This window comes from Candidatus Marinarcus aquaticus (genome assembly GCF_004116335.1).
GTDB lineage: Bacteria > Campylobacterota > Campylobacteria > Campylobacterales > Arcobacteraceae > Marinarcus > Marinarcus aquaticus.
On sequence record NZ_PDKN01000001.1, the window covers coordinates 57,672 to 115,342 of the forward strand.

Annotated in this window: 55 protein-coding genes and 8 tRNA genes (2 of these 63 cut by a window edge); 31 read left to right on the forward strand and 32 right to left on the reverse strand. The window is 35.2% G+C overall.

The genetic code is table 11. The features are described 5' to 3' along the window. From CRV04_RS00245 to CRV04_RS00340, 20 genes are all read right to left on the reverse strand, one after another. A protein-coding gene (locus CRV04_RS00245; RefSeq protein WP_128994623.1) for a cation acetate symporter crosses the window boundary here: on the reverse strand, positions 1-1,232 show its 5' portion. The gene continues 418 nt to the left of window position 1, outside the view; only the first 1,232 of its 1,650 coding nucleotides appear in the window; the start codon lies at positions 1,230-1,232; its stop codon lies beyond the left edge, outside the window. After that, positions 1,232-1,549: a DUF485 domain-containing protein gene (locus tag CRV04_RS00250; RefSeq protein WP_128994624.1), complete on the reverse strand. Its 318-nt coding sequence runs from the start codon at positions 1,547-1,549 to the stop codon at positions 1,232-1,234. Before CRV04_RS00250 ends, CRV04_RS00245 begins: the two co-directional genes overlap by 1 nt. A gap of 302 nt (positions 1,550-1,851) precedes the next feature. After that, positions 1,852-3,501, reverse strand: a complete 1,650-nt coding sequence (locus CRV04_RS00255; RefSeq protein ID WP_128994625.1) for a cation acetate symporter — start codon at positions 3,499-3,501, stop codon at positions 1,852-1,854. Next, positions 3,501-3,830, reverse strand: a complete 330-nt coding sequence (locus tag CRV04_RS00260; protein WP_336470498.1) for a DUF485 domain-containing protein — start codon at positions 3,828-3,830, stop codon at positions 3,501-3,503. Before CRV04_RS00260 ends, CRV04_RS00255 begins: the two co-directional genes overlap by 1 nt. Positions 3,831-4,131: 301 nt before the next feature. Next, a complete protein-coding gene (locus tag CRV04_RS00265; RefSeq protein ID WP_128994627.1) occupies positions 4,132-4,764 on the reverse strand; it encodes a 3'-5' exonuclease in 633 nt (210 codons plus the stop codon). After that, positions 4,764-6,578: a DUF294 nucleotidyltransferase-like domain-containing protein gene (locus CRV04_RS00270; protein WP_128994628.1), complete on the reverse strand. Its 1,815-nt coding sequence runs from the start codon at positions 6,576-6,578 to the stop codon at positions 4,764-4,766. Before CRV04_RS00270 ends, CRV04_RS00265 begins: the two co-directional genes overlap by 1 nt. Positions 6,579-6,717: 139 nt before the next feature. Next, on the reverse strand, positions 6,718-8,586 hold the full coding sequence (locus CRV04_RS00275; protein ID WP_128994629.1) for a sodium:solute symporter family protein: 1,869 nt from the start codon (positions 8,584-8,586) through the stop codon (positions 6,718-6,720). A 12-nt stretch (positions 8,587-8,598) separates the two neighbouring features. Further along, a complete protein-coding gene (locus tag CRV04_RS00280) occupies positions 8,599-8,853 on the reverse strand; it encodes a DUF4212 domain-containing protein (protein ID WP_128994630.1) in 255 nt (84 codons plus the stop codon). Positions 8,854-9,056: 203 nt separating this feature from the next. Further along, on the reverse strand, positions 9,057-9,719 hold the full coding sequence (locus tag CRV04_RS00285) for a response regulator transcription factor (RefSeq protein ID WP_128994631.1): 663 nt from the start codon (positions 9,717-9,719) through the stop codon (positions 9,057-9,059). Further along, the gene (locus CRV04_RS00290) at positions 9,700-11,283 is read right to left on the reverse strand and encodes a cache domain-containing protein (RefSeq protein WP_128994632.1); all 1,584 of its coding nucleotides are present in this window, start codon (positions 11,281-11,283) and stop codon (positions 9,700-9,702) included. The genes CRV04_RS00285 and CRV04_RS00290 overlap by 20 nt, the downstream gene beginning before the upstream one ends. 103 nt (positions 11,284-11,386) lie before the next feature. Beyond that, positions 11,387-11,463: transfer RNA gene (locus CRV04_RS00295), tRNA-Asp, on the reverse strand. 42 nt (positions 11,464-11,505) lie between these two features. Further along, a tRNA-Val gene (locus CRV04_RS00300) sits at positions 11,506-11,581 on the reverse strand. Between the two features lie 85 nt (positions 11,582-11,666). After that, a tRNA-Glu gene (locus CRV04_RS00305) sits at positions 11,667-11,741 on the reverse strand. A gap of 25 nt (positions 11,742-11,766) precedes the next feature. Continuing rightward, a tRNA-Lys gene (locus CRV04_RS00310) sits at positions 11,767-11,842 on the reverse strand. Between the two features lie 20 nt (positions 11,843-11,862). Beyond that, positions 11,863-11,939 (reverse strand) — tRNA-Asp (locus tag CRV04_RS00315). A gap of 13 nt (positions 11,940-11,952) precedes the next feature. Further along, positions 11,953-12,027: transfer RNA gene (locus CRV04_RS00320), tRNA-Glu, on the reverse strand. A gap of 11 nt (positions 12,028-12,038) precedes the next feature. Beyond that, positions 12,039-12,114 (reverse strand) — tRNA-Val (locus CRV04_RS00325). 59 nt (positions 12,115-12,173) lie between these two features. Continuing rightward, positions 12,174-12,249: transfer RNA gene (locus CRV04_RS00330), tRNA-Lys, on the reverse strand. A 38-nt stretch (positions 12,250-12,287) separates the two neighbouring features. Continuing rightward, on the reverse strand, positions 12,288-12,794 hold the full coding sequence (locus CRV04_RS00335; RefSeq protein WP_128994633.1) for a CinA family protein: 507 nt from the start codon (positions 12,792-12,794) through the stop codon (positions 12,288-12,290). 108 nt (positions 12,795-12,902) lie between these two features. After that, a complete protein-coding gene (locus tag CRV04_RS00340; RefSeq protein WP_128994634.1) occupies positions 12,903-14,243 on the reverse strand; it encodes an FAD-dependent oxidoreductase in 1,341 nt (446 codons plus the stop codon). 436 nt (positions 14,244-14,679) lie between these two features. Between CRV04_RS00340 and ileS the strand changes: the two genes are divergently transcribed. The 4 genes from ileS to CRV04_RS00360 all read left to right on the forward strand — a co-directional run bounded on the left by ileS (position 14,680) and on the right by CRV04_RS00360 (position 19,669). Beyond that, a complete protein-coding gene (gene ileS, locus CRV04_RS00345; RefSeq protein ID WP_128994635.1) occupies positions 14,680-17,409 on the forward strand; it encodes an isoleucine--tRNA ligase in 2,730 nt (909 codons plus the stop codon). A 118-nt stretch (positions 17,410-17,527) separates the two neighbouring features. Next, positions 17,528-17,806 carry a NifU family protein gene (locus tag CRV04_RS00350; RefSeq protein ID WP_128994636.1) on the forward strand — a complete coding sequence of 93 codons (279 nt, stop codon included), beginning with the start codon at positions 17,528-17,530 and terminating at the stop codon, positions 17,804-17,806. Continuing rightward, positions 17,806-18,399 (forward strand): tetratricopeptide repeat protein, encoded by a 594-nt coding sequence (locus CRV04_RS00355; RefSeq protein WP_128994637.1) that lies wholly within the window; start codon positions 17,806-17,808, stop codon positions 18,397-18,399. Before CRV04_RS00350 ends, CRV04_RS00355 begins: the two co-directional genes overlap by 1 nt. Further along, positions 18,380-19,669, forward strand: coding sequence for a UDP-N-acetylmuramoyl-L-alanyl-D-glutamate--2,6-diaminopimelate ligase (locus tag CRV04_RS00360; RefSeq protein ID WP_128994638.1), 1,290 nt, complete (start codon positions 18,380-18,382; stop codon positions 19,667-19,669). The genes CRV04_RS00355 and CRV04_RS00360 overlap by 20 nt, the downstream gene beginning before the upstream one ends. On the opposite strand, the gene CRV04_RS00365 is transcribed toward CRV04_RS00360, so the two are convergent. From CRV04_RS00365 to CRV04_RS00385, 5 genes are read right to left on the reverse strand one after another with little or no spacing between them, the layout of a single operon-like run. After that, on the reverse strand, positions 19,666-20,763 hold the full coding sequence (locus CRV04_RS00365; protein WP_128994639.1) for a hypothetical protein: 1,098 nt from the start codon (positions 20,761-20,763) through the stop codon (positions 19,666-19,668). The genes CRV04_RS00360 and CRV04_RS00365 overlap by 4 nt on opposite strands. 50 nt (positions 20,764-20,813) lie before the next feature. After that, entirely contained in the window at positions 20,814-21,725 is a 912-nt protein-coding gene (locus tag CRV04_RS00370) for a vWA domain-containing protein (protein WP_128994640.1), read from the reverse strand. Further along, positions 21,718-22,104 (reverse strand): hypothetical protein, encoded by a 387-nt coding sequence (locus CRV04_RS00375; protein ID WP_128994641.1) that lies wholly within the window; start codon positions 22,102-22,104, stop codon positions 21,718-21,720. The genes CRV04_RS00370 and CRV04_RS00375 overlap by 8 nt, the downstream gene beginning before the upstream one ends. Continuing rightward, a complete protein-coding gene (locus tag CRV04_RS00380) occupies positions 22,101-22,946 on the reverse strand; it encodes a DUF58 domain-containing protein (protein ID WP_128994642.1) in 846 nt (281 codons plus the stop codon). The genes CRV04_RS00375 and CRV04_RS00380 overlap by 4 nt, the downstream gene beginning before the upstream one ends. Further along, complete coding sequence (locus CRV04_RS00385) at positions 22,946-23,896, reverse strand: AAA family ATPase (protein ID WP_128994643.1); 951 nt, start codon at positions 23,894-23,896, stop codon at positions 22,946-22,948. Before CRV04_RS00385 ends, CRV04_RS00380 begins: the two co-directional genes overlap by 1 nt. A 153-nt stretch (positions 23,897-24,049) precedes the next feature. Here CRV04_RS00385 and CRV04_RS00390 point away from each other — a divergent pair, with 153 nt between their 5' ends. Next, entirely contained in the window at positions 24,050-24,565 is a 516-nt protein-coding gene (locus CRV04_RS00390; protein WP_128994644.1) for a PAS domain-containing protein, read from the forward strand. Then, positions 24,562-25,965 carry a methyl-accepting chemotaxis protein gene (locus tag CRV04_RS00395; protein ID WP_128994645.1) on the forward strand — a complete coding sequence of 468 codons (1,404 nt, stop codon included), beginning with the start codon at positions 24,562-24,564 and terminating at the stop codon, positions 25,963-25,965. The genes CRV04_RS00390 and CRV04_RS00395 overlap by 4 nt, the downstream gene beginning before the upstream one ends. Before the next feature lie 18 nt (positions 25,966-25,983). Here the strand turns inward: CRV04_RS00395 and CRV04_RS00400 are convergent, their stop codons facing one another. Continuing rightward, positions 25,984-26,874 carry an alpha/beta fold hydrolase gene (locus tag CRV04_RS00400; RefSeq protein ID WP_128994646.1) on the reverse strand — a complete coding sequence of 297 codons (891 nt, stop codon included), beginning with the start codon at positions 26,872-26,874 and terminating at the stop codon, positions 25,984-25,986. Between the two features lie 224 nt (positions 26,875-27,098). Here CRV04_RS00400 and rpsB point away from each other — a divergent pair, with 224 nt between their 5' ends. The 5 genes from rpsB (at position 27,099) to gmk (ending at position 31,107) form a co-directional block, all read left to right on the forward strand. Continuing rightward, the gene (gene rpsB, locus CRV04_RS00405; RefSeq protein WP_128994647.1) at positions 27,099-27,902 is read left to right on the forward strand and encodes a 30S ribosomal protein S2; all 804 of its coding nucleotides are present in this window, start codon (positions 27,099-27,101) and stop codon (positions 27,900-27,902) included. A 2-nt stretch (positions 27,903-27,904) separates the two neighbouring features. Continuing rightward, on the forward strand, positions 27,905-28,957 hold the full coding sequence (tsf, locus tag CRV04_RS00410) for a translation elongation factor Ts (protein ID WP_128994648.1): 1,053 nt from the start codon (positions 27,905-27,907) through the stop codon (positions 28,955-28,957). A 97-nt stretch (positions 28,958-29,054) separates the two neighbouring features. Beyond that, positions 29,055-29,711 carry an ABC transporter ATP-binding protein gene (locus CRV04_RS00415; RefSeq protein ID WP_164969081.1) on the forward strand — a complete coding sequence of 219 codons (657 nt, stop codon included), beginning with the start codon at positions 29,055-29,057 and terminating at the stop codon, positions 29,709-29,711. Beyond that, on the forward strand, positions 29,708-30,490 hold the full coding sequence (locus CRV04_RS00420) for a hypothetical protein (RefSeq protein WP_128994650.1): 783 nt from the start codon (positions 29,708-29,710) through the stop codon (positions 30,488-30,490). The genes CRV04_RS00415 and CRV04_RS00420 overlap by 4 nt, the downstream gene beginning before the upstream one ends. Then, complete coding sequence (gene gmk / locus CRV04_RS00425; protein ID WP_128995064.1) at positions 30,490-31,107, forward strand: guanylate kinase; 618 nt, start codon at positions 30,490-30,492, stop codon at positions 31,105-31,107. The genes CRV04_RS00420 and gmk overlap by 1 nt, the downstream gene beginning before the upstream one ends. 7 nt (positions 31,108-31,114) lie before the next feature. Here gmk and CRV04_RS00430 read toward each other — a convergent pair whose 3' ends face one another. After that, complete coding sequence (locus tag CRV04_RS00430; RefSeq protein WP_128994651.1) at positions 31,115-32,728, reverse strand: EAL domain-containing response regulator; 1,614 nt, start codon at positions 32,726-32,728, stop codon at positions 31,115-31,117. Between the two features lie 88 nt (positions 32,729-32,816). On the opposite strand from CRV04_RS00430, the gene CRV04_RS12800 reads away from it, so the two are divergent. The 3 genes from CRV04_RS12800 to ccoS are packed head-to-tail and all read left to right on the forward strand — an operon-like array spanning position 32,817 to position 35,657. After that, positions 32,817-32,963 (forward strand): hypothetical protein, encoded by a 147-nt coding sequence (locus CRV04_RS12800; protein WP_164969082.1) that lies wholly within the window; start codon positions 32,817-32,819, stop codon positions 32,961-32,963. 25 nt (positions 32,964-32,988) lie between these two features. Further along, complete coding sequence (locus CRV04_RS00435) at positions 32,989-35,424, forward strand: heavy metal translocating P-type ATPase (RefSeq protein WP_128994652.1); 2,436 nt, start codon at positions 32,989-32,991, stop codon at positions 35,422-35,424. 8 nt (positions 35,425-35,432) lie between these two features. Continuing rightward, positions 35,433-35,657, forward strand: a complete 225-nt coding sequence (gene ccoS, locus CRV04_RS00440; protein ID WP_128994653.1) for a cbb3-type cytochrome oxidase assembly protein CcoS — start codon at positions 35,433-35,435, stop codon at positions 35,655-35,657. A gap of 16 nt (positions 35,658-35,673) precedes the next feature. On the opposite strand, the gene CRV04_RS00445 is transcribed toward ccoS, so the two are convergent. Further along, on the reverse strand, positions 35,674-35,952 hold the full coding sequence (locus CRV04_RS00445) for a c-type cytochrome (RefSeq protein WP_128994654.1): 279 nt from the start codon (positions 35,950-35,952) through the stop codon (positions 35,674-35,676). Positions 35,953-36,146: 194 nt separating this feature from the next. Beyond that, on the reverse strand, positions 36,147-36,425 hold the full coding sequence (locus CRV04_RS00450) for a c-type cytochrome (RefSeq protein WP_128994655.1): 279 nt from the start codon (positions 36,423-36,425) through the stop codon (positions 36,147-36,149). Between the two features lie 179 nt (positions 36,426-36,604). Between CRV04_RS00450 and CRV04_RS00455 the strand changes: the two genes are divergently transcribed. From CRV04_RS00455 to CRV04_RS00525, 15 genes are all read left to right on the forward strand, one after another. Then, positions 36,605-37,204: an ATP-binding cassette domain-containing protein gene (locus CRV04_RS00455; RefSeq protein WP_128994656.1), complete on the forward strand. Its 600-nt coding sequence runs from the start codon at positions 36,605-36,607 to the stop codon at positions 37,202-37,204. After that, positions 37,194-38,123 (forward strand): ferrochelatase, encoded by a 930-nt coding sequence (gene hemH / locus CRV04_RS00460; RefSeq protein WP_128994657.1) that lies wholly within the window; start codon positions 37,194-37,196, stop codon positions 38,121-38,123. The genes CRV04_RS00455 and hemH overlap by 11 nt, the downstream gene beginning before the upstream one ends. Further along, positions 38,120-38,677 carry an AmmeMemoRadiSam system protein A gene (gene amrA, locus CRV04_RS00465; protein WP_128994658.1) on the forward strand — a complete coding sequence of 186 codons (558 nt, stop codon included), beginning with the start codon at positions 38,120-38,122 and terminating at the stop codon, positions 38,675-38,677. The genes hemH and amrA overlap by 4 nt, the downstream gene beginning before the upstream one ends. Before the next feature lie 10 nt (positions 38,678-38,687). Next, positions 38,688-40,520 (forward strand): response regulator, encoded by a 1,833-nt coding sequence (locus CRV04_RS00470; protein WP_128994659.1) that lies wholly within the window; start codon positions 38,688-38,690, stop codon positions 40,518-40,520. A 4-nt stretch (positions 40,521-40,524) separates the two neighbouring features. Beyond that, on the forward strand, positions 40,525-41,514 hold the full coding sequence (gene amrS, locus CRV04_RS00475) for an AmmeMemoRadiSam system radical SAM enzyme (protein WP_128994660.1): 990 nt from the start codon (positions 40,525-40,527) through the stop codon (positions 41,512-41,514). Then, on the forward strand, positions 41,504-42,301 hold the full coding sequence (gene amrB / locus CRV04_RS00480; protein ID WP_128994661.1) for an AmmeMemoRadiSam system protein B: 798 nt from the start codon (positions 41,504-41,506) through the stop codon (positions 42,299-42,301). Before amrS ends, amrB begins: the two co-directional genes overlap by 11 nt. After that, positions 42,302-43,024 (forward strand): ElyC/SanA/YdcF family protein, encoded by a 723-nt coding sequence (locus CRV04_RS00485; RefSeq protein ID WP_128994662.1) that lies wholly within the window; start codon positions 42,302-42,304, stop codon positions 43,022-43,024. It begins immediately after the preceding gene. Beyond that, a complete protein-coding gene (locus CRV04_RS00490) occupies positions 43,025-43,783 on the forward strand; it encodes a metal ABC transporter ATP-binding protein (RefSeq protein WP_128994663.1) in 759 nt (252 codons plus the stop codon). Beyond that, on the forward strand, positions 43,777-44,574 hold the full coding sequence (locus tag CRV04_RS00495) for a metal ABC transporter permease (protein ID WP_128994664.1): 798 nt from the start codon (positions 43,777-43,779) through the stop codon (positions 44,572-44,574). Before CRV04_RS00490 ends, CRV04_RS00495 begins: the two co-directional genes overlap by 7 nt. 2 nt (positions 44,575-44,576) lie before the next feature. Next, complete coding sequence (locus tag CRV04_RS00500) at positions 44,577-45,422, forward strand: CvfB family protein (protein ID WP_128994665.1); 846 nt, start codon at positions 44,577-44,579, stop codon at positions 45,420-45,422. Between the two features lie 90 nt (positions 45,423-45,512). Further along, positions 45,513-46,049 carry a thiol peroxidase Prx-SUH gene (gene prx-suh, locus CRV04_RS00505; RefSeq protein WP_128994666.1) on the forward strand — a complete coding sequence of 179 codons (537 nt, stop codon included), beginning with the start codon at positions 45,513-45,515 and terminating at the stop codon, positions 46,047-46,049. 80 nt (positions 46,050-46,129) lie between these two features. Beyond that, positions 46,130-47,335, forward strand: coding sequence for an NnrS family protein (locus CRV04_RS00510; RefSeq protein WP_128994667.1), 1,206 nt, complete (start codon positions 46,130-46,132; stop codon positions 47,333-47,335). 58 nt (positions 47,336-47,393) lie between these two features. Beyond that, entirely contained in the window at positions 47,394-48,332 is a 939-nt protein-coding gene (msrP, locus tag CRV04_RS00515; RefSeq protein WP_128994668.1) for a protein-methionine-sulfoxide reductase catalytic subunit MsrP, read from the forward strand. Further along, a complete protein-coding gene (locus tag CRV04_RS00520) occupies positions 48,332-48,871 on the forward strand; it encodes a protein-methionine-sulfoxide reductase heme-binding subunit MsrQ (protein ID WP_128994669.1) in 540 nt (179 codons plus the stop codon). Before msrP ends, CRV04_RS00520 begins: the two co-directional genes overlap by 1 nt. A 75-nt stretch (positions 48,872-48,946) precedes the next feature. After that, positions 48,947-50,995: an ATP-dependent helicase gene (locus tag CRV04_RS00525; protein WP_128994670.1), complete on the forward strand. Its 2,049-nt coding sequence runs from the start codon at positions 48,947-48,949 to the stop codon at positions 50,993-50,995. Between the two features lie 38 nt (positions 50,996-51,033). Here CRV04_RS00525 and CRV04_RS00530 read toward each other — a convergent pair whose 3' ends face one another. After that, the gene (locus CRV04_RS00530) at positions 51,034-52,479 is read right to left on the reverse strand and encodes a GGDEF domain-containing protein (protein ID WP_128994671.1); all 1,446 of its coding nucleotides are present in this window, start codon (positions 52,477-52,479) and stop codon (positions 51,034-51,036) included. 162 nt (positions 52,480-52,641) lie between these two features. On the opposite strand from CRV04_RS00530, the gene CRV04_RS00535 reads away from it, so the two are divergent. Both CRV04_RS00535 and CRV04_RS00540 read left to right on the forward strand, forming a co-directional pair. Continuing rightward, positions 52,642-55,260 (forward strand): valine--tRNA ligase, encoded by a 2,619-nt coding sequence (locus CRV04_RS00535; protein ID WP_128994672.1) that lies wholly within the window; start codon positions 52,642-52,644, stop codon positions 55,258-55,260. A gap of 20 nt (positions 55,261-55,280) precedes the next feature. Continuing rightward, the gene (locus tag CRV04_RS00540; RefSeq protein ID WP_128994673.1) at positions 55,281-56,054 is read left to right on the forward strand and encodes a hypothetical protein; all 774 of its coding nucleotides are present in this window, start codon (positions 55,281-55,283) and stop codon (positions 56,052-56,054) included. Here CRV04_RS00540 and CRV04_RS00545 read toward each other — a convergent pair. Both CRV04_RS00545 and CRV04_RS00550 read right to left on the reverse strand, forming a co-directional pair. Then, complete coding sequence (locus tag CRV04_RS00545) at positions 56,051-57,046, reverse strand: HD-GYP domain-containing protein (RefSeq protein WP_128994674.1); 996 nt, start codon at positions 57,044-57,046, stop codon at positions 56,051-56,053. The two genes, CRV04_RS00540 and CRV04_RS00545, sit on opposite strands and share 4 nt — an antisense overlap. Positions 57,047-57,207: 161 nt before the next feature. Then, positions 57,208-57,671 carry the 3' portion of a rhodanese-like domain-containing protein gene (locus CRV04_RS00550; protein WP_128994675.1) on the reverse strand. The gene runs 727 nt beyond the window's last position, so the window shows 464 of its 1,191 coding nt (coding positions 728-1,191); its start codon lies beyond the right edge, outside the window; the stop codon is at positions 57,208-57,210.

Genomic DNA, 57,671 nt, shown 5'->3' on the forward strand with positions numbered 1-57,671 from the left:
ATAATAACCGTGATTCGTGAAATTTTAACCACTTGCTCATCGGTTGCTTGTGGATTGATGACATTTGAGTAAAGGTCATGTGAAATCGCACTTGCACCTGCAAGGGTTAGCCCTGAAACCACAGCTAAAATTGTAGCAAAAGCAACGGCTGAGATAAACCCTAAAAACGCATTTCCACCCAACATGTGTGAAAGGTGAATTGAGGCCATATTGTTTCCACCAAAGAGTTTTCCATCCACAAAATATTGTGCACCCTCATTTGAGTTTAAAAATGCAATCGCACCAAATCCAACGATGGTAATAATCACCCAGAAATACCCCACAAATCCTGTTGCATAAACCACCGATTTTCGAGCTTCCTTTGCGTTACCTACAGTGAAAAATCTCATAAGAACGTGTGGTAAACCAGCAGTTCCTAGCATCAATGCCATTCCTAATGAAATAGCAGATACTGGATCAGATATAAATCCACCTGGACTTAAAATAGATTCACCTGCTTCATGACTTTGGCTTGCACTTACAGCCAGTGATTCAAAGTTGAAATCATATGCATAAAGCACCATAACCGCCATAAATGAAACTCCAGTTAAAAGAAGGCACGCTTTGATGATTTGAACCCAAGTTGTGGCTAACATTCCACCAAAGGTCACATAAATAATCATCATAACTCCAACAAGAATAACGGCATACTCATACTCTAAACCAAACAGAACTTGAATGAGTTTACCTGCTCCTACCATTTGTGCAATCAGATACAGAACAACCACTGAAAGTGTTCCAAAAGCAGCCAGAGTCCTAATCTCTTTTTGCCCCAATCTGTATGCTGCAATATCTGCAAAAGTAAACTTACCAAGGTTTCTGAGTTTTTCAGCCATAAAAAACAGAATAATAGGCCAACCTACTAGAAATGATACGGCATAAATAACACCATCATACCCTTTTAAATAAATAAGACCCGAAACTCCTAGAAATGCTGCAGCAGACATATAATCCCCTGCAATGGCTAAACCATTTTGAAAACCAGTAATTCCTCCACCAGCAGTATAGAAATCACTGGCTGATTTGGTCTTTTTTGCTGCCCAATATGTTAATGCCAATGTTCCAAGAATAAAAATAAAGAACATGATAATTGCTGGAACATTTAATTCCCGTTTTGTTGCTTCAAAACTGGCATCACCAGCTGCAAACAGTGTTGCACAAAACAGTGCTAAGATTGATACTATTTTTAACATCAGATTAAATCCTTTACATCATCTTTGATATCGTTGGTTAAATCCTCAAATTCACCGTTTGCTTTTCTTACATAAATCAATGTTGTAAGAAAACTGATTACTAAAATAGCCAATGCAATTGGAAATGCAATTGTAGTGCTCATTCCATCAGCAATTTTGGTTGCCAAAAGCTCTTTGTTAAATGCAATGGTTAAGATGTATGCATAAAACATCACTAAAACAAAGACACCTAATTTGATTCCAAGGCTGTTTTTCTTTGAAATCAACTCTTTATATTTCGGATTGTTTTCAATCCTTTCAACTAATTCGTCTTTCATCACTGTGCTCCCTTGTGAAGATGTTTGACTTATCTATTTTTAATAAAACGTAGCATGAGCATAGCATCATTAAAAATTCATTGATTATACATGCAAAAAATTTTCATTCCCAAGCGATGAGTTTACAAAAATGTAAAAATTATGTCATGAATGTAGAAAAGTAACACAATTAAAGTTTAAAAATAAATATTGTGTAAAAAAGTAAAAAATGAGAGTGTAAATATAGGCTTCAGTAATATAATATAGAGAAATTTTAATTATAAGAAATACTAAAGAGAAAACTCTCTTTAGTATAAGTGTGACTAGTGGTCAACTGCACCTGCAGCGCCAATTCCAGTTTCTGCTCGAATACTTTGTGCTTCGAACGCTTTAATCTCTTCTTCTGCACGTCCTGATTTATCAGTAATTGAGAAGAACCAAATACCAATAAATGCAGCTGTTACAGAGAACAGTGCTGGGTATTTGTATGGGAAGATTGCCTCTTCGTTGTGTAAAATACTTACCCAAACGGTTGGTCCTAAGATTACAAGAATAACTGCAGTCATTAATCCGATGAATCCACCGATGAATGCGCCTCTTGTTGTTAATTTAGACCAATAAATTGATAAGAAAAGGATTGGGAAGTTTGCTGATGCTGCAATAGCAAACGCTAAACCAACCATGAATGCAATGTTTTGTTGTTCAAATGCAATTCCAAGGATAACCCCAATAACCCCAATAACAATAACAGAAATTTTAGAAACTTTAATCTCTTGCTCTTCAGATGCCTTTGGGTTAATAACGCACGCATAGATATCGTGAGAGATTGAAGATGCTCCTGCAAGTGTCAGTCCAGAAACCACCGCTAAAATGGTAGCAAATGCAACTGCAGAAATAAATCCTAAGAATACATCTCCACCTACAAGTTTAGATAAGTGAATGGCTGCCATGTTATTCCCGCCGAACAGTTGTCCATTTTCAAAGAACTCTGCACCTGCTGGAGAGTTTAAGAATACAATTGCTCCAAGACCAATCACCGCAATAACTAAATAGAAGTAACCAATAAATCCTGTTGCATAAACAACTGATTTTCGAGCCTCTTTTGCATTACCAACTGTAAAAAATCTCATAAGTACGTGTGGTAAACCTGCGGTTCCCAGCATCAATGCAATACCTAAAGAGATGGCAGAAATAGGATCAGATACCAATCCCCCTGGCTCCATCAATGCTTGACCTTTAGTGTGCGTATCAACAGCTTTTGCAGCCAATGCTTCAAAACTGAAACCAAAGTGGTTAAGCACCATAAATGCCATGAATGTTACCCCTGAAAGAAGTAAAATTGCTTTGATGATTTGAACCCAAGTAGTTGCAAGCATACCACCAAAAGTTACATAAATAATCATCATGATACCAACTAAGATAACTGCATATTCATACTCTAAACCAAACAGAACTTGAATCAATTTTCCTGATCCCACCATTTGAGCAATTAAGTAAAGTGTTACAACAGAGAGTGAACCAAATGCTGCAAGTGTACGAATCTCTTTTTGACCCAATCTGTAAGCTGCAATATCAATGAATGTAAACTTACCTAAGTTTCTTAATTTTTCAGCCATTAAAAACAGAATAACTGGCCAACCAACTAAGAATCCAACCGCATAAACTAATCCATCATATCCTTGTAAGTAAATCAATCCTGAAATACCCAAGAAAGAGGCTGCTGACATATAATCCCCCGCAATTGCCATACCGTTTTGGAAACCAGAAATTCCTCCACCTGCGGTATAAAAATCACTTGCAGATTTTGTTCGTTTTGCTGCCCAATACGTAATACCTAATGTTGCACCTACGAAAATAAAGAACATGATAATTGCTGGAATATTAAGATCTCTCTTCGTTGCTTCAAATGTTGCATCCCCTGCTGCAAAAAGTGAAACTGCAAACAGTGTAAAAAGTAGTGTTAATCTTATCATTATAACGCATCCTTTACATCTTCTTTAACTTGATTTGTTAAATCTTCAAACTCTCCGTTTGCTTTAACAACATAGATAATAGTCGTAATAAAACTAACTATAATAATACCTGCTCCAATTGGAAATGCAATTGTCATTACACCTTCATCGCTTAACTTCGTTGCCAAAGCAGTTGGGTTAAACGCAATTACTAAAATGTAAATATAGTACATTGCAAGTACAAAGATACCAAGCTTCCATCCAAAGCCCGTTCTTTTCTTGACCAATTCTTGGTACTTAGGATTCGATCGAATCCGTTGGACTAGTTCGTCGTTCATACATTCCTCCATATATTCTTAAGGTTCCTTGAAACCTTAAGCATTTCTGTTATCAACTTAAAGCATTTTTAAGCTTAATTAAAAAAGTCTGATTATAAGACAAGAGCCTTTTTATAGCAATAAAATAGCATTTAAGTAAAACCAATTGATATTATACAGTTATAAATTTATTCTGTAGAATCTTTCGAATATATTCAGGAGAAGTTAAGTTTGGTCACCTTGTCTGTAACCAATTGAAACAGAAAATGTAAGATTAATGTCAAGAAAAATAGCATTAAAATAGCATTTTAAAAAAGTGGTTTATATGTTGATTTTAGCCTTCATAAAAAGTCGATTTTGCAGGGGTCATTTCACGAAGTTTTAAAAACATCATGGCTGTCATAATGGCATCATTAAGTGCATCATGTTTTCCCAGTTCAGGAATATTAAGGGTTTTCATAATGGTATCAAATTTTAAATCGACAAACTCGTATTCGGAGTGTCTGTGTCGTGTACGAAAATACATCGATGAGACTTCAATCATGCGATTAGGAATTTTTACTCCAATGATTTGTTTGGTATATTTACTGATTATGGCCATATCAAATTTGATGTAATATCCCACAATAGGTCGTGAACCAATAAATTCCAGCAGCTCTAAAATGGCCTCTTTGGGAGTAATGGCATTTTCCAAATCTATGGGTCTTATTTGGTGAATTTTAATCGATTCAGCTGTGACATTTTTTGAAGGTTTGACAAAAACATTAAAGGTTTTTCTCATAATGATTCGATTCTCTTTGATTAACACTGCCCCAATAGAGAGAATCTCATCTTTTTTAGGATTTAACCCAGTGGTTTCACAATCCAAACAGACATACTCATCTTTGGGTTCTTCCCCAAATAAGTAGAGATACTTCTTATCTTTAAGTCGTGAGAGATTCCATTTTCTAAGTAGACTTTGTATCATTATGAAATCTTATCAATTTTAAATGTATAGGTAATAAACTTTTTAAAGCTGTTGACAATACTGAAACTGTCTTTGAGTAAATCTCTCTCAATTTTTCCCAAAGTGTGAGTGTCAATGTTATTGTCAATCTCTTTGCCATCTTGCAGTTTAATAAGCTGAGATTTAAGACGCAAAGTATTGACCACTTCAAATGCTTCAATGAGTTCATTAGCCAACTCTTCACTTAAAACCTTTTTTTGAAGTAAAATTTTAATACGTTTTACGGTGGTTGTTTCTCGAATTCTCTCACGTAATGCCAAGCTACGAATCCCTTGAACGATTGGAAAAACAGCTGTTTTTTTAATATCAATGTTGTGAGACTTGGTCATAAAGTTTGCAATTTTTGTTGGCGTATCAAAGGTCAATGTTGCACGTGCAAAGTAGGCCATAAAGACATCTTTGTCATGCAGTTTATTAAACAAATCATCTTTTAAATTAATCAACAACTCTTTATTTCCACCCACCGCAAACGAGTCAAAAAAAATGGCTAAGTCCATGTAGTTTTGCATATCCGGAGCTTCAATCCATTTGGCCGTCTCTTTTTTATAATCACTGACATTTTTGCACCAAAATGGATTGGAGACCATGATGTTGCCTTCGCATGGAGGGTAACCAAAATCAAGCAAAATTTGTGTGGTTTTTTCCATGTATGGTCGATATTGTTCAACATCAACGCCATCACGTACCACCAAGGCATTGTCTTGGTCCGTTTTGATGATTTGTTCATTTCTTCCTTCACTTCCCATTACAATAAAACAAGCATCTTTTTGAAGCTCTTCAGGAACAACGAGTTGATACAATTTTCGATAAACTTTTAAGTTTAACTGACCAATCAAGTTGGAAATATGGTGAACTTTCACCCCTTTGGCATTGAGTGTTTTAATGGTATTGATCAGATCATTGCTCGCCTCTTTGAGGTTTTCAATGGTTTTGGCTTTTTTAATTTTTGAATCAACAACATAGGTGTGATTGGCAAAGTGTGAAAGGACATCAATTTGTTCAATAACCCCAACCATTTCTCCTTGAGAGTTTTTAACCCCAATTCGTTTAATATTTCGTTTAATTAAGACTGAAAATGCATCAAATAAATAATCGTCTTTTTGTACAGAAATCAGAGGGAAAATCGCAATCTCTTCTACAGGAATATTTAAATCTCGACCTTGAAGCAACACTTTCATCTTTAAAAGCGAATCAGTGATAATCCCATAATCACCATTCATTTTTACAATAATGGTGGAAGTTTTGTAATTGATTGATTGTTCAATGGCATCCAAAAGTTTGGTGCCTTCCTCAACCATACACGCTTCATGGATAATAGTATCATCCACACGTGCAATCATAAAAGAAGAGAGCTCAGAGGTGAACTCTTTGTTTTTCAGTACTTGAATTTTATTGACCAAGTTGTTTAAGAAAAAGTCTTTAAACTCTGGGTTTTGTTCAATGAGTGTTAAGAATGTTGCTTTATTCAGTTCATAACAGATCAAATCCTCATAGACTTTAAAGGTGTGTTTTGTTTGACCATAAATGAGTGAATTGGCATCAAAAGAGTCCTCTTGATGAAAGTCCATGACCATCTCTTCTTCATTGTATTCATGTACAATGCCTTTGATGATGATAAAAAAGTTTTCAGAAATTTTTTCTGGACTCATTAAAACGGTATCTTTAGGATAGTATGCAATGTCCATGTTTTTAATACAGATATTCATCTGGTCATGGCTTAATACTTCAAAAGGGTGAATGTTGGATAAAAATGCTTCTTGATCTCGTAGACTCATATAAGACCTTTGTATAGTAATGAGATACTATTTTTTATACTAAGTTTTTAGATAAAGGTTCGCGTACAATACCTAAAGACTTAATATAAAAAATAGTACCAAAGGTGTCTCCGAAGAGACATACCTTGGCAAGTAATGCTTAGTGATCGTGTGCCTCACCAGCATTGTTTGGAAGTCGGATTGACTCAACTAAGTCTTGAACTTCTTGTGGTGGTTCTGGTGTCATTCGAGATACAACAAATGCTACGATTAAGTGTAACACTGTACCGATTGTACCAATACCTGTAGGAGCAATTCCTAAGAAGTAATCTGCTTTGTCTCCACCCAAGAATACGAAGTATACAATGTATCCGAATGTGAAGATAAGACCTGTTAAAATACCAGCAATCGCACCCTCTTTGTTCATTCGTTTATCAAATACCCCAAGGATAATTGTTGGGAAGAATGCCGCTGCTGCTAAACCAAATGCGAATGCAACAACTTGTGCAACGAAACCTGGAGGGTTAATTCCTAAGTAACCAGCAATACAAATAGCAACGATTGCAGAGATTCTGGCCCACATTAACTCTGATTTCTCATTTAATGTAGATTTACCCGTAGTTTTATCTTTAAAGATAACTTGACCTAATAAGTCATGTGAAATTGCAGAAGCAATTACCAGTAAAAGACCTGCTGCAGTAGAAAGTGCTGCTGCAAGACCCCCAGCTGCGATGAATGCAATTACCCAGTTAGGTAAGTTTGCAATCTCAGGGTTAGCAAGTACCATGATATCTCTATCAACATAGAGTTCGTTTTCGATTTTTCCATTGTTTTCAGCTGGAACACCATTTGTAGTTAATCTGTGTCCATCTTCTGCAACATTTTCACCATCAAATGCTGGTTTACCTTTGAATGCAGCACCAGCAGCATATTGGATTTTACCGTCACCGTTTTTATCGTTCCATGCTAATAATCCACCGTGTTCCCAAGTTTTGAACCATCGTCCATCATTTGGAGTACCATCAGCGTGAGTTAATTCACCGTTAACGAATGCTTTATATTCAACGTTTTGTACGTTTTTAATTAAGTTAACTCTTGAGAAAGCTGCAACAGAAGAGATGGTTGTATACATAATTGCAATGAATACTAACGCCCATCCAGCAGAAACTCTTGCATCTTTTACTGTTGGAACTGTAAAGAATCTTACAATAACGTGTGGAAGACCAGCAGTACCAAGCATTAATGCTGTAGTTAACATGAACATGTTCCATAAGTTACCTGGTTGTGTATACTCTGCAAAACCTAAATCAGCAATTGATTGATCCAGTGCATGTAAGAGATAGGTTCCTTCAGGAATCGCTCGTACACCATCATTGAATTCAAATGTAGTTTGTGCAAAAATACCTAATTGTGGTAAGAATGTATCAGTCACTTGTAATGATAAGAAAATCGCAGGAATCATGTATGCGAAAATCATAACAACATATTGTGCAACTTGAGTATATGTAATCCCTTTCATACCACCAAGAACTGAGTAGAAGAAAACAATTGCCATACCGATGATTACACCAGTGTTAACATCAACTTGTAAGAATCTTGAAAATACGATTCCAACCCCTCTCATTTGTCCCGCAACATATGTAAATGATACGAAGATAACTGAGATAACTGCAACGGTTCTCGCAACGTCAGAATAGTATCTGTCCCCAACGAAATCAGGAACTGTAAACTTACCAAACTTTCTTAAGTAAGGAGCTAATAACATAGCAAGTAGAACGTATCCACCTGTCCATCCCATTAAATATGCACCACCATCTGAACCTTTAAAAGAGATGATACCTGCAAGTGAGATAAATGATGCCGCTGACATCCAGTCTGCCGCTGTTGCCATACCGTTTGCTACTGGGTGAACCCCTCCACCAGCTACGTAGAAATCTTTAGTTGAACCCGCTTTTGCCCAAAGTGCAATACCGATATAAATTGCAAATGAGATACCTACGAATAGGTAAATTAATGATTGTAATTCCATGTTTTTCCTTTCCTACTCGTGCACGCCATATTTTTCATCAATTGATGTCATTGCTTTAACATAAACAAAAATCAAAATAACAAAAACATAAATTGCACCTTGTTGTGCAAACCAAAATCCTAACTTAACACCTGAAATCTCAATTGAGTTAAGTTGTTCAATAAAAATAATTCCGCAACCGAAAGAAACAACAAACCAAACTACAAGTAGTTTAAGAATCATTGCAATATTTTCTTTCCAATAAGCCTGAGCTTTTTCTGGACTCATCTTTTCTCCTTTTTTAGTTTATACTTGATAAGTCAACAAACTGTTTATTCACTTATCACTAAAGTAACAAGAGAAGTATAAAGGATGTAAATAGCAATTGGGTAGCATTAACAAAATTTTTGATTTTTTTTTGATTTTTTTGAAAAATATGTGAAGAATAATTCTCAAAAGTGACCGTAAAATGGTCACTTTTAAGGGTTTAATTAGGCAGAATAATATCTGTCAATTTTATACCCAAGTCCTCGGATATTTTTAATAAAGTCTTCTTTTAGTGATTTTTTAAGACGCGAAATTTCAGCTCTAATGGTGGGATTATCAATGTCTTCTCCCTCCCAAACATCAATTCTGAATCGCTCAAAATCAACAATCATATTGATATTCAGTGCTAAAATATGAATGATATCGAGCTGTTTTTTGGTCAGATTTTGTGGTTCGTTATTAAAATAGAGTGTTTTTTCTGTTTTGGAGTAAGAGTAGTTTTTTGAAAACTTCATGTGTGAGGTGTTTTTTTGTTCACTTTTGAGAATTTGATTGATTTTAATCCCCAGCTCTGCAAGGTGAAACGGTTTTTTTAAATACTCTTTGCATCCCAGTTCATAGCCTTTTGAGATATCTTCAATATCATTTAATGCACTGATAAAAATTGTGGGGATAAAGATTTTGTTTTTATTGAGTGTTTCAAGTATCTCAAACCCATCTAAATTGGGCACATTGATATCTAAGATCAACAAATCATAATTGTTGTCAATGTTTTCTACGACACTTTGGCCGTCGGTGAAACTTGTCACTTGGTGACCAATGCTGGTTAAATACTCATTGATAGAGTTATTTAACATCAATTCATCTTCAAGAAGGAGTATTTTCATATGTTTTAAACCTATATGTGAATTTTGTTTCGTCATCGTGAGATTCTACGTCAATTATAACTGAATTATCATCACAAATCTCTTTGACAATTTTAAGCCCCAAACCAAAGCCTCCTTTGACTTGATTCTCTCTGTAAAACTGATTGTTGAATATTTTATTGATATCATAAATGGTTTTTGAATGTGTCTTAATTTGAAATTCGACGTATTGTGCATCCTGCAAGAGTTTGATATAAATAGGAGACTCTTTAAAAGAGTACTTAATGGCATTAGAGATGTTATTGTCAATGATACGTTGCAGTTCGGTTTCATTAAACTCTATAACAATATCCCTTTGTATGTTTGTAACAAAAAAGAGTTGATTGGACAGAGCAATGTCATTAAAAAACTCCATACGTGACATCAAGTATTCTGAGAAGTTGATGTGTGTTTTGGTATAAACTACTCGGTTCTTTTTAATCATGTAACTTAAATCTTCATAAATAGTGTTGATGATTTTTGAACCTGATTCAATGTTTCGTATATGAATATTATCGCTGTTTTGCATTCGAAGTAGGTCAATATTGGTTTGTATAATTGAAAGAGGGGTGTTAATTTCATGCACTGCTTTTTTTAAAAACTGTTTTTGAGCCTCTAAAATATCGGTGAGTTCTTGCGTTTTTTCATTGACTTTCTCTTCTAAGCTTTTATTTAAATCTTCCAATAAGTGTGTACGATATTTGATACTGGTCATGGCATCATTGGCATAATTTACAATGGTTCTAAACTCAGTAAACAAAATCTTATTGTGGTTAAAAGGTTTATCTTCGTTTTGAGACTCTTTAAAGTACTTTCCAATCTCTCTTACTTCATTAGCAATCAAAATGGTGGCATTTTTATAAATAAAAATGGAGTATAAAATTAGAAGAATCGTCAGTGATGTAATTTGAAGCACATAGTTTGAGATTTTTTCATCGTATTGGTCTTGTGTTTGCCGTACAATTTGCTCAACGGTATCTAAATAGACCCCTTTCCCAATTGTCCAATTCCAAGGTTCATAAGCGATGGCATAGGAGATTTTTTTAATATCTTTTTTTCGTGCAGGTTTATACCAAAGGTACTTTATGTAACCTCCTTCTTTTTTTTGAGAGATGTCAATGAGCTCTTTGATGACTTTGATCCCATTAGGGTCTGTAAATTCATAGAGGTTTTCTCCAATTCTCTCTTTAACTGCAGGATAATAAACAGATGTACCATCGAACAAATAGATAAAGGTATAGTCATTGATGTTTTTAGAGGCTTTCATCTCATCTAAGGCTTTTAAAACCTCATTTTGAATAATGACTTCACTCTTTTTGCCTTTGTATTTTTCATGATAATAACGAATAAACTGTATAGTATTAGTGATGTCCTCTTTGATGAGTATTTTTTGTTTGGTGAGATTATTTTGTTCAATCATTTTGATTTTATCTTGCAATTCAGTAAAGGCGTTGGTAATAATAATAAATGTAAAAAATGAAATCAAAACAATAATAAAAATAATACTGTAAACAATGAGTTGATAGATACTCTTTACTTTAATCATCAAGGGCCTTTAAAAATAGTAAGAATAAGAATAGCTTATTGTGATTAAAAAAGAGGTTATTTGATAATAAGAAAAAGGGGATTAAAAAAAAGTGTTACAAAAATGGCGCGGCTGACGAGACTCGAACTCGCGACCTCCTGCGTGACAGGCAGGCATTCTAACCAACTAAACTACAGCCGCACAAATTTTGCAAAAAAAAAGCGGGATCCCCGCTTGCAATTATGGTGGTCGATATAAGACTCGAACTTATGACATCTACCTTGTAAGGGTAGCGCTCTACCAACTGAGCTAATCGACCTGAAAATCGTAATTTTTCTAAACTGCTTTAGAAAAATAGATTTGAAATCAAAGGCATTTGAAAGAACCTATACAGATTCAAAAAATGGTGACCCCTAGGAGACTCGAACTCCTGTGGCATGGATGAAAACCATGAATCCTAACCGCTAGATGAAGGGGCCACGAATAAATAATGCTCAATATGAATGGTGACCCGTGAAGGATTCGAACCTTCGGCCACCTCCTTAAAAGGGAGATGCTCTACCAGCTGAGCTAACGGGTCAAATAAAAGAAAAAATTAAATGGCGCGGCTGACGAGACTCGAACTCGCGACCTCCTGCGTGACAGGCAGGCATTCTAACCAACTAAACTACAGCCGCACAATTTAAAAAATGGTGACCCCTAGGAGACTCGAACTCCTGTGGCATGGATGAAAACCATGAATCCTAACCGCTAGATGAAGGGGCCATTATTAATTATGGTGGTCGATATAAGACTCGAACTTATGACATCTACCTTGTAAGGGTAGCGCTCTACCAACTGAGCTAATCGACCTTTTCTAAAGGGATGAAATAATAGCAAAGGTATTATTAAATCTTCTTTAAATTTTGATATGGTGACCCGTGAAGGATTCGAACCTTCGGCCACCTCCTTAAAAGGGAGATGCTCTACCAGCTGAGCTAACGGGTCGCTCTTTCAAAATGGAGTGGAATTATATTAAATAATTTTTAATTTGTCAAGGGTTTTTCGAGCAAATTAATTATTTTTTTTAAAGAAATTTTTGCCGTTTGAATTTGCACCTCTTTACGGTTTCCATCAAAATGGTGAACCTCTACGATTTTATGGGCATTGGGAATACTTATTCCAATCACAACGGTTCCGACTGGTTTTTCTTGGCTTCCACCTGTTGGACCAGCCACACCACTGACTGCAATCGCCCATTGTGCCTTAAACTTAGCTTTAACTCCATCGAGCATATCTTCAACCACTGAAACAGAAACCGCCCCATCTTTTTCAAGATTCTCTTGTTTTACTCCCAATTCACTCATTTTAACTTCATTGGAGTATGAAACGATACTGCCATTAAATACATCAGATGATCCAGAGAGTTCTGTTATCATGGATGCTATTAATCCACCCGTACACGATTCAGCAGTTGTTATTGTCTCTTTATTACTTCGTAAGATGTCTTGCAGACGTTGCATATCCTCTTGGTTGAAAATGTCATCATACATAATGCTCTCCTCTATATATGTTCTGCAACTATTATAATAAAAATGGGGTTAAAAAAAGGGGAAAGAGGATTATATATAAGGTACGTTTTGTACCTTATATATGATGTATTATTCTGTTAAATCAGCTAAGAACTGTTTTTCGTCGAATTTTAGTTTTAAGTAATCACATACTTTATGAATGTCTCGTTCAGCATTTCCTAAACAAGAAGTTGCACCTGGACTTGGCGTCATATTAAAGATGATTCCATCCCCTGTGTCAATTGAAGCTTCACCCAACATCAATTTTTGTTTCTCTTTATCAAGAACTTGTGGCCGAACCCCTCCAAATCCTTTTGCGTATTCAATATCACACTCTGTTAATGAAGGAACAATTTTTTGGGCATCTTTAACAAAGAGTTTTTTATTTAACCATGGCACTTCAAATAAGAAGTTTCTAAATACATAGTTTCGAATATCTGAGTCTTTTAACAAATCCCAGAAAATTTTTACAATGTTTCCATCAAAGTTTAATGTTTTCCAGAAGTCAATGTAGGTACCTGGTTTATATCTTTCAAGTTTTGGTAACATTAACGCAGTTGGACCAAATCGTGTTTTACCATCTAATAGAATATCTGGGTCACCATGAAGTGCAGCAAATGGAAGTTTGTCATTTTGAACCATGTAGACTTTACCGTTTAAGAGGTGTTTGGTTGTAACGTAGAAACTTCCTGCCATTGGTAAACTTCCCATGTGTTCACCATGACCCATTTTATGAGCCAAGTAAAGTGAGTGAGCACCTGCATTTACAACAACAAATGATGCAGAGTATTTTTCCCCTTTAGTGGTTGTAAGTTCATATCCATCACTTGTTTTTTTGATCTCTTCAACTTCGCTGTTGAAGTAAACATCGGTTACTACATCTTCACACGCTTGAGCTTGTTTGACTAACTCTTCAGTCATTTTACCAAAGTCAACTGTTGTGTATTGATCTTTTGCACCCATTGCGACAATATTTTCAGGTCGATCACTTCCATCTGTCATTTCAACAAGTTTTGGCTCTAACTCTTTTAGTTTCTCTTTGTCCCATAACTCTAAGTAAGGGAAAAGCTCTTTAAACTCATGGTATCTTTTTGTAATAAACTCGACCTCTTTATCACCCACACCTAAAGCCATTTTTTGGTGAGAGAACATTACTTTGTCTTGAAGACCGTATTGTAAACAGAACTTCTCAACCATTTTGGCTGTTCTTTTAGTGATTTTTGCTTTTTCCAAAGTATAGTTTGTCTCAATATCCCCTACGTGAATTGTTTGAGAGTTGCTTGTACCTTTTGTATTTAAAGTTGCAAGAGCTTCATATTTTTCCAACATACAAATTTTTTTAACATCGGTATATTTGGCTAACTCATAAAACAGTGCAGCACCAGAGATACCACCACCAACAATTACAACGTCATAATTTTTATCGTTCATATTCCCAGTTCCTATTATTTTAAATATATCCTGAAATAGTATCATAAAAAAATTATAATTCCCAAATGAAAAACTTGAAAAAAGCAATTTTGTCCAGAGAATATTATATATAGTAACACTTTGCAAATTTATAAGAAAAACTTAACTTACATCAAACCAATTTTGCAATTATTTTTATATACTTTCAAAATGTTTAACCTATTTAGAAGAAAAAAAGAGAAAAAATCCTTACAGGGAAAAATTTTTGTATGCAAGCATTGTAAACTTGTTTGTAAAGATTGTACAACGATGTACTGTTTTTCCTGTTATGCCAAGCTTGAAAATCCCTGTCCCCGATGTGGTAAACGTAATATCGACCCAAAATAGAATTCTAATCAAGGTTTAACCAATAATTAGATAAAATCATCCCATTTTATGTCAATAAGGTAATTAGAAAATGGATTACAAAGAGAGTTTATTACTTCCTAAAACCGATTTCCCAATGAGAGGAAATTTACCCAATAACGAACCAAAGAAATATCAACTTTGGAATGAAACCAATGTTTATGAAAAAATGAAAAAAAATAGAGAAGGGGCACCTTCTTTTACGCTGCATGATGGACCACCATATGCAAATGGTCATATTCATATTGGACATGCACTGAATAAAATTTTAAAAGATATGATTGTGAAGTATCATTACTTCAATGGAAAATCAGTACGATTTACGCCAGGTTGGGACTGTCATGGTCTACCAATTGAGCAAAAAGTTGAAGAGAAAATTGGTGGGGCAAAGAAAAAAGAGCTTCCAAAATCAAAACTTCGAGAGCTGTGTCGAGATCACGCAACTAAATTCATTGATATCCAACGAGAAGAGTTTAAACAGTTAGGTGTGATTGCAGATTGGGACAACCCATATTTAACAATGGACTTTAAATTTGAAGCCAATATTTATAGAGAACTGTGTGCCATTGCTAAACAAGGATTGTTGGTTCAACGAAGCAAACCTGTTTACTGGTCATGGGCTGCACAAACGGCATTGGCTGAAGCGGAAGTTGAGTATGAAGATAAAGTATCTCCATCTATTTTCGTGGCATTCAAACATGAAAGTATGGATGCCAGCATTGTTATTTGGACAACCACTCCGTGGACACTGCCAGCAAATACAGGGATTGCACTTAATCCTGAAGAGACCTATGTTCTGACAAGTGATAAATATATTGTGGCTAAAAAACTTTACAATTCATTGGTTGAAAATGGCGTGATTTCTGGAAGTGTTGAAAAAGATATTGATCCAAAAACACTTGAAAATACAAACGCAATCAATCCACTCAATGGTCGAACTTCAAAAGTGGTTTTAGGAGAGCATGTACTGATGGATTCTGGTTCAGGTGCTGTACACACAGCCCCTGGACATGGTGAGGATGACTACAAAGTCGGGTTAAAATATGACCTTGATGTCATCATGCCTGTAGATGCATACGGTAAATATGATGAAACAATTGTACGAGAAAAACTCTTTAAAGAGACCGATAAATATTTAGGTGTGAATGTATTCCAAGCAAATGAGCCAATCTTAGAAGAGTTAGGAGAGGCACTTTTAAAACGAGAAGACATTAAACACTCATACCCACACTGTTGGCGAACACATAAACCTATTATTTTTAGAGCAACCAAACAGTGGTTTATCTCTATTGATGATGAGTATGGGCAAAAAAATGAAACACTCAGAAAGAACGCTTTAGAAGTAGTAGAAAACTTGAAATTCTATCCTGAGTGGGGACGAAATCGACTTAAAGCGATGCTTGAAGGGCGACCAGATTGGTGCATCTCAAGACAAAGAGATTGGGGAGTACCAATTGCTTTTTTCAGAAACAAAAAAACCGATGAAATCATTTTTGATGAAAAAGTCGTGAACTACACAGCGATGATTTTTGAACAAAAAGGGTGCGATGCATGGTATGATTTAGAAATCAGCGAACTGCTCTATCCAGGAAGTGGATACAACCCAGAAGATTTAGAAAAAACCATGGATATTTTAGATGTATGGTTTGATTCTGGTTCAACACAAAATGCAGTTTTACGTAGCCGAAACTATGATGCAGGAACATTCCCCGCAGATATGTATCTTGAAGGAAGTGACCAACACCGAGGTTGGTTCCAATCTTCACTTTTAACCACATTGGCTTCAAGTGAGTGTGCCCCATTTAAATCGATTTTAACACATGGTTTTACAATGGACGAAAAAGGTGAAAAGATGTCTAAGTCAAAGGGTAATGTAATTGACCCTGCGAAAATAATGAAACAGTATGGTTCTGAAATTTTAAGATTATGGGTGGCGATGAGTGATTATCAAAATGATCAAAAAATCTCTGATAACATCTTAAAACAAAATGCGGAATTGTATCGAAAAATCAGAAACACTGCACGTTTCCTTTTAGCAAACGTCTCAGATTTAGAAGCAATTGTAAGTGTGGATAAATTGGGTGTGTTAGACCGATGGATTTTGTCCAAAGCCAAATCAGTCTTTGATGAGATTGAAACAGCATTTGCAAACTATGAGTTCTCAAAAGGGTTGAACAAACTCAACCACTTTTTAGTCGTAGACTTAAGTGGTATTTATATGGATATTTGTAAAGACCGATTGTATTGTGATGGCAAAAATGAGATCCACAGAACTGGTGCTCAAAGTGCAATGGCAATGATTGCTAAGAAGCTTTTCAGCACAATGGCACCAATTTTAACGTATACCATTGATGAACTGCTTGAGTATGCACCTGCTGTTATCAAAGAGAGTGCAAACGATGTCTTTGATTTGCCTGCGTATGAATTGCCAGTGGTTGAAAGTGCTTTAAATGAAGAACATTTAATTCATGCAAAAGAGAAATTCAGTGAAGCCATTGATACACTTAAAAAAGATAAAACCATTAAAACAACATTAGAGTTAGAGCTGTATACAAACAGTGATTCAATTCATGTATTAGAAGCAATTGAAGCTGCTGATTGGTTCTTAGTCAGTGATGTTTTAAAAACAAAGCAGAGTGAAGCTAAAGCGAGCTTTGAAGTGGATGGGTGTGAGTTTGAAGTCTACATGGCTTCAAAACACAAATGCCCAAGATGTTGGAAGTTTACAGCTTCAGAAGAAGAGACATTGTGTGAACGATGCTCGGAAGTCATTGAAAAATAGATATGATGTTAACAGAACCAGTAAGCTTAACATTTATCTTTCAAACCATTGCTGTCATCTTAGCATGTACAGCAGCGGGTATTGTATTAGTGAAATTAAAGACAAGAAAGTAGGTATTATGATTCCATTTTCAGATGAAGATTTATTGCCACCTGTGACGCATATTATTAATGATAAAATTGCACCCATGTTAGCACGTGATGGTGGTGCCATACAACTCATAACCGTAAAAGAACAAAAGGTCTATATTCAACTTCAAGGTTCATGCGTAGGGTGTGCAGCCAGTGGGAGCACCCTTAAATATATTGTAGAAAAAGAGCTTAAAGAAGCAATCCATCCAGAACTAGAGATCATCAATGTTCCTATTGGAATGGAAGAGAAATTAGAGGAACTGTAATGATTAATGAGAACAGACTGTTAAACGAAGCCCATGCGTACTTCTCTCAAAAAGAGTACGATAAAGCCATCTTTTTATATAGTCAACTCTGCTCGCTTTTCCCTCAAAACCAAGAGTATCCCATGTACGCTCTTTTTTGCGATATTGCAAGTGAAGATGAGTCAAAAGGGGTCTCTTTGTTTGACTATTTTAGTGTGGTAAAAGATAAGAATATTGAAGAAGCCATTGCATATGTACATGATGTTGTAGATGCGTATGATGGTGATAATGAAAAAATGACACAAATTTTAAAAGAGATTACCAGTACAACGATAGATTCATTGGATGCCATTAAATATGAAGATTTTATGGCATTGGTTGAATCACGAGGTTCATTTCGTATTGCATTTGAAGATATCATGTTTTCAACCAAAGTTGCCATTGATTCCAAAGAGGACTTTTTTGATTTTGTTTCAAAATTGATTGATAATGATTTTAATACCACTGCATATAGTTATTTAGATGGCTTTAATGAGTACTTTTCGTATGATCAAAAAATCGAAGAGTTGTATAAAAAATTAGAAGAGAAAAATCTTGTTTCTAAAAACCACTGATACTTCTTTTACAGATAACAGTAAAGAGGCCAATGCACAAAATGCTTTTGTTTATTCACAACAAAATGAACGTTATATAGAGGATGCTAAAAAGAGCGGTTGTACTCAATTTATTCCAAGCAGTGAACTGAAAAACCATATCGATTTATCTAATATAAAAATTGTGGGTATCACAGGTACCAATGGTAAAACAACAACCGCTGCAGCGATTTATTCACTGCTTTTGGACTTGGGCTATAAAGTTGCCTTACAAGGTACGCGAGGCTTTTTTATCAATGATGAAAGAGTTGAAGAGTACTCGTTAACCACACCCGTACAACTTACAAATTTTGCACATATTTTAGAAGCCATCCATCATGGATGTCGATATTTTGTAATGGAAGTAAGCTCTCATGCCATTGAGCAAAAACGAATTGAAGGTTTAGAGTTTGCTCTGAAAATTCACACCAATATTACTCGAGATCATTTGGATTATCACAAAACCATCGAAGAGTACATCCAAGTAAAAAACTCCTTTTTTGAAGATGATACCCCAAAACTTATCAATAAAGATGATAAGGTCGTAAAATACAATGTGAAAAATGGCTATGCCTATTCATTGGATGAGCCATCAACGTATAAAGTACAAGCGTACTCTTTTAAAGAGGGCATGTCTGTCATGCTTCAATACTTTGAACAAACGGCAACATTTGAATCAAATATGATGGGTATTTTTAATGTTTATAATCTCACAGCTGCGGTTGCAGCTGTGCATATTTTAACCCAAAAACCGTTACAAAGTATCTGTAATGAAATCGAAAATTTTGCAGGAGTGAGTGGACGCATGCAAACGGTCAGTGAAAACCCTTTGGTCATCATTGATTTTGCCCATACTCCTGATGGAATGAAAAAAGTGTTAGAGAGTTTTGCGCATAAAGAGATTATTTGTGTTTTTGGGGCAGGAGGTGATCGAGACAGGGAAAAACGACCTTTAATGGGACATATAGCTGAGCTTTACAGCAAACATATTATTGTCACCAGTGATAACCCCCGTTTTGAAGACCCTGATATTATCATTGAAGATATTTTAAAAGGGATTAAAAACCAAAATAACACGATTGTAGAAATCAACCGTAAAGAGGCGATTAAAAAAGCAATTGCAATGGCGGATGAAAAAAGTGTGGTATTGGTATTAGGCAAAGGGGATGAGAGCACTCAAATTATTTATGATCAAAAACTTCCATTTTCAGATAAACAAGTCATTGAAGAGATTTTACAACTGAACGTTTAGTTGTAAGCTCGAATGACCACACCTCGATACTCTAACTCGGTTTTAAGCGTGTAGTTTTGCTCTAAGATAGAGACTTTATCTCCTAAGTTTTTTTGTATAAAAGCTTTGGCTTTTTTAACACGATCCTCCCCAAGTATATAGACATTTTTATATTTGGTGTCATTGATGACATCTTTTTCATCGACTAAATCAATGATACCAATCACTTCAAACTTTGAAGCCGATTTATGCTCTTGTAAAAAGCTGCTGATTTTATCTTGACATATAATAGTCAGCTCGGATTCATTGGATTTTAGGTTATAACACTTGATCAACTCAAAATCTCTTTGGGGTTCTTCTACAAATGCTATTTCTTCTTTTTGAATGGCAGTTTCATCAACTTTTTTTTGAATAGGCTCTTTTAGTTCAATAGGCGCTGTAACAATTGCAACTGTTTTTGGAACTTCTGGGCTATCTTTTTGTATCACTTTTTCAATAACGGCTTCTTTTTCATTAGGCAGTGCAAGCACTTTAGAGTTATTTTGAGAGGTCTCTTGTATTGGGTGTTCTATCACTGCTTCTTGTTGGGATACTTTAATCTGAGGTTGTTGCACAGCAGGTAAAGTTGTAAGACGATTTTGTTCTTCAACTTTGGCAATGGCAGTATCCGTTGCCATATTGGATTGCTCTTGTTGTACTTCTGGAGAGGTCAAAGGTATATCTGCTTGGGCGATTTGTTCGTCATTGACTTCAACTTCTGGTCCTTTATGCGCATCAAAAGTTGGATCCTCTTCTAACATCTGTTCGTGTTCAGGCAGTTGAGGTTGCACAATCATTGCCGCAGAATCATACAGACTTTGCTCTTTTTCTTCATTTTGATAACGTCGTTCAGGATTACTTAAATGCTCTTTAAAAAGCTCTTGAAGCGTCTCTTGGTTTTTAACAGTGAACTCTTTTTCAATGCTTTGTTTTGCAATCACACCTGTTTGATGAGTATATGAGTAGTAAGTAATACTCACAGCACAAATAAGGAAAGTAATCAACCACAAATAGTTTTTATTGTTGATGTTTTTTGATTTTAACTCTTTATGAACACGTTCTTCAAAACTTTCCAATTGATGACCTTATTATAAGTTCCTTTATTATAACACATTAAAGGATTATTTTAAATTATCTCATTTTTATTTTTAAAATAAATAAAACCAATGAGTGCCATAACCGCACAAAAAAGTGGGTAGAAAAAGAGGTACTCTTTTAAGACTATTTTATTATTTTCTATTTTAGATTTTTCCAATTGGTCAATTTGTTCATAAATGGTAAGCAAATCTTTTTTACTCTTTGCCATAAATGAAGCCCCATTGGATACAGAAGCGATGTGTTTAAGAAGCAAAGGATTAAAGTCTCCAATTCCTATGGTATAAACTTTGATCTTGTGCTTTTTAAGAAGTTTTTCAATCACTTGCAGAGGAATTTGACTGGCGGTGTCTTCTCCATCGGTTAATAATACAATTACTTTAGAGTGTGCTTGTGAATGCTTAAGGATGTTCACACTGTTTGCAAGGGAGTCAATAAGCGCCGTTTTATCTCCAATAATACCAATATCCAAATAATCAATAATTTGCGCTTGCGCTTGTTTATCAAAACTTAAAGGAGATGCCATCATGACTTGGCTTCCAAATACCACCAATGCGATGTTATCTGAGGTACGTTTTTGTATGAATTGTTTTACAATATCACGCGTGACTTGCCAACGATTCATGGTTCGGTTATTGTTGTCTAACCCTAACTCTTTCATGGAAGCACTGGTATCCAGATTTAAAACAATATCAATCCCTTGATTTTTAATGATATGTGTATCTTCTTGAATGATGGGAGAAGCCAAAGCAATGAGGGTACATACAATGGTAATCCACTTTAAAAAAGAGGTTAAAGGGTAGTTGAGTATTCGTGATTTTTGATAGATTTGAATGTGGGGAAAGTAGTATGCAGTGAATTTTGTTTTACACAAAAAAGCACACGCAATAAAAAGCGCAATCAAGAGAAGTACATAAGGATATTCAAATTGAATGTCAAACATCTAATTCATCCATAAAGGTTTCCAGTCTTATCAAGGTCGTTCTAGAAAATGGGGGCACCTCTTTTTTATATTTATACATTTCAAGCTCTTCAAGTAAGAGCAAAAAAAACTTCTTTTCATGATCGGTTTGTATGAGTTTCCACCCACATTGCGTAATCACATAAGCGCTCTTTTTAGAATCATTTAAGTCAATGTTTTTTAATAGGGTATAGTAGTGTTGTCGTTCACTGTTTTTTTTGTAAATTAAGAAAGAATAGATTAAATAAGCAATCAATCCAAGCACCAAAATCGCCATAGTAACAAGTGCAATAAAAGCATACAAAGATAGGTCGGGTACTGAAACCAAAGGTTTGATGTCGTATAAGTTTAGCTCTTTCATGCGTGCAGTAATCCTATGAGTTTTGAAATAGGGTTTTCATGGGTATATATTTTTGTAAATTTGATACCACTTTTTTGAAGCTTTGTAAAAAGCTCATGGTCTGCTTTTTTAATTTGAGCTTGATACGAAGCAATCAAAGAAGGAGAGATTGAACCTTCAAATGCTCGGTAATTATTGGAATCAATTAAGTGAACATTACCTAACTCAATTGGTTTTTCTTCATATTTATCTCGCAAAATAATCACACACACTTCATGCTTACGATTTAAAAGTTTTAAATCCAAATCATTGCACTCTATAAAATCGCCAATTAAAAAGAGAATAGAACGCTTTTTTATCTGACTCACTAAAGTTGTTTGTAAAGCAGCATAGTCAATACTCTTTCCAAGACAAGCGTAGTTGAAAAACTGCTCACTCATGGTTTTAACAGCGGATATTTTTTTGGTTTTTTGTGTATTGATGTGTAAAGTACTGTTATAAACAAATGATGTAAATGGGTCATTTTGTTTGATGCTCGAGTAGCCTAAAATAGCAGCAATCTCTGTTAGCAACTCTTGTTTGAGTCGTTGTGAGCCAAAAAAGATTGAACCACTCATGAGGGCGGTGATGACTATGTTCAGCTCTTTTTGTGCATGGAAGAGTTTGACATAGGGCTTTTGCATCTTTGCACTGATGACCCAGTCAATGTTTTTTACATCTTCTCCATATTCATACTCTCTTAATTCACAAAAGTCATACCCTTCTCCTTTTAAAATAGAGGCATTGTCTCCAGGTATTTCACTGAAGACTTGCCGTTTGGTCTGTATGAGGATCTTTTTAAGACGTTGTGAATCGTATTGCATTATGGTACAGGAATGGTTTGTAAAATGGTATCAATGATTTTATCTGTGGAGACATTCATCGCTTCAGCTTCATAACTTAAGATAATACGGTGTCGTAGTACATCTTTTATCACCAAGGCAATGTCTACAGGTGTAACAAACTCATTGCCACGAATAAAAGCTTTGGCTTTAACGGCCTTAAACATGTCAATCGTTGCACGAGGACTCGCACCAAATTGTATTTGTTCTTTTAACTGCGCTAATCCATACTTCTCTGGTTCTCTGGTTGCAAAAATAATATCTAAGATGTAACTCTCTAACTCTTTGTCCATGTGAACTTTTTGAACTTCATTTTGAAGCAGTTGTAACTCTTCATGTGTCAACACAGCATTGATGGGTTCAAAACTGTTTTGTGAAGCTTTTGTTGCGATAAGGTGTTCCTCTTCTTTGGTATTATAGCCAACCACAATTTTAAACATAAAACGATCCAGTTGTGCTTCAGGAAGAGCATATGCTCCCTCTTGTTCAATGGGGTTTTGAGTGGCTAAAACTAAAAAAGGTTCTTGGATTTTAAAACTCTCTTCAGCGATAGTGGCTTGTTTTTCTTGCATCACTTCTAAAAGCGCTGATTGGACCTTTGCAGGGGCGCGGTTGATTTCATCGGCTAAAAGTAAGTTGGTGAAGATGGGTCCTTTTTTAATTGAAAATTCGGTGGTTTTCATGTTATATATTTGAGCACCTATAATGTCACTTGGGATTAAATCGGGTGTGAATTGTACTCGTTTAAACTCCAAAGCTAATGCATTGGCCAAGGCTTTGACTGTGGTGGTTTTTGCAAGTCCTGGTACCCCTTCAAGTAAAACGTGACCTGAGCTTAACAGACCAATTAAAAGGGCATCGATCATCGCTTCTTGACCAATAATGGCTTTTGATATCTCTTCTTTGATGGCTTGAATTTTGTGTTGAGGCATTGAATGATCCTTAAAATATTATGCGATTGTAACAAAAAATGGATAAATTATTATTTATTTTATCAAATGCTATTTTAATGTAACATTTATATGATATTATTAGTTATTATTATGATTAACATTGGGTATATTAATACATTTCAGGAGGGTTAAATGAGCGCGATTCCTACAGAAAATGAAATAGTCATGAAAGAGAATGATTTTATCGTATCAAAAACAAATCCAAGTGGTGTCATTACTTATTGTAATGAGATTTTTATGGAGATGGCAGGTTACAGAGAAGAAGAACTTATTGGACGAAACCATAACATTATACGTCATCCGCATATGCCAAAAGCAGCATTTAAACTGGCGTGGGAACTGATTCAAGAAGGTAAAGAATTTTTTGGTTTTGTGAAAAATGCGACCAAACTGGGGGCTTATTATTGGGTATTTGCCAATATTACGCCTGATTATGATGAACAAAGAAATATCATAGGGTACACTTCTGTGCGACGTAAACCTAAAGCCCAAGCTCTTGAAATTATTGTCCCTTTATATCAAAAGATGCTTGAAATTGAACGAAACCAAGGAATAAAAGCCTCATATGAATATTTATTAAATGTTTTAGAAGAGAATAATACAACATACAATGCTTTGATACTCTCCTTGCAAGGAGAACACGTATGAATCTTTTTGCAAAAATGAAGCTCTTTTTTTTTGTGATTTTTGCATTCAATCTTATGGCTGCTCTTTCTTTTATTAATCAAACCTCGTATGCAAAAATAATGATTATTATCGCTGTTCTTCTCTCCTTTGTTCTTTTTTTAGCGGCTTGGTTTTTTATGGCCGTATATAAAAAAGAGTTGCTTAAAACCAATGATGCACTTTTAAAAGTGGCCAATGGAAATCTTTATTATCGTGTGACCAATATTGATAAAGCCAATGTTAATTTAGCCAAAATCAGTTGGAACATCAATAACTTATTGGATCAAGTGGAGGCGTTCAGTCGAGATATCTCCTCTTCACTTCAAGGAATTGCGCAAGGCAATATGAACAGAAAGATGTTTCCTTCTGGACTTCATGGGGATTTTGTGCGTGTCAGTGATGAAATCAATGATGCACTCAATGTCATTGCTGTTGCACAAAGCAAAGATGAGTTTATTCAGAAGATGATTTTAACGTTGAACTCGTATACCAAAGGGGATTATCGACCTAAAATTAAACTTGATGGTATGCAAGAAGATATCATTGAACTTGCACTGGGTATTAATACCTTAGGTGAAGCGCTTTCAGAACTCTCACGAGTCAATTATGAAAATGGATTGATGCTCAAAGAGGGCTCTTCAAAGCTGTCACACAACGTCGAGAGTATTACCATGGCAACAAAAACACAAGCACAGTCGCTTGAAGAGACTTCTAGTGCGATTGAAGAGATCACACAAAGTATGAAAGAGAGTAATAAAAATACCATGCAAATGGCCGATTATGCAGATGAACTCACCCAATCAGCTAATGAAGGCGAAAATTTGGCCAATAAAACAACCAAAGCGATGGATGAGATCAATGATGAGGTTTCTATGATTAATGAAGCCATTACTGTCATTGATCAAATTGCATTTCAAACCAATATTCTATCACTTAATGCTGCAGTGGAAGCTGCAACTGCGGGAGAATCTGGGAAAGGGTTTGCGGTTGTAGCTCAAGAGGTTCGAAACCTAGCAACACGAAGTTCACAAGCAGCTAAAGAGATTAAAGATTTAGTTGAGAGTGCCAATATTAAAGCAGATGAAGGTAAAGGCATTGCCGCTCAAATGATTCAAGGGTACGGTAAACTCAATGGGAATATTAATTTAACCATGAATCTTTTAAAGAGTGTGAGTCACTCAAGTAAAGAGCAAGAGCGAGCCATTTTACAAATCAATGAAGCCATTACGATTTTAGATAGAAATACACAAGAGAGTGCATCCATTGCACTGCAAACCAACACCATTGCAAAAGAGTCCAATGATATTGCCATTGAGATTGTGGAACAAGCCAATAAAGAGTTTGATGGAAAAGAGGAGATACAAAAAAAGTATCTCTCTTAAACAAGATTCATTCAAAAGTTATTTAAAAAAACTCTTGAGTGCTTCGATGACTTCCTTTGGTCTCTCTTCTGGCAGAAAATGACCACACTTTAAACTGTGACCTTCAACACTGTGTGCATACATTTCCCACACTCTTAATACATCATAGGTTTTATGGATAAACCCTTTTTCTCCCCACAGTACGAGCAGTGGCGTTGTAAGTTTTCGATTTCGGTCTTTTTCATCATCACACATATCAATGCTTGCCGCAGCACGGTAATCTTCACACGTAGCATGAATACTCTTAGCATCAAAACACTCTATGTACTCTTTTACAGCCTCTTTATCAAACTTATTTTCAAAAGCAACTTCTTTATCGCTCCAACGTTTGAGTTTCTCTGTTAAATAGTAAGCGGGATTTGCACCAATGAGTCTCTCAGGTAAATTATCTGGCTGTATTAAAAAGAACCAATGATAGTAACCCGTTGCAAAAGCTTGGTTGGTGTGTTCAAACATATGGTATGTTGGCGCAATGTCCATGACACAAGCTTTTAAAATATGTTGAGAATACTCCAAACACAAACGGTGTGTGACTCTGGCACCACGGTCGTGACCTGCTACAAAAAACTCATCAAAACCCAAACTATTCATAAGGTGTATCATATCTTTTGCCATGTTTTTTTTAGAGTAGTTTTCGTGGGTCTCATTGCCTTTGGGTTTTGAACTTTGTCCATAACCTCGTAAATCGGGGCAAACAATATAATACTCTTTACTTAACTCATTGGCAACTTTGTGCCACATCACATGTGTTTGTGGATAACCATGGATGAGTAAAAGAGGTTTTGCTTCTTTGTTGCCACCATGAACAAAGTTGATGCTAATATCATCAAAGGTTTTTTTATCTTGCTTGAATTGAGTATTAAAGAGCATGAGTAATCCTTTTTTTAATTCTATCCAAAAAATTTAAATAGTGAAATGTGGAGTAAAATGTACGCTTCAAGAAAAATTAAAGTTAACTTAGATAAAATCACGGTTCTATTTTTATAGAAACCTCACATGTGTCAATCCTGGTATGGGTTGTGACAAGCGTTCGCTTGGCATTAAGGGACACAGAGGCAAAACCCAAAACACAATAAATTCAAGGAGAATTACTCATGGTTACAATGAAAGACCTATTAGAGTGTGGTGTACACTTCGGACACCAAACAAGACGATGGAATCCAAAAATGAAAAAATTCATTTTCGGTGTAAGAAAGAATATTTATATTATTGACTTACAAAAAACTTTAAGATACTTCAGATATACATATACTGTAGTTAGAGACAATGCTGCTCAAGGGCAAACAATGATGTTTGTTGGAACAAAAAAACAAGCAAGTCAAGCAGTTAAAGATGCAGCGATTTCTTGTGGTATGCCATACGTTAACCACAGATGGTTAGGTGGTATGTTAACTAACTATGGAACAATTAAAAAATCAATTAGAAAATTAGAAATTATTAAAAAAATGAGAGAAGAGGGGCAATTAGACCTTTTAACTAAAAAAGAAGCATTAATGCTTACAAGAAAAGAAGAGAAATTAGAGCTTTATCTTGGTGGTATTAAAGAGATGAACAAATTACCAGATATGATGTTCGTTCTTGACGCAGTTAAAGAGAAAATTGCTATTAATGAAGCAAGAAGATTAGGAATCAAAGTTATCGCACCATTAGATACAAACTGTGACCCTGATGTTGTTGATTACCCAATTCCAGGAAACGATGATGCTATTCGATCTATTCAACTGTTTTGTACTGAAATGGCTGAAGCTATGAACGAAGGTAAAGCAGCATACGCAGAAGAGAATGGTGAAGAAGTAGTTGAACCTGTAACTGAAGAAGAAACGGCAGAAGTTGTAGCTGAAGCAGTTGCTGAAGGTGAAGCAGAAGTAGCAACAGAAGAAACTACAGAGGAAGCGTAATTATGGCAGGTGCAACTCCAAAACTGATTAAAGAACTAAGAGAGAAAACGGGTGCAGGTATGCTTGATTGCAAAAATGCACTTAATGAGACTGAAGGTGATTTAGAAAAAGCGATTCAAGCCTTAAGAGAAGCGGGTTTAAGTAAAGCTGCTAAAAAAGCTGGAAACGTTGCTGCTGAAGGTCTTATTTCTATTTTAGTTAGTGATGACAACAAAACCGCAACGATGACTGAGATTAACTCTCAAACGGACTTCGTTGCAAAAAATGACAACTTCATTAAATTAACTCAAGACATCACTGCACACGTTCAAGCAACAGGTGCAGCTGAGACTGAAGAGTTAAAGAAAACAACTATCAACGGTCAAAACTTTGAAGAGTTTTTAAATGAAAAAATTGCAACAATCGGTGAAAACATTGTTGCTAGAAAAATGGTTACTTTATCAACTGATACAGGTGTTATCAACGGTTACGTTCACGCAACTGGAAAAGTTGGAGTTTTATTAGCTGCAACTTGTGATGAAGCTGCTAAAGAGAAAGCAATTCCATTATTAAAAAACATTGCAATGCACGCATCTGCAATGAAACCAGTGGTTATTTCTTATGAAAACTTAGACCCAGAATTCGTTGAAGCTGAAAACAGAGCAATCGTTGCTGAGATTGAAGCTGAGAATGATGAGTTAGCAAGATTAGGAAAACCACTTAAAAAAATCCCTGCATTTGTTTCTAAATCTCAATTAACAATGGAAGCTTTAGAGCAAGCAGAAGAAGAGTTTAAAAAAGAGTTACAAGCTTCAGGTAAACCAGAGAAAATCTGGGACAAAATCTTACCAGGTCAAATGGAAAGATTTGTTCAAGACAACACTGAGTTAGACAGAAGATTGGCACTTCTTTCTCAAAGTTATGTAATGGATGACAAGTTAACTGTTGAGCAAGCAATTGCTGAAGTTGACAAATCAATTCAAATCGTTGAATATGTACGATTTGAACTTGGTGAAGGAATCGAGAAAAAAGAAGAAGATTTCGCAGCTGAAGTTGCTGCACAAATGGGTAAATAATTAAAAAACTTTAATTTCTTATCCCAAAATAGACAGAAGTAAATCTTCTGTTTATTTTAAACATTGTACAATATGTACAAAAAAGACTGGAGACATATTGAGCACCCACCAGCCTCTACTACAAGCAAAAAATATCTCACATAAATTTGATTATCCTCTTTTTAATAACGTCGATATTGAATTAAATACTGCCCAAAGCATTGCCATCATTGGTGCCAGTGGCAGTGGAAAATCTACGCTTTTAAATCTTTTGTCTTCTTTATTGAAACCCCATGAAGGAGAGGTAATTTATAATGACACATCCCTATATGAGTTGAAAAAAAGAGAACTTTTGAAGATAAGACGAGATGATTTTGGTATAATCTTTCAAGCACACTATTTGTTCAGAGGTTTTTCTGCACAAGAGAATTTAGAAGTAGCCAGTCTTTTAAGTGGCAATGCAATCAATAATGAGCTTTTAAAAGAGCTTAATATTGATTTCGTTCTGCATCAAGGAGTCGGAGAGTTAAGTGGAGGGCAACAACAGCGTCTCTCCATTGCACGTGTTTTAACCAAACAGCCTAAAGTTATATTCGCTGATGAACCCACGGGGAACTTGGATAAAGCAACCGCTTCAGATGTTATTCGAAATCTATTTTATTATATTAAAAACAATCAAGCAGGAATGATTATTGTAACACATGAAAATGATATTGCAATGCAGTGTGATAAGGTTTACGAATTGGTTGATTTGGAACTTAAGGTTATAAAATGAGACTACTTTTAATTAGCAATACGCCAATTATTATTAAGATATTCACTCTGATTTGTCAAAAACTTGAAATCAGTTTGAGTGTACAAAAAGACAACAATGTTGATGAAAAATTTGACTTAATCATCATTGACAATGAATTTGTGGATGATAAGTTTAATATCATTAAACAGTTTACAAAAAAGATTGGTGCCATTGTTGCTGAAGAGTTGCCTTTTGATAAATCGCGTGATTTTTTAGTTCCACGACCATTTTTGCCCAATGAATTGCAAGAGATTTTAAAAGAACAAATTGCCTTGATACATGAAGAAGCAGAACAAGAGAAAAAAGAGTCAATGAGACTTACATCTGCCCAAGAAACCGATGAAGCAACCAGTTATTTAAACTCACTGGCAGATGATATTGCACATGATATTGACGATGAAAGTGATGAATCGATTGTGACTTTGGCTTCATTAAAAAATGGTGGTGTTTTGGACATGGGAGAGTTGGGAAAAATCAAAAACCTGCTTGACGTTGAACCTCCAACTGAACATGAAATTGAGATGGATGAAGATGATTGGCATGATCTTTCAGATATCATCGATAAAGCCCTAGATGAAGTGAAAGATTATGAGTTTGATTTGAGTGGCGAACAAGACAGATACATCACTTTGGTACTGAATAAATTCACCATGGATGAACTCAAACCATTGTTACTTAAATTGGATCAAAACTCCATTGATACGCTTACATCGGGAGATACCATAAATTTAAAGCTAAAACTAAAGGAAACTAATTGATAGAGCAAAAAAAGGGAGCCATTCTTATTTTATCTGGACCAAGTGGATGTGGAAAATCAACACTTCTCAAAGAGGTTTATAAAGATATTGATGACTACTACTTCTCTATTTCTACCACCACACGAGAGATGCGTGTGGGAGAAGAACATGGAGTGGATTACTACTTTGTCTCTAAAGAGGAGTTTGAAAAAGATATCAGTGAAGGAAACTTTTTAGAGTATGCCAATGTACATGGAAACTATTACGGAACCTCTTTAAAACCGATTATGAAAGCTTTGCATGAAGGCAAGCTGGTCATTTTTGATATTGACGTTCAAGGGCATAAAATTGTATGTAAAAAACTCAATGAAGTGATTACATCTGTCTTTATAACAACCCCTTCACTCAAAGTGTTAGAGACTCGATTAAAAAATAGACAAACTGACAGCATTGAAGTGATTGAAAAACGAATCCTTAATGCAAAAGAGGAGATTAAATCGTTTTCGAAGTATGATTATTTGATCATCAATGATGATTTAAAAGAGGCATCAAAACAGCTCGTTTCTATTGCTCATGCAGCTCGAGTAAAAAGTAAAATCTCAGAAGAATCAATTATAGAAGATTGGTTGAGTAATTAGTTACGAGTTAAATCTCTTCGTAACTAATTGGTTTATCAAAGTAGTATCCTTGGCAGTAGTCAATGCCAATTTCTTTGACTTTATTGTAAATCTCTTCGCTTGAAACAAACTCTGCAACGGTATTAAATCCAAACTCTTTAGAGAATCGTGAAATGGTATTGACAATGATTTGTTGATTTTGCTTTTTATCGATATCACGTATGAGTGAACCATCGATTTTAACAAAGTCAATGTTTAAGTTTGTCAGCATGTTAAAGTTGGAGTATCCTGCACCAAAGTCATCCACTCCAATCATACAGCCATATTTTTTTACATCTTTGATAAAGTCAATAACGGCATTAAAATCATCAATTTGTTCACTCTCTAAAATTTCAAACTCCAACATAGAAGTGTGTTCTTGATTGTTTTCAAGCAGTTGCATCACCTTTTGTCGGGTTTTAATACTGATAATATCATCAAAAGAGATATTCACAGCCACTCTTTTTTGTTTTGCTTTAATGAGCTCGAAGGCTTCAGTGAGCATCACGATGATAATTTTGGGGTAGAGCTTTGCTTTTTTTGCAATATCCAAAAAGAGCATGGGAGAAACAGCACTGCCATCTTCATCTATGTATCGTAAAAGCGCTTCATATTTATAAACGGTTTGTGTTTGTGAGTTTACAATGGGTTGATAATAAGCACGGAATTTGCTCTCTTTAAGGGCATTTTTAATCTTTTTTACCCATTTGATGTTCTCTTCAATATCTTCTTGAATATTAAATGAATCGTCATAGACCATCACTTGTTCAAGTTTATTTTTTGCATACGTAATAACTCGTTGCGTAAATTTATAAGCATCCGCTCCCGTTGCAATACCAATGGTGACGTTAATATCAATTTCATGCTCTGCAATTTGAATGGAGTTGGCTTCAATATCATGAGCAAATTCAATGCACATATTTCTAAAATCATCCAATTGTATCGAGGTATCTTGAGTGACGACTCCAAATTTATCGGCTTCAATACGATAGATTTTATAAATGGTACTTGAAAACATACTTTTAAGTTGAAGAGCAAATTGCACCAAAAGTTCATCCCCATTGCTCTCTCCATAAAGGTCGTTGATATTTGAGAACTTGTCAATGTTTACAAGTGCCATCAGGGTGTCGTTGTTATCGGTGATATCTTTTTTGAGTTTGTTACGGTTTGGTAAATTGGTCAGTTTGTCAATGTATAAATCTTTTAATTCATGGTAAAGCAGTGATTGTCCCATGATTTGAAGCAGTTTTTTCATATCAATGGGTTTTAAAATATATTTATCAACGCCAATATCAATTGCTTCTAAAAGATACTCTGTATTTGAAAATGCGGTGGTTACAATGATAGGAATATTGGGGTTAATCTCTTTGATTTTTTTAATCATCTCAAGCCCATTCATGTTTGGCATATTGACATCAGTGATGATTAAGTCAATTTGGTCTTGATATTTTTCAAAAAGCTCTAAGCCTTCTAATCCATCTTTTGCGACGTATTGCTTTTTTGTAAACCCCACAAGGATGTTTAACGTTATCTCTCTTAATGCTTCTTCATCTTCTGCATAAAGAATAGTAATATTTTTTAAGATTGAAATATTATTGACCATTCACTCTGACTCCCAAAATATAATACCAATTAAATCCGTACTTTATTCGGTATAGGGTATAATACCATAATTTGTTAAAAGAGAAATTATGAGAGCGTTTTTCGTACTGAATATTGGTGCTACTTTCAACAAAAAGTATAATCAAGTGACAGATTCTTTAAAAGTACCACAAAAGAGTGATGCCATTGGAGAGATTTTGACTCAGGCATACAAAAATAATCTGAATGTTAACTAAAAAATTGAATTAAAGGTGTGTTTGAGTGTCAGAAGTAAAGTGTAATCACTGTCATCTCAGTTTTGATGCTTCAGTGATGATAGAAGAGGGAGATTTACGTTTTTGTTGTAAAGGGTGTCAAGGAGTTTATCACTTGTTGCAAGAGGATGGCTTGGACTCTTTTTATGATAAACTAGGAAATAAAACCATTGCACCACCCATACAAGTGGACAGTGATGTCTCTAAATTTGACTTTGAGAGCTATCAAAAACGATTTGTACAAACGCTGCCTAATGGGCTTAAGAAGATTGACTTGATTATTGAAGGAATACATTGTGCAGCGTGTGTTTGGTTAAATGAAAAGATTTTATACGATACTGAAGGTATTGTCGAAGCCAATATCAACTTTACCAATAATAAAGCCAAATTGACTTGGGACGATGATAAGATCAAACTTTCACAAATCATTGAACGTATTCGAAGTGTTGGGTACGATGCGTATGCTTATGATTCGGCGATTGCGGATGAGAAAGCAAGTCAAGCGAAACGTGATTATTTTATTCGAATGATGGTGGCTGTGTTTGCAACGGTTAATATCATGATGCTCTCGGTTGCAAAATACACAGGATTTTTTACAGGCATTGATGATGAGATAAAAAACCTCATTCATATGGGAGAGTTTGTTTTAAGCACGCCCGTTCTGTTTTATTCGGGTTGGATATTTTTTAAAGGTGCCTATTTTGGTCTGAAGAACAAAATAGTGAACATGGATTTGCTTGTCAGTGCAGGCGCCACACTGTCGTATATTTACTCCATATATATTTTGTTGGGCGGAAAAGGGGAGACCTATTTTGACTCAGTAACCATGATCATTACGTTTGTACTTGTGGGGAAATATTTAGAAGTTTTAGGTAAAAAAAGTGCCGTTGATACACTGGATAAAATTAAAAGCCAACTCCCTTTAGAAACAGTGATTGTAAAAGAGGGTGCACGAAGCGTTGTTGCTTTGGATGAGATAGAAGTTGATGACATCATTGAATTAAAACCGGGTGAAAAAGCGTGTGTGGACGGAACTTTGTTAAGTTCGAATGCTACTTTTGATGAATCAAGCATGAGTGGTGAGTCTGAACTGGTGTATAAAAAAATGGGCGATAAAGTTTTCAGTGGTACGGTCAATTCAGATACCCTGATTCAGTACAGAGCTACTACTGACTTTGCAAATTCAACATTAAACTCTATTGTGACACTTTTAGAGGACTCACTTAGCTCAAAACCACAAATTGAGTATACGGCTAATGAGATGTCTAAAAAGTTTTCATTGTCTATTTTAACACTTTCGGTGTTGACTTTTTTAGTGTGGTATTTCTTTGGTATTAAGTTTGGTTTTGTGGCAGAAAATGCCAATAATTTTGAACAAGCCTTTATTGTAGGAATCTCAGTGATTGTTATTGCGTGTCCATGTGCTTTAGCCTTGGCAACACCCATTGCCAGTTTGGTCGGGATTTCGCAACTGGCCAGCAGAGGTTTATTGTTTAAAGAAGCGAAATTTATTGAAACCATTGCCAAAGCCAATAAAGTGGTTTTGGATAAAACGGGTACTTTAACCAATGGAAAACTGAGCATTAAAAAAACACGTATTTTAGATGATAATATCTATAAATTAAATTTGTTATATTCACTGCTTTGTGCTTCCAATCACCCTATCAGTCAATCAGTGAAAAGTTATATCAAACAACATTATCCCAATGTCGAACATAAAGAGTTGTCTGAAGTGCACTCGGTGCATGCCAAAGGAATGAAAGCAATCTATAAAAATGTTCAGAATAAGGAGTTTGAACTCTTAGGTGGGAACGTCGAACTTATGCGTGAAAATAATATTCACTATAAATTTGATTCACATAACAGTGTCTATTTATTTGCGATTAATAAGCGTATCATTGCTACATTTGAACTCAAAGATGAACTGAAAAGAGATGCCAAAGAGTTTGTATCTTTTATTCAACAAAGCGGTCGAGAAGTGGTGATGCTTACAGGTGATAATGAGCAAGTTGCTTCAAAAGTGGCACAAAAACTTAACATTAAAAGTTATAAAAGTGGCATTGACCCTATAGGAAAAGCCAATTATATTAAAGAGCTCAAAGCAAAAGGTGATATTGTGGTCATGGCAGGAGATGGTGTGAATGATGCTGTGGCACTGAGCAGTTGTGATGTAGCGATTGCTATGGGTAATGGTGCGGATATCTCTATTGGAGTATCAGATATTGTACTTTTAAATAACAACTTGCATGCTTTAAAAGAGGCCTTTGAAATCTCTGAACGTACGTTTAAATTTATCAAACAGAATTTGGGTATCTCTTTGGTGTATAATATCATCACCATACCATTAGCCATGTTTGGATTTGTCATACCGTTGGTTGCAGCACTCTCTATGAGTTTGAGTTCACTGTTGGTTGTGGGGAATTCAATGAGAATTAAAAAATAGGATAGAAAATGAATGATGTATTAACAATGATGTTGGTTGTGGGACTGTTGATCAGTTTCTCTGTTTTGGCTGTGTTTGTGTGGGGAGCAAAAAGTGGACAGTTTGATGACAGTCGAAAAATGATGGATGGATTACTGTTTGATTCTGAAGAGGATTTAAACGATGCAATCAGTCGTGAAAAAAAAAGAGAAGCTTCAATAAAAGATAAAGAGAGTGAAACTAAGAGCGAGTAAAACTCACTCTTATAAATTAAAACTTAGAGATTTGTTGAGCTAAGTCTTTGATGTCAGCATCTGAAAGTCTTGCAACTTGACCTTTCATAACACCTTTCATAGGTCCACCGTATGAACCATCTTTGTAACCGTGTAATGCTGCTTCAATTTTATCTGCAGACCATCCTTTGATAATTTGCGATTTACCTAATGCCGCTTTCTCAGCTGTTGCTCCATGACATGTTGCGCATGGTGCGAAACTTGCAGCCATTAAAGCAGCTGCACCAACTAATGTTCCTAAAACAATTTTTTTCATGTGAGGTCTCCTTATTTTTGACGTGAAAATTTTATCAACTTTTTCTTGTTTTTAACTTATGATTTTTATTTATACAAATAAGGGTTATTTCGCTTAAGATTTGCCAGATTTTGAGGTAAAAAAAAGGAAAGGAGTGAATTCCTTTCCTTAACACATTACTTTAGTTCGCGGTTAAAGTAGTGGTGTTGTCTAAATTAGAATTTAGAAATTTGATCAGCTAAAGCTTTGATGTCAGCATCAGAAAGTTTAGCAACTTGACCTTTCATAACACCTTTCATAGGTCCACCGTATGAACCATCTTTGTAGCCGTGTAATGCCGCTTCAAGTTTATCTGCAGACCAACCTTTAATGATTTGAGATTTACCTAATGCAGCTTTCTCACCGTTAGCTCCATGACATGCTGCACATGGTGCATAGTTTGCTGCCATTAAAGATGCAGCCGCTAAAAGCGTTCCAAAAATGATTTTCTTCATTTAATCTCCTCCAATATTTTTGAACTAATAATGTTATCTAATTAAAGTTTAATATAGCTTATAGAAAAGGCAAAAATTTAAAAAAATTCTACTGTTTTGTGACAAAAAAAGAAAAATAGTGGAATTGGCTTTTAAGCAAGTAGACTATAAAATAGTTTAACTATTTATGAGGATTTTAGGTGAACAGTGTTTTAAGTATCGAGTCATTGACCTTTGGTTACACAAAAGAACAACTCATTTATGATGATTTTAATCTTTCACTTAATAAAGGGGAAGTCAAAGCCATAGTAGGACCAAGTGGGTGTGGTAAAACAACGCTGTTTGAACTGATTACCAATAATTTATTACCACAAAGCGGAAGTATTTCTGTATCAAAGGTGAGTTCAATTTATCAAGATCCGTACAGTTCGTTTCATCCAACATATACTATTTATGAACAAATCAATGATGTGGTTGATGATATGAGTGAATTAAGCAGTCTGTTAAAAGAGTTGCATTTAGAAGAGTCGTTGATTGATAAAAAACCTCATGAACTCAGTGGGGGACAACTTCAACGATGTTCTATTTTAAGGGCATTGTTGATGAAACCTGATGTGCTGCTTGTAGATGAGCCCACATCGGCTTTGGATAACGTGATAGCCTTAGAAGTGATGCAGCTGTTGATGAAGTTTTTGCATAAATGTGGTATTCTTTTAATAACACACGATATGTTTTTAGCCCAATGGTGCAGTGATACAATTATTGATTTGAATGAACATAGGAATAACAATGCAGAGTAAATATAAGAAGGCTTTGGTTTTATTGAATATGGGAGGCCCTCGAAACAAAGAGGAGCTTGAACTTTTTTTACGTAATATGTTTAACGATAAAAATATTTTGACCATGAAGAGCGATTTGTTGCGTTCAATGATTGCTTCATTGATAGTCTACTCAAGAAAAAACAGTGCTTGGGAGAATTATGAAGCCATTGGTGGAGAATCTCCAATCAATGGCTTAACACAACAACTCATTGATAAATTGCAATCCCAACTTCCTGAAACTTATGTCACCCAAGCGATGCGTTATACGCCCCCTTTTGCAGCTAAATGTGTAGAACAAATTAAACAACAAGGTATTGAAGAGGTCACACTTTTACCTCTGTATCCACAATACTCAACAACCACCACAAAATCAAGTGTGGAAGATTTTGTTGAGCGTGCGAATAATCAATTTAAACTTAAGGTCATTGAACCTTTTTATGAAAACCAAACTTATAATCAAGCCATTATAGAAAGTATCAAAAAACAAATCAACAGTTCAAATGATTATAATTTGATTTTTTCAGCACATGGTTTGCCACAAAAAATAGTGGACAAAGGGGACCCTTATGAGAAAGAAGTTAAAGCTCATGTGGCTCTTTTATCTCAACTTTTACAACAAGAGGGATACTCTTTTGAATCCATTAATTTAGCATACCAATCCAAAGTGGGACCACTTAAGTGGTTGGAACCATCATTAGAGAGTATGCTTGAGAAGTTTAAAGACAAAAAAGTATTGATTTATCCCATTGCCTTTATTATTGATAACTCTGAAACTGACTTTGAATTGGCCATTGAGTATAAAGAAGTAGCTGAAGATTTGGGTATTAAAGAGTACAAAGTCTGCCCTTGCGTGAATGACAGCGACCTATTTATTGAGGCAATCAAAGAGCTAATATGAGTAACGAAACATTTGAGCAGGTTTTATTACACATAGCACGAAAAAGCATTAAAAGCTGTTTGGATGAAAAGAGCGAAGTTGATGAAGCACAATACTTCAAAGAGTATCCTCAACTTCAAGAGAAAAAAGCAACCTTTGTAACACTGTATCTCAATGGAAATTTACGAGGTTGCATTGGCTCTTTGGTTGCAAGCAGAACACTGTTTGAAGATATTGTGTCTAATGCTAAAGCGGCTGCTTTTGGTGACCCAAGATTTGAAAAGCTCACTGTACAAGAGTTTGAACACATTGATATAGAGCTTTCTATTTTGAGTGAACCTCAAGCTTTAGCCTATGATAGTGTGGAAGAGTTAAAGTCAAAAGTTAAGATAGGACAACATGGAGTTGTTTTAAAATATAAAAATCATCAAGCGACATTCTTGCCACAAGTATGGGAACAGTTGAATAGTTTTGAACTCTTTTTTGAACACTTGTGTTTAAAAGCAGGATTAGGAAAAAACTGTCTGATATTCAAACCAGAGATTTACCTTTATACGGTTACAAAGTTGAAATAAGGTTTTATGTATGTTGGAAAAAAGTCAAATAGCAAAAAAAGAGATAACTCTTTTATATGTAGAAGATGAAGAATTTATTCGAAATGAACTCACCTCCGTCTTTGAAATGATTGCACACAAGGTAATTGTGGCAACTGATGGTCAAGAGGGATTTGAAGCGTTTAAAAAAAATGACGTAGATTTGATTATTACTGACATTAATATGCCCAATATGAATGGGTTTGAGATGTTAAAAGCCATTCGTGAAATCAGAAGTGATGTTCCAGCAATCATTCTTTCTGCGTACAGTCAATCAGATTTTATTCGAAAAGCCAATGAAATTGATTCTATTAATGAATATTTGATCAAACCTGTAGATATTTCACTGCTTTTAAATAAAATCAATAAAATCATTCAAAAAGTAGAAGCCAAGCGGGCACATAAAGAGTTGGTCAAACTGCTTGAACAGTATAAACTGGCAGTTGACAGCAGTTCAATTGTATCAAAAACCGATTCTAAGGGTATTATTACGTATGTCAATGATGTTTTTTGTGAAATCTCTGGTTATAGTAAAAAAGAACTTCTGGGTAAAAATCATAATATTCTACGTCATCCTGACATGCCAAAAGAGACATTTAAAGAGTTGTGGACGACGATTAAAACTGAGAAAAAACTCTGGCAAGGAAAGATAAAAAATCGGACCAAAGAGGGTGGATATTATATTGTAGAAGCCACTATTGTACCTATTTTAAACGAAGAGGGTGAGGTGCAAGAGTATATTGCCATGCGTTATGACATCACGGAGCTTGAAGCCTATAAAGAGTTACTTGAAGGTCAAGTAGCCACTTCACAAGACTCCTTACAAAGTAAAGTGCATACCATTAAAGAGTATGAAAAAATCATGGATTTAAGCATGGGGCAAATTCGTATTGCGTTAAATGGAGATATTTTATTTATAAATGAGCAGATGCAAACTATTTTACAAATGAGACAAGATCAAGCGGTACAAACAACATTTAATGAACTGTTTGAAAAAGAATCTTTTGATGACATTACAACTCAAATTAAAAAAGAGGACTTTTTTAAAGGCACCATTAAAGGAACAAACAAGCAAGGCGAAAAGTTTTTTTTAGATATGACGCTTCGAGCTATTCACAGTTTAGATGGTATTACAACACAATATTTAGGAATGGCAAAAGACATTACGCCCACTATTTTATTGCATCAAGAGATTGAAGATACTCAAAAAGATGTGATTTTCTCTTTAGGTACCATTGGAGAAGCTCGAAGTAAAGAGACAGGGAACCACGTAAAACGTGTGGCAGAGTACTCATATTTGTTGGCTAAAAAACTCAATTTAAGTGAAGCAGAGGCACAACTTATTCGAATGGCTTCACCGATGCATGATATTGGGAAAGTGGGTATTCCCGATGCCATTTTAAATAAACCGGGGAAACTCACGGCTGAAGAGTGGAACCTCATGCAAACACACGCCACGATTGGGTATGAGATGTTGAAAAACTCCAATCGAGAAATTCTTAAAGCTTCAGCAGTGGTCGCGCATGAGCATCACGAAAAATGGAATGGGAAAGGGTATCCCAGAGGTCTTAAAGCCGAAGAAATTCATATCTTTGGACGAATCACTGCCGTAGCAGATGTCTTTGATGCATTAGGAAGTGACCGCTGTTATAAAAAAGCGTGGCCTTTAGAGAAAATTTTAAGGATGTTTGAAGAGGAAAAAGCTGAACACTTTGATCCTAAAGTTATTGAGGTCTTTTTTGATAATCTGGATGAATTTTTAGCCATACGTGATACGTATAATGACGAATATGTTGATGAAGAAGAGCTTGAGGCTTTAAGATAGTGTCATGAATTATTATGAAGAAGTCAACGGAAAACTTGTCTGTCTTCTTTGTAATCACTATTGCCAATTAAAAAAAAAACAAACGGGTTTGTGTGGGGTGAATAAAAATACTGGAGATAAAATTGAGTGTTTGGTGTATGGATATATTGCAGCCTTAAATATTGACCCCATAGAGAAAAAGCCACTCTATCACTTTTTACCGGCAAGCAGATCGCTTTCTTTGGGAACAGTAGGGTGTAATTTTAAGTGTGCCTTTTGCCAAAACTGGGGCATCTCACAAGAAAAAGAGATCAATAAAGAACAGTATATTCCACCTCGTTATATTGTTGATCTAGCACTTTCTCATCACTGTCAATCAATTTCATATACGTACAATGAACCTACGATATTTTATCCCTATGCCAAAGAGATTGCAAAGTTGGCACACGAAGAAGGTCTTAAAAATGTGTTTGTCAGTAATGGGTTTGAAAGTTTAGAAGTGGTCAATGACATGGCAGGTTTGATTGATGCTGTGAATATTGATTTAAAAACTTTTAATGAAAATTATTATAAAAAGTTAGGTGGAAGTTTAGACATTGTTTTAAGAAATTTGGAACTTTTTAAAGAGAAAAATATCTGGACAGAAGTGACGACACTTATTGTACCAACTAAAAATGATACGCCTGAAGAGTTGGAATCCCTTGCGCGATTTATTAAAGAAAAAGTGGGAGAAACAACACCTTGGCATATCAGTGCTTTTCATCCCGATTATAAAGAGAAAAAGTTGCCTCCCACTTCGTTTGAATCGTTGAATAAAGCGTATGAAATTGGTAAAAAAGTAGGTTTAAAGTATGTTTATCGCGGCAATGTTTCTGTCAATAATGACACCTTGTGTTCACACTGTCAAAATGTGTTGATACAAAGAGAACGTATGCAAGTAGTACAAAACCATCTAAAAAATGGTCAATGCCAAGTTTGCGGTAAGCCATTGGAAGGAGTTTATAATGAAACATAGAAAAGCGAGTTTTTCAGGAAGTTTTTATCCCAACAGTGCCAAAGAGATTGAAAAAATGATTGTGCAAATGCGTGTAAGTAATGAGACACAAACAGACATGCATGATATTAAAGCGATGATTGCGCCACATGCGGGGTATATTTACAGTGGGTATACCGCCAATAAAGCATACAGTTTGGTGCAAGAACACAACGTGCATCCTAAACGTATTGTGGTCATTGGTCCATCTCATCGTATCTATTTAAAGGGGGCCAGTATTGCCTTGTATGATGATTATGAGACCCCTTTAGGAGATATCAGTATTGATTATGAGTTCTCTGCAAAACTCAAAGAGCAGTTTGATGAACTCTCTTTTAACCCATTGGCACACAGTGAGCACTCGACTGAAACGCAGATGCCTTTTATTAAAACCTATTTTCCTAATACGCAAGTTGTAGAGATTGTGTATGGGGATATTTCAGTAGAGAGCTTGTGTGATATCATCAGAGAAATTATGGTACAATCGCACACTTTTATTGTCATCAGTACAGACTTAAGCCATTTTCATACTCAAGAAGAGGCCAACATCTTAGATGCACAGTTTTTAAAAGCGATTGAAACAATGGATATTGAAGCACTTGAAACAAAGTGTGAAGCCTGTGGTATTACAGGGGTTGAGGCATTGATTCAATGGGCAAAAGAGAATAAGTTACAAACACAAGTATTGGATTATCGAACCAGTATGAATACCAACCACGATGCTTCTAAAGTGGTGGGATACACATCAGCAATCATTGGAGAGAGATAGATGGCATTTACATTAAAAAAAGTCATTTCATTTTTTTTAATGCCATTATCGATTATTGCGATACTTTTTTTTATAGGGTTGTATTTTTTTTGGACAAGAAGATATAACAAAGCCAATGTGGTTTTAGTCACTACATTTTTACTGTTTTTACTCGTTGGGTTTGCACCACTTTCCAATATGTTGGTCAAACCTTTAGAGAATCGTTATCATACAGTAGAGACCTATGATGAAAATATTGAGTATATTTTACTGTTGGGTGGAAACTTTAAAACGAGAGGCGATGAAGCGCTTCGTTTGTATCATCAACATGAAGATATTAAAATTATTACTTCAGGGTATGGAGGATACAATCCCATCAGTGATGCAAAAAGTGCGGCACTTAAGCTGATGGATGTGGGTATTCCAAAAGAGGACATCTTGGTTGAAGAAAAGAGTCAAGATACGCATGAAGAAGCTTTAATGATGAAGCAATATGTTCAAGACCGACCTTTTTATTTGGTCACCTCTGCACTTCATATGCCAAGAGCCATGTTGCTTTTTGAACAAGAAGGTTTAAAGCCCATTGCAGCACCCACGGATTTTATCCAAGTGCAACATTTAGGGATGTTAAAACTTTTCAATGCTAACAATATACTTATCACGCAAAGAGCAATGCATGAGTATATTGGTATCGTATATACCCAGATAAAAGAGGGTATTAAAACATTAAAAGGGTTTTTATAATTGAGTCATTATATTGAGATAAAAAATTTATCATACTCTTATGACCAATCACAAAATGTGATTGAGAACATTAATTTAGATATTGAACCAAGTGATTTTTTGGCCATCATTGGTCCCAATGGTGGAGGAAAATCGACATTATTAAAACTGATTTTAGGATTATTAAAACCTAAAACAGGACAAATAAAACTCAATGTCAAACGTGAAAGTATTGGTTATGTTCCTCAAAACACCAATTTAAATGTGAACTTTCCAATTACTGCATTAGAAGTCGTATTGATGGGACACATCGGTTCTAAAAGACCTCTTTTAGGTTACAGCAAAGAGGAAGTAGAGTGTGCCATGCATTCGCTTAAACAAGTAGGTATGCATGAGTTTGCACAAAAGAAGATTGGGGATTTATCAGGTGGTCAACGGCAACGTGTCTTTATTGCACGTGCATTGTGTGCACACCCTAAAATCATACTCTTAGATGAACCCACTGCAAGTATTGATGTCAAAGGGCAACAAGCCATTTATGATTTACTCAAAGAGTTGAGTAACAACATTGCGATTGTGGTGGTCAGCCATGATATCTCTGTATTGTTACATTATGCAAAAAACGTGGCGCACATCAATAAGAGTTTGGTCTATCACCCTTTAAATGAGATGCAAGAGAGTATTCCCAAAGAGGGGCATTTGTGTGAAGTGGAGCTTTTATCTGCGTTGGGTAATCACCATGTGTGTGGATGCAGTCATGAAAAAGGGGAGTCATGTTAGAGGCATTGCAATTTGAGTTTATGCAAAATGCACTGTTAGCAGGAATATTAATCTCCATTGCTGTAGGCATCATTGGGTCCCTAGTAGTAGTGAATAAAATCACCTTTTTAGCAGGTGGGATTGCTCACAGTTCGTATGGAGGAATAGGTATTGCTATTTTTTTAGGTATTCCTGTTTTATTTGGTGCAACCGTATTTGCTGTTATAACAGCTATGATCATTTCATATTTGACCATACAAAACCGAAGTCGTATGGACTCTATCATTGGTATTATGTGGGCAGCTGGTATGGCCATAGGTATTATTTTTGTAGATTTAACGCCAGGGTATAATGTGGATTTGATGAGTTATCTTTTTGGCTCAATCATTGCAGTACCACAAGGCGATATTATCTACATGGGGATACTTAATGTGGTTATTATAGCCGTGGTACTATTTTACTACAGAGAGTTCTTGGCCATTTCTTATGACAGAGAGTTTGCAAAATTACGAGGAATAAATGTAGAGTTTTTCTATACACTGCTTTTAGTGTTGGCCAGTTTAACGGTTGTTGCAGCTATAAAAGTGGTGGGACTTATTTTGGTCATTGCTCTATTAACCATACCCACTTACTTAGCTGAGATGTTTGCCAAGCGACTCTCTATGATGATGATTTTAAGTTCAGTGATGGCCTTGATATTTACAATGTCGGGTCTGTTTGTATCGTACCGTTTTGATATCAGTTCAGGTGCCAGTATTATCATGGTTGCAATCGTTGCTTTAGTTGTAATTAAATTATTTAAAAAAGAGTAAAAATGAATGAATATATAAAGTTGGGGGAAATGAACCAACTTAAAATTGACCGTGTAAGTGAACCAGGCGTTTACTTAGTGAGTCAAACCCAAGATGAATCGGTTTTATTACCCAATGCCTATATTACATCTAAGATGCAAATAGGGGATATTTTAGAGGTTTTTATTTATACCGATTCAGAAGACCGTTTGGTTGCCACAACTCAAACGCCTTATGTTAAAAAAGATGAATTTGCACTTTTAGAAGTCGTAGACAGCTCAAAGTTTGGTGCATTTATGGACATGGGATTGTCCAAAGATCTGCTGGTGCCTAAAAACAGACAAAAAACACCTTTTAAAGTAGGCGAAAAACGTTTTGTGCGTGTCATTGAAGATGAAAAAACCAATCGACTCATTGGTGTAGAGAAGTTCGCCTCTTTTTTAAAAAAAGCCACAGGTCTATTTGAAGTCAATGATGAGGTTGAAATTTTGCTTTTTGCTAAAACTCCATTAGGGTTTAAAGTGGTTGTGAATAACAACTATGAAGGTATGATTTTTCATAATGAGATTTTTGAAATGGTACATGTGGGAGATAAAAGAAAAGCTTATATTAAAAATGTCAGAGAAGATGGGAAACTTGATATTGCTTTACAACAAATTGGTTCAAAAAGTAACGATGATGCACAAAATAAAATATTATCTTATCTTGAACAAAATAGTGGTTTCATGGAGTTTACATCAAAAAGCGATGCCGAAGATATTAAAAAAACGTTTGGTTTGAGCAAGAAAAATTTTAAAGCTTCATTGACAAAACTGCTGTCACTAGATAGAATTGAAAATGTACAAAATGGTGTGAAACTTAAGAAGTGAAATAATTCATTTGTACTTTTTTGAATTAAGATAAATTTTATCCTAATTCATTATAATTTTGAACTTTAATCTTAAACACAAGGAAAAATTATGGCAACAACTAAGTTAAAAGGTAATGTTGTAAATTTAGCAGGAACTGAAGTTAACGTTGGTGATAAAGCACCAGTAGTTAAAGTAGTAGCGCAAGACTTATCTGAAGTACAAATTGGTGGAGAACAAGGAAAAGCACAAATCGTTGTGGTTGTACCTTCATTAGACACACCAGTATGTGCAGCTGAAACAAGAAAGTTCAACGAAGAGGCTGCTAAAGTTGAAAATGCTGAAGTGGTAGTAGTTTCAATGGACTTACCTTTTGCAATGGGGAGATTCTGTACAACAGAAGGAATTGAAAACTTAAAAGTTGGATCAGACTTTAGAAATAAAGATTTAGCCAATGCATATGGTGTTTTAATTGCGGATGGACCATTATCAGGTGTTACTTGTAGAGCAATCTTTGTTATCAATGCAAGCGGTGTTGTAACATATAAAGAGATTTGCCCAGAAATCACTGAAGAACCAAACTATGATGAAGCATTAGCAGCCATTAAATCTGCAACTTCTACTTCTTGTTGTGGGACTTGTCAATAATCAATTTTTTATATCTATAAAAAAGATACAATACTCCTAAGATTTAAACCAGTTTAAATGGTTTGCTTAGGAGTTTTTTTATGTTTAAAAATTGGTATCAAAAATTCAGTGCTCAACCACATCAACCTTTTTTTACCTCAGGTATTATTCTTTTTATTCTTTTTTTAGGATTACTTTTTGGTGTTTATAACGGCACAGTTACCGTTACAAGTGATGTATTAACTTTTCATGCATACGCTTTTATTTTTGTTATATTTTCACAATTCTTTTTGGGTTTCTTGTTTGTGGTATTTCCACGTTTTTTAATGCAAGCCAATATTGCCCCCAAACGGTATATGACACAATTTATATTTTATGGTTTAGGAAGTATTCTGTTTTTTGTAGGACTTTTACTCTCTAAACCTTTATATTTGGTTGGTATGTTTGTATTAATTTTAACTCAAACTGCAAGTTTTATTGTCCTTTATAGAACTTATAAAAATTCATTAATGAAAGAGAAGTATGATGCAAAATGGGTCTTAGTAGGATACGTATCAGGACTGATTTCACATGCAGTTTTTATTCTTTCACAGTTTTCTTTTGAATATGCTACAAAGATAGAACATCTCACAATTGTTTCAGGCTTTTATCTCTATTTATTTGTGGTTGTTTTTACCATTTCGCAACGAATGGTTCCTTTTTTTACTTCCATGAAAGTTGTTGGATATAGCATCAATAAATCCAAATATTTAATGGAAAAAGTGTATGGTTTATTGGTGTTTAAAGTACTCTTGATTACACTCGACCAACCTTCATTATATTTGCTTGCTGATTTTCCTTTATTGATACTGTTTGTGTATGAATTGTACAGATGGAAATTACCACTGTTTAAAGTGAGTGCAATTATGTGGGTGCTTTTCATCTCTTTATATTGGATACCTGTGGGATTTTTGATTGCGTGTGTGCAAGATGTGGCTTATTTGATGAACAGCACGTTTGTGTTTGAACAAGCATCACTGCATGCATTTGCTGTGGGCTATTTTGTAACTGTACTTATTGGTTTTGGTACACGTGTTGTTTTAGGACACTCTGGACAAACCCCACATGCAGACAGATGGGCTGTTGCAATGTTTATCTTTATTCAAGCCGTTGTATTGGTTCGTTTGTGGGCGAGTATTTCAATCAACTTTGAAGCGGATTATATTTTTTGGATCAATCACAGTGCTCTTTTACTTATCATTGGATTGCTTGCTTGGAGTGTGAAATATCTGCGTATCTTAATTAAAGGACATACTCCTGAACACTAAACAAAGACTTTACACTTTTTGAATATACTTAAAGTATCAAAAGTGTAAAGGAGTTGTTATGAGACCTTTAAATGAAAACGATGTGACTGCTGAAGAACTCTTTGTTAATCGAAGAAAGTTTTTAAAACTGGGAGCAGCTGGTTTGGTTGCAAACAGTGCAGTCATGGATTTGTTAGCAAAAGAGTTTATGCCAAAAGCCAATTTGCAGTATGTTAAAGACAGTAACCCTGAACAGTTGGTTTTAAACAGTTTTGAACAAATCACCTCATACAACAACTTTTATGAGTTTACCACTTCAAAAGAGGGGGTGAAATATCTTGCTCATACACTTAAAACTGACCCTTGGAGCATTGAAATTGATGGTTTGGTGGAAAAACCGTTTGTCATTGATGTACAAGATTTAATCAAAAAATACACACTTCAAGAACGTATTTACAGATTCAGATGTGTGGAAGGGTGGTCCATGGTGGTACCGTGGGTAGGATTTGAACTCTCACAACTCATTAAAGATGTCAAAGTGCTCTCAAAAGCAAAATATATCCGATTTGAAACCAAGTATGATGATGAAATGTTCCCTGACCAAAGTCGAGGTCTGTTTGCGGCATTGGATTATCCGTATGCGGAAGGTTTACGTTTGGATGAAGCGATGAATCCTTTGAGTTTGATGGCCGTTGGACTCTATGGTAAAACGTTAGAGAATCAAAACGGAGCACCGCTTCGCTTGGTGGTGCCTTGGAAGTATGGTTTTAAATCGATTAAATCCATTTCTAAAATCAGTTTTGTAGAGAAAGAGCCACTCAATTCTTGGCAAAAATCAAACCCCAATGAGTATGGCTTTTTTGCCAATGTGAATCCTGAAGTAGACCATCCACGGTGGAGTCAAAAAAGAGAGCGGGTATTGGGACAGCTCTTTAAACAACGAACATTGATGTTCAATGGCTATGAAAAAGAGGTGGCACACCTGTATAAAAACATGGATTTAACAAGGTATTTCTGATGCGTTGGCTTCTGTTTATAGGGTTACTTTTACCGGCACTCATAACTTCTTGGCAAGTCTTTTTTGCTCAAAATATCACAGACCCTATAAAATATATCTATACGGTAACGGGAACAACCTCTATCATACTTTTGTTTGCAACAACCACACTTTCTCTTATTAAAAACAGAGTCAACCTCATAACTTATCGTCGACAAATTGGACTATTTGGATTTTTTTATGCCTTACTTCATTTTTTAAATTTTTTAATTTTTGATATGCAGTTGGATATTGTGTTTGCGTTTGAAGAGACCTTGGATAAACCCTTTATCTATTTGGGAATGGTAGCTTTTTTAATCTTACTATTTATGGCAAGTACTTCAACTAAAAAACTCTTTGCTAAATATAATAAATATCATAAAGCCTTGTATGTGGCGTTGATACTTGTTACCGTTCATTTTGTTATGGCGCAAAAATCATTGAATATGGCACAATACTTCTATTTGGTGCTCATTGGATTCATCCTCTTTTTTAAGTTTAAACAACGTCTTCATTTTTGATTGGTTTATACCAAATGAAATGAGAAGTGTGCTACCATTGCACAATGAAAATACCATGTAGAAAAATCAAACTTTATGCCTCTATCTAATCTGAACGAAGAACAACTCCAAGCAGCCACGTGTAAAAGTGGTTATAATCTTATTATTGCCAGTGCCGGTACAGGAAAAACATCCACCATTGTAGGACGAATCGCAAATTTAATTCACTCTGGAGTAAAACCCAATGAAATTTTACTCTTAACTTTTACTAATAAAGCAGCTTCAGAGATGATACAGCGAGTGGCAAAATTTTTTGGAAAAGAGATTGCCAAAGAGATTATGGCAGGAACCTTTCACTCGGTCTCTTATAAATTGTTAAAGCAGTTAGAAGCCAATATCACTCTTAAACAACCCAATGAGCTAAAGACACTCTTTAAATCGCTTTATGAAAAACGTGTTTTTTATAACAGAGACGATGAAGCCAACCCATATGATGGGGGCTATTTGTATGAGCTTTACTCTCTGTTTTTAAACTCAACACATAATGAAACTTTTGGAGAGTGGATTATCTCAAAAAATGCTTCTCATGAGATTTATACGCCCATTTATGAGGACGTGGTTTTAGAGTTTAATGAACTTAAAAAGAAGTATGGCTATGCCAATTTTGATGATTTGTTGACCATCATGCTTGAAACCTTGGAGACCAATAACTTTGAGTTTAAAGAGATTTTAGTGGATGAGTACCAAGACACCAATCCATTGCAAGGTCGACTGCTTGAAGGGTTTAAACCAAAATCTTTGTTCTGTGTGGGAGATTATGACCAAAGTATCTATGCTTTTAATGGTTCAGATATAGGGATTATCTCTACGTTTGCCAAACGGTATGATGATGCGACTGTTTTTACGTTGCGTAAAAACTATCGTTCGACCAAACCGATTTTAGATTTGGCCACAAAAGTGATTGAGTTTAATGAACGTGTCTATGAAAAGAAACTTGAAGTAGTACGAAATGAGTTTGAGCACAAGCCAAAACTGTTGGCATTTAATGAACTCTTTGAGCAGTATGAGTATATCTCAAAGCTGATTTCTCAAAGTCAAACTCCACACAATGAGATTGCCATCATTTTTAGAAACAACTCCAGTGCCGATGGAATTGAAGCCAATTTACGAGAGTATGGCATTGCTTCCAAACGAAAAGGAGGACACTCTTTCTTTGATTCATTGGAAGTGAAGTTTGTACTTGACTTGATGATGTTGTTGGTTAATCACAACGATATGATGAGTGTGATACATATTTTAGAGTATGGAAAAGGGATTGGTAAAGCCATTGCCAAAGATATCTTTGATGCGCTTATTAAATTGGGAGATGGCAACCTGTTTCAAGGGCTATTTGCACCCAATAAGGATATCAATAATCCGTATGTGAGTAATAAAACTAAAAATATCCAGTTAGGTCTGTTTGATGACTTTGTGGAATTAGGAAGTGTCTCTAAATTTGCCCACAGTGGATTTGATGAAGCCTTTTTAGGAAACCCATTGTTAAAACACCCTAAGTTAAGTAAAGAGGGGGGAGAGTTTATCTATGAGTTTTATAAAATCATTAAAGAGTTACGACGAGTTAAAAACCCGAATTCTATCATTGAACACATCATCAAATCCCAACTGTTTGCAATGTTGCGTGAAAATTTAAGCACCAAACGAGCCACGCAAAAAGATGGTAGCATCAATGAAACGGCCAAACTCTCTGCCAAAACCAAAATTGACAGAAAAACACAACTTTTAAAAACTTTGGCGTATCACTACACAGAGTTATCGAAGTTTATCAATGCAATGATTTTAGGTGGCAGTGAGATGAGTGAAGGGGATGGCGTCAATCTTTTAAGTGTACATGCCAGCAAAGGTTTGGAGTTTAAAGAGGTTTATGTTATTGATTTAATGGATGGGCGATTTCCTAACCGAAAGCTTATGAGTAAAGGCGGATCGCTAGAAGAAGAGCGACGACTTTTCTATGTAGCAGTGACTCGTGCAAAAGATATCTTGTATCTCAGTTATGCAAAATATGATCGTATCAAAAAACTTGATTTTATTCATTCGCCATTTTTAAAAGAGGCGGGCTTAATTAAAGATGATGTTTCACAAGAGTAAAAAAATCACTGCACTTCCGTCTTTGAAAAATACTTAAATCAGTATAAATCGCACCAAAGGGCGGTTTGATTGATACGGCTTCGAACCAAGTTTTTCCCAGAGTGTTTTGCACTGTAAAGCAGTTCGTCTGCATTTTTTAATATTTCATCAATATTATGAGATAGGCTGTTGTCATTCAGACCAAAACTGGCCGTGAATTTCAAACGGTGACCGCATTTGAGCTTTATCTCTAAATTGGCGACCATCTTACGAAGATTTTCAACTTTTTTATTGGCATCATCAAGTTGGGTATTAGGGAAAACAATTGCAAACTCTTCTCCTCCTAAACGACCAAAAATATCATCTTCACCGATTTCATCTTTTATCATAGATGCAAAAGCAACCAAGACTTTATCTCCAATGTTATGACCATATTTATCGTTGATTTGTTTAAAGTTATCAATATCTATCATGACTAAAGAAACACTGCTTTTATCTTCTAAAGCTTGTTTGAGTACCTTTTCTGACTCTATGAAAAAGCTTCGTCGGTTGTGCGTTTTGGTTAACGGATCACTGTACGCTAAATAGTGTAACTGTTCATTTGATTTTTTTACTTTTTTAAGCAGCCCTTCAAGTTGTTTGGTGCGTTTTTCAACTTTACTTTCAAGTATTTTTTTATCTTTTTGAAGCACACGTCGATAGAGCATTTGAGTTTTATAAATGATGTATAAAATCACTGCTAAAAAAAGCCCCATGATGGCATTGACAATTTGAATGGTTTTTTCACCTTCATTGACAAATTTACGGGGATTGATGGTTTTGATACTGAACAAATACTCATCATGATGATTATAAAAAGAGATGTTATTGATGATTTGCCGAGCTTCTAATGAAGTTTGAACAAAAATATTTTCTATGAGTCGAGTCGATAATTTGAGTGTTGTTTGAGTAATGTGTTCATGTGTAATATTGAGTTGCGCAAAATCTTCAGAGAGTTTTTGCAAAGAGTTGTTATTGAGGTTTTTCCCTAAATAGATAAATGCAGTGGGATTGAGTTGTTTTTTAATCAGATAAAAAATACGATTTTTATAGGTGTAAATGTCAGCAGTATAACTTTGGTGTTTAAATAGTTCTATAAGATCATTTTCAAAAGGAGTTTGGTTTTCAATTAGAGGAATGATTTCATCATTATTGTAGTTATAACGTGAAAAAACAGTGCCATCTTTGATGTTTTTATAAACAATAAAATCCAATCCTATCATCCCAATTTCACTGATGGTCGCGATGTTAAAGCCACTATAGATAAATGTATTTGCAACTTTGTCTATTTGTTGAATTTCAGTGTTTATGTGTGTGAGTAGGTTGTTGATATGTTTTTCGTTTTGGATGCTCTCAATGGTATGATAATTGGTTAAAAAAAAATTTTGGCTCAGACAGTAAAATAGTATAACGCAAAGAATCAATGAACCAAAAAAGATAGAACGACTGTTAAAAAATCTCTTCATTTGTGTTACCTATTTAAAGTGCTTAACATTATAACAAAAACTTATTAAAAAATGTCATATTATAGTCACAAAAGTTAAAAAATTATATAATTTTGGCTGTACTATTAAAACATAATACTTTTTTCGATATAATCGCGAATATTTATGCAAACAGGAAAATAAATGAGTGAAAAATACGAACCGTCAAAAATAGAAGACAAATTTTATAAAATATGGGAAGAGCGAGGTTATTTTGAGATTGATGGAAACCAATCAATTCAAGAGAAAGATAAAAACTTTGCAATTATGATGCCTCCTCCAAATGTAACGGGAAGTCTTCATATTGGGCATGCTTTGACATTTACACTTCAAGATATTATTACACGATACAAACGAATGGATGGGTACAAAACCTTATGGCAACCAGGAACAGACCACGCAGGTATTGCAACGCAAAACGTGGTAGAAAAACAACTTTTAGCTGAAGGTACAGCAAAAGAAGCATTAGGACGAGAGAAGTTTTTAGAGCGAGTTTGGAAATGGAAAGAGTACTCTGGTGGTACCATTGTTCATCAAATGAGAAAACTGGGAGTTACTCCAGCTTGGTCGCGTGAGCGATTTACCATGGATGATGGATTAAAAGAGGCTGTTAAAGAGGCGTTTGTTCATCTTTATAATGAAGGTATGATTGTACAAAATAATTATATGGTAAACTGGTGTACACACGATGGTGCGCTGTCTGATATTGAAGTAGAACACGATGAATTAAATGGTAAATTTTATCACATGAATTACCACTTTGCCGATGGTAGTGGTCATGTAACAGTGGCAACAACCAGACCTGAAACTTACTTTGGCGATACTGCCATCATGGTGCACCCTCAAGATGAGCGATATAAAAATATCGTAGGAAAAGAGGTTGTTTTACCATTAACAGACAGAAAGATTAAAATCATTACAGATGAGCACGTTGACATGGAGTTTGGAACGGGAGTTGTTAAAGTAACACCAGCACACGACCAAAACGACTACGAAGTAGGAAAACGACACGACTTAGAGTTCATCACTTGTTTTGATGAAAAAGGGATTTTAAATGACTATTGTGGAGAGTTTGCAGGATTAGAGCGATTGGAAGCGAGAAAACCAATCGTTGAAAAACTTGAAGATGAAGGGTTTATTGTAAAAATCGAAGAGCACGTTCACCAAGTAGGGCATTGTTACCGATGTAAAAACATTGTAGAGCCATATATCTCTAAACAGTGGTTTGTACGAAAAGAGGTTGCGGCTAAATCAATTGAAAAGACCTATGCAGGGGAAGCAAAGTTTCATCCAAGTCACTGGTTAAACTCATACCGAGCATGGATGGATGAACTAAGAGATTGGTGTATTTCACGACAGTTATGGTGGGGACACCGAATTCCAGTATTTTACTGTGAGGATTGTGACCATCAATGGGCTGATAAAGCAGATGAACCAGCAGCTTGTCCAAAATGTGCAAGTAAAAACTTCATTCAAGACCCCGACGTACTTGATACGTGGTTCTCTTCTGCATTGTGGGCATTTTCACCATTGGGTTGGGGAAACAATGGTCAAATGCAAGGCACATTTACGCCTGAAGATTTAAAAGATTTCTATCCTAATTCACTTTTGATTACTGGGTTTGACATCATGTTCTTCTGGGTTGCAAGAATGATGATGATGGGTGAACATTTCCAAGGCCAATTGCCATTTAAAGATATTTATATGCATGCACTCGTTCGAGATGAGCACGGGGCAAAAATGTCAAAATCAAAAGGAAACGTCATTGATCCATTGGATATGGTTGAAGAGCACAGTGCCGATATTATCCGATTTACACTTGCGTATTTAGCAATACAAGGTCGAGATATTAAACTGGGTGCAAAAAACTTAGAGCAGTTCAGAAACTTTACCAATAAATTGTACAACGCATCAAACTTCTTACAACTCAATGTTGATACGTTTCCTGACTTAAAAGATATTGAGATTAAAACACCACTGGGGCTTTACATGCAAAGTAAACTCAGTGATGCATTGGATGAAGTACGAAATACGTTAGAAGCGTACAAATTCAATGAAGCAGCAAGTACATTATATAAATTTGTATGGAATGATTTCTGTGACTGGGGAATTGAGTATGCCAAAGCTTCAAAAGAATCAGTGCTTGAATTGGGAGCTATCTTTAAAGAGACACTGAAAATGGTATCGCCGTTTATGCCATTTATCTCTGATTACTTATATCATAAATTAAGTGGTACGACTTTAGAAGAGGGAGATTCCTTGATGATTATGAACTTTCCTAAAGATGTTGCTAAAAATGAAAAAATTGAAGCAGATTTTGCCATTATTGAAGAAGCAATTACTGCCATAAGACGAGCAAAAGTTGTGATTGATATGGGGAATTCAAGAATTGCAAAAGCGTATATTAAACTTGATAAAACAATTGATACCCAAATGGCAAAACCTTTTATTCAAAAACTGGCAAAAGTTGAAAACGTTGAGTTTGTTGATGCAAAAATTGAGAATTCAGTAACAGATGTAAGTGATAATTTAGAAGTCTATATTCCAACGGCTGAAATTGATATGAGTGCCATTGTTGATAAATTAAGTAAACAAAAAGAGAAAACTCAAAAAGAGTTTGATAAACTTAATGGTATGCTTTCTAATGAACGTTTTGTTGCAAATGCTCCTGATCATGTTGTGGCCGAAAACAGACAAGCACTTGAAGAAGTAAAAACAAAATTAGAAAAAATTGAGAATGAGTTACGCTCTTTAGGAGTGTAGCTTTACCAAAAGGGGTGAGCGTGGTATTATTAAAACAGATTATTTTTGCAGGTTTACTCATATCACTCTTCGGTGGTTGTTACTCTACAACCCAAGATCGAGTTGAAAAGTTGTTGCAAACTGATGCAGCCAATATCATTAAAAATGACTATAAAAATGTGGTTAAACAACTTGTTACTTTTAAAGATAAGTTGGATAAACGAAATCCTAAAGCTTACAATAAAACCAATGCCCCTATCATCTACACACAACTGGATAACTTACAAAATACTTTTAATTTAAAGTATGCCAATAACGATTTGGTTAAATACAAAGAGTATCTGCAAATTGCATTTTCGAAATCTGCAGTAGAATATCGAAATGATTATTTGGTCTTAGGCTTATATAAACTCATTTATGATGCGTATGATATTGAAGATGGGCATCAAATTACAGCATTGAGTTATGATGAAGAGAAACTTCAACGACTCTATCAAAACTTACAGATTTTAAAATGGAAAATCAAAACAGACCGTGATTTAAATAATGATTATCTCTTTTTAACGTGGCAAAATAATTGGCAAATCGAGTTGGAACAAAAACTTAAAAAAGGTCAAGAACCAACCTATGAAGATTTAAAGAATTTGAAATTCATAAAAGATCAAAAAGAGTCGCTTTTTTCTTCTTCAAATACCTCTTTTGAAGTGTTGTTGACCATCATGAGTCAGCGAGTCCAAAACTCTCTTGAAACCATGGGTGTCGAACCAATTGATTTGGGGATTGAAGCCGTTAAATCAGTCTTTTTATTCCTTTAATGCTCAACTAAAAGTGCACCATCTTGGTCTTGTTTATAGTGACATCCCATAAAGGTGATGAACTTTTTAAGAGTCTCTGTACACAGATGGTGGTTCATTTGTGTACACATGATTTTAAACGCATCAAATGATGTCATTCTGTCTTTGTATGTTCTTCGTGTTGTTAATGCATTAAAGACATCACACACTGCAATTATTTTGGCCAGTTTATCAATTTCGTTTTCTGTTAATCCTTTGGGATAACCTGAACCATCGCACTTTTCATGATGCTGTTCAATGAGCAAAAGTATACGTTCATTGTTCTCACCATTTTGGGTTAAAATATCCACGCTATAAGTGGGATGCTGCTTTATGATTTCAAACTCTTCAGGGGTTAATGTTCCATTTTTAGTGATGATTTCATGTGGGATATTCTTTTTGCCAATATCATGAAGCATAGCAGCTTTTCCTAATGTGTTTAACTCATCAAGTTCCAGTTGTAAATAGGAGCCAAATCCCAAAGCATAGGTTGCAACATCAATACAATGAGTATAGGTATAGTAATCAAATGAAGTGACTTTAAGCATCGAGTACATGGCATTTCTGTCTGTGAGCATCAACTTTATAGAGTTATTGACTAAGGTGTTTATTTTGGAGAGATTCTCACTGTTTACATCGCTGCTAAAAAGTTCATGCATGGTCACTGATGCAATCTCTTTGATAAAAGAGGCTTTGACATCCATGTTGATTTTATCATCATCAAGGATATCCGTGATATGGTGTTGAATAAAAGTATAATATTTGAGTTTATCCTCACTTTTAATATAGAAGTTTGAGTCTACTTCATCCACACAAAAACATTGATTGACCATAGACAGAGGCGTCTCTTTTTGAACTAAAATTGAGAAAATTTTTTCATCCACTTGTCGGTAGATATTGTAAGGGTACTTCTCGCCATTTTTTAATGTCTCTATTGCAATTTTTGTAAAGTGCGAGTAATGATTCTTCTCCATGTTGCTCCATCATTTTTTAGGCTTGTCAATTATTATAATATAATCAACTATGACAAGAAGGAGGATTACATGACATTTTTGAGATAATTAAAAATTTTTAGAAGTTGTTTATGAAAAGTAACATAAAAAAAATAGGCAGATGAAGTGGTGTGCCTTAGGAATCAGATTCCTAAAGGCTCATTTGGCTCAATAGAGCAATTGTTCTTGTCATCACATTTAATCATGGCATCCAAATAAAATACTCTGTGAATATCTTTGTACTTCAAATCTTCAGCCAACATTCCCCATGCTTCCATGGCTCGTGTTCCTGTACCACAATAAAATACAATCTCTCCCTCTTTAGGCAGTGCTGCAAGAAGTTCTTCAGGTGTCATCTTTTCTGCATTGATATTAATGGCACCTTTGATGTGGCCATTATTAAACTCATCAACGCCTTTAACATCTACTAAAGTAACGGTTTTTGGAAATGATTTATAGTTTTCAACAAACCATTTTCCATCAACTGTTCCTGTATCTTCCCCTTTTTTTAAGAACGTCTCAACGGCTTTAACTGCAACCTCTTTTTTCTTGATCATGCCTGTTGCAGTAGTAGGAAGTTGCGCTTTTTTCCATGATGGAAAACCAG

What these genes read in the sequence shown, in the direction of transcription:
- CRV04_RS00530 (WP_128994671.1), bottom strand. Translation starts at nt 52,479, where the DNA reads ATGAAGAGATTTTTTAACAGTCGTTCTATCTTTTTTGGTTCATTGATT.
- amrB (WP_128994661.1), top strand. Translation starts at nt 41,504, where the DNA reads ATGAAACATAGAAAAGCGAGTTTTTCAGGAAGTTTTTATCCCAACAGT.
- CRV04_RS00545 (WP_128994674.1), bottom strand. Translation starts at nt 57,046, where the DNA reads ATGGAGAAGAATCATTACTCGCACTTTACAAAAATTGCAATAGAGACA.
- tsf (WP_128994648.1), top strand. Translation starts at nt 27,905, where the DNA reads ATGGCAGGTGCAACTCCAAAACTGATTAAAGAACTAAGAGAGAAAACG.
- CRV04_RS00275 (WP_128994629.1), bottom strand. Translation starts at nt 8,586, where the DNA reads ATGGAATTACAATCATTAATTTACCTATTCGTAGGTATCTCATTTGCA.
- CRV04_RS00260 (WP_336470498.1), bottom strand. Translation starts at nt 3,830, where the DNA reads ATGGAGGAATGTATGAACGACGAACTAGTCCAACGGATTCGATCGAAT.
- msrP (WP_128994668.1), top strand. Translation starts at nt 47,394, where the DNA reads ATGAGACCTTTAAATGAAAACGATGTGACTGCTGAAGAACTCTTTGTT.
- CRV04_RS00420 (WP_128994650.1), top strand. Translation starts at nt 29,708, where the DNA reads ATGAGACTACTTTTAATTAGCAATACGCCAATTATTATTAAGATATTC.
- CRV04_RS00495 (WP_128994664.1), top strand. Translation starts at nt 43,777, where the DNA reads ATGTTAGAGGCATTGCAATTTGAGTTTATGCAAAATGCACTGTTAGCA.
- CRV04_RS00430 (WP_128994651.1), bottom strand. Translation starts at nt 32,728, where the DNA reads ATGGTCAATAATATTTCAATCTTAAAAAATATTACTATTCTTTATGCA.
- CRV04_RS00380 (WP_128994642.1), bottom strand. Translation starts at nt 22,946, where the DNA reads ATGCAATACGATTCACAACGTCTTAAAAAGATCCTCATACAGACCAAA.
- CRV04_RS00445 (WP_128994654.1), bottom strand. Translation starts at nt 35,952, where the DNA reads ATGAAAAAAATTGTTTTAGGAACATTAGTTGGTGCAGCTGCTTTAATG.
- CRV04_RS00535 (WP_128994672.1), top strand. Translation starts at nt 52,642, where the DNA reads ATGAGTGAAAAATACGAACCGTCAAAAATAGAAGACAAATTTTATAAA.
- CRV04_RS00375 (WP_128994641.1), bottom strand. Translation starts at nt 22,104, where the DNA reads ATGAAAGAGCTAAACTTATACGACATCAAACCTTTGGTTTCAGTACCC.
- CRV04_RS00335 (WP_128994633.1), bottom strand. Translation starts at nt 12,794, where the DNA reads ATGTATGATGACATTTTCAACCAAGAGGATATGCAACGTCTGCAAGAC.
- CRV04_RS00400 (WP_128994646.1), bottom strand. Translation starts at nt 26,874, where the DNA reads ATGCTCTTTAATACTCAATTCAAGCAAGATAAAAAAACCTTTGATGAT.
- CRV04_RS00485 (WP_128994662.1), top strand. Translation starts at nt 42,302, where the DNA reads ATGGCATTTACATTAAAAAAAGTCATTTCATTTTTTTTAATGCCATTA.
- CRV04_RS00290 (WP_128994632.1), bottom strand. Translation starts at nt 11,283, where the DNA reads ATGATTAAAGTAAAGAGTATCTATCAACTCATTGTTTACAGTATTATT.
- amrS (WP_128994660.1), top strand. Translation starts at nt 40,525, where the DNA reads ATGAATTATTATGAAGAAGTCAACGGAAAACTTGTCTGTCTTCTTTGT.
- CRV04_RS00340 (WP_128994634.1), bottom strand. Translation starts at nt 14,243, where the DNA reads ATGAACGATAAAAATTATGACGTTGTAATTGTTGGTGGTGGTATCTCT.
- rpsB (WP_128994647.1), top strand. Translation starts at nt 27,099, where the DNA reads ATGGTTACAATGAAAGACCTATTAGAGTGTGGTGTACACTTCGGACAC.
- hemH (WP_128994657.1), top strand. Translation starts at nt 37,194, where the DNA reads ATGCAGAGTAAATATAAGAAGGCTTTGGTTTTATTGAATATGGGAGGC.
- CRV04_RS00470 (WP_128994659.1), top strand. Translation starts at nt 38,688, where the DNA reads ATGTTGGAAAAAAGTCAAATAGCAAAAAAAGAGATAACTCTTTTATAT.
- CRV04_RS00350 (WP_128994636.1), top strand. Translation starts at nt 17,528, where the DNA reads ATGATTCCATTTTCAGATGAAGATTTATTGCCACCTGTGACGCATATT.
- CRV04_RS00390 (WP_128994644.1), top strand. Translation starts at nt 24,050, where the DNA reads ATGAGCGCGATTCCTACAGAAAATGAAATAGTCATGAAAGAGAATGAT.
- CRV04_RS00525 (WP_128994670.1), top strand. Translation starts at nt 48,947, where the DNA reads ATGCCTCTATCTAATCTGAACGAAGAACAACTCCAAGCAGCCACGTGT.
- CRV04_RS00385 (WP_128994643.1), bottom strand. Translation starts at nt 23,896, where the DNA reads ATGCCTCAACACAAAATTCAAGCCATCAAAGAAGAGATATCAAAAGCC.
- CRV04_RS00355 (WP_128994637.1), top strand. Translation starts at nt 17,806, where the DNA reads ATGATTAATGAGAACAGACTGTTAAACGAAGCCCATGCGTACTTCTCT.
- CRV04_RS00270 (WP_128994628.1), bottom strand. Translation starts at nt 6,578, where the DNA reads ATGAGTCTACGAGATCAAGAAGCATTTTTATCCAACATTCACCCTTTT.
- CRV04_RS00395 (WP_128994645.1), top strand. Translation starts at nt 24,562, where the DNA reads ATGAATCTTTTTGCAAAAATGAAGCTCTTTTTTTTTGTGATTTTTGCA.
- CRV04_RS00285 (WP_128994631.1), bottom strand. Translation starts at nt 9,719, where the DNA reads ATGAAAATACTCCTTCTTGAAGATGAATTGATGTTAAATAACTCTATC.
- CRV04_RS00265 (WP_128994627.1), bottom strand. Translation starts at nt 4,764, where the DNA reads ATGATACAAAGTCTACTTAGAAAATGGAATCTCTCACGACTTAAAGAT.
- CRV04_RS00510 (WP_128994667.1), top strand. Translation starts at nt 46,130, where the DNA reads ATGTTTAAAAATTGGTATCAAAAATTCAGTGCTCAACCACATCAACCT.
- ccoS (WP_128994653.1), top strand. Translation starts at nt 35,433, where the DNA reads ATGAATGATGTATTAACAATGATGTTGGTTGTGGGACTGTTGATCAGT.
- CRV04_RS12800 (WP_164969082.1), top strand. Translation starts at nt 32,817, where the DNA reads ATGAGAGCGTTTTTCGTACTGAATATTGGTGCTACTTTCAACAAAAAG.
- CRV04_RS00450 (WP_128994655.1), bottom strand. Translation starts at nt 36,425, where the DNA reads ATGAAGAAAATCATTTTTGGAACGCTTTTAGCGGCTGCATCTTTAATG.
- CRV04_RS00250 (WP_128994624.1), bottom strand. Translation starts at nt 1,549, where the DNA reads ATGAAAGACGAATTAGTTGAAAGGATTGAAAACAATCCGAAATATAAA.
- CRV04_RS00255 (WP_128994625.1), bottom strand. Translation starts at nt 3,501, where the DNA reads ATGATAAGATTAACACTACTTTTTACACTGTTTGCAGTTTCACTTTTT.
- prx-suh (WP_128994666.1), top strand. Translation starts at nt 45,513, where the DNA reads ATGGCAACAACTAAGTTAAAAGGTAATGTTGTAAATTTAGCAGGAACT.
- CRV04_RS00280 (WP_128994630.1), bottom strand. Translation starts at nt 8,853, where the DNA reads ATGAGTCCAGAAAAAGCTCAGGCTTATTGGAAAGAAAATATTGCAATG.
- CRV04_RS00370 (WP_128994640.1), bottom strand. Translation starts at nt 21,725, where the DNA reads ATGTTTGACATTCAATTTGAATATCCTTATGTACTTCTCTTGATTGCG.
- amrA (WP_128994658.1), top strand. Translation starts at nt 38,120, where the DNA reads ATGAGTAACGAAACATTTGAGCAGGTTTTATTACACATAGCACGAAAA.
- CRV04_RS00520 (WP_128994669.1), top strand. Translation starts at nt 48,332, where the DNA reads ATGCGTTGGCTTCTGTTTATAGGGTTACTTTTACCGGCACTCATAACT.
- CRV04_RS00500 (WP_128994665.1), top strand. Translation starts at nt 44,577, where the DNA reads ATGAATGAATATATAAAGTTGGGGGAAATGAACCAACTTAAAATTGAC.
- ileS (WP_128994635.1), top strand. Translation starts at nt 14,680, where the DNA reads ATGGATTACAAAGAGAGTTTATTACTTCCTAAAACCGATTTCCCAATG.